Annotated in this window: 32 protein-coding genes (2 of these 32 running past the window's edge); 17 read left to right on the plus strand and 15 right to left on the minus strand. The window is 62.6% G+C overall.

The features are described 5' to 3' along the window. From AC1DON_RS20760 to AC1DON_RS20780, 5 genes are all read right to left on the minus strand, one after another. Nucleotides 1–1914 carry the 5' portion of a M10 family metallopeptidase C-terminal domain-containing protein gene (locus tag AC1DON_RS20760; protein WP_476936733.1) on the minus strand. Its footprint begins 228 nt before the window's first position, so 1914 of the gene's 2142 nt are visible here — the first part of the coding sequence; it begins with the start codon at nt 1912–1914; its stop codon lies beyond the left edge, outside the window. Nucleotides 1915–2096: 182 nt separating this feature from the next. Then, nucleotides 2097–7214, minus strand: coding sequence for a beta strand repeat-containing protein (locus AC1DON_RS20765; protein WP_476936734.1), 5118 nt, complete (start codon nt 7212–7214; stop codon nt 2097–2099). A 194-nt stretch (nt 7215–7408) separates the two neighbouring features. After that, entirely contained in the window at nt 7409–17293 is a 9885-nt protein-coding gene (locus tag AC1DON_RS20770; RefSeq protein WP_476936735.1) for a cadherin-like domain-containing protein, read from the minus strand. A 189-nt stretch (nt 17294–17482) separates the two neighbouring features. After that, a complete protein-coding gene (locus AC1DON_RS20775; protein WP_476936736.1) occupies nt 17483–20857 on the minus strand; it encodes a type I secretion C-terminal target domain-containing protein in 3375 nt (1124 codons plus the stop codon). Nucleotides 20858–21288: 431 nt separating this feature from the next. Then, nucleotides 21289–23766 carry a calcium-binding protein gene (locus AC1DON_RS20780; RefSeq protein WP_476936737.1) on the minus strand — a complete coding sequence of 826 codons (2478 nt, stop codon included), beginning with the start codon at nt 23764–23766 and terminating at the stop codon, nt 21289–21291. A 528-nt stretch (nt 23767–24294) separates the two neighbouring features. Here AC1DON_RS20780 and AC1DON_RS20785 point away from each other — a divergent pair. Both AC1DON_RS20785 and rsgA read left to right on the plus strand, forming a co-directional pair. After that, entirely contained in the window at nt 24295–24549 is a 255-nt protein-coding gene (locus AC1DON_RS20785; RefSeq protein ID WP_476936738.1) for a GlsB/YeaQ/YmgE family stress response membrane protein, read from the plus strand. A 32-nt stretch (nt 24550–24581) separates the two neighbouring features. Further along, a complete protein-coding gene (gene rsgA, locus AC1DON_RS20790) occupies nt 24582–25598 on the plus strand; it encodes a ribosome small subunit-dependent GTPase A (protein WP_476936739.1) in 1017 nt (338 codons plus the stop codon). 215 nt (nt 25599–25813) lie between these two features. Here the strand turns inward: rsgA and AC1DON_RS20795 are convergent, their stop codons facing one another. From AC1DON_RS20795 to AC1DON_RS20805, 3 genes are all read right to left on the minus strand, one after another. Beyond that, complete coding sequence (locus tag AC1DON_RS20795; RefSeq protein ID WP_476936740.1) at nt 25814–27742, minus strand: potassium transporter Kup; 1929 nt, start codon at nt 27740–27742, stop codon at nt 25814–25816. Between the two features lie 457 nt (nt 27743–28199). Further along, nucleotides 28200–28901, minus strand: a complete 702-nt coding sequence (locus AC1DON_RS20800) for a response regulator (RefSeq protein ID WP_476936741.1) — start codon at nt 28899–28901, stop codon at nt 28200–28202. Continuing rightward, nucleotides 28898–30364 (minus strand): sensor histidine kinase, encoded by a 1467-nt coding sequence (locus AC1DON_RS20805; protein ID WP_476936742.1) that lies wholly within the window; start codon nt 30362–30364, stop codon nt 28898–28900. The genes AC1DON_RS20800 and AC1DON_RS20805 overlap by 4 nt, the downstream gene beginning before the upstream one ends. 155 nt (nt 30365–30519) lie before the next feature. On the opposite strand from AC1DON_RS20805, the gene AC1DON_RS20810 reads away from it, so the two are divergent. Continuing rightward, on the plus strand, nt 30520–31074 hold the full coding sequence (locus AC1DON_RS20810; RefSeq protein ID WP_476936743.1) for a DUF2199 domain-containing protein: 555 nt from the start codon (nt 30520–30522) through the stop codon (nt 31072–31074). Nucleotides 31075–31078: 4 nt separating this feature from the next. Then, nucleotides 31079–31657, plus strand: coding sequence for a DUF3885 domain-containing protein (locus tag AC1DON_RS20815; RefSeq protein ID WP_476936744.1), 579 nt, complete (start codon nt 31079–31081; stop codon nt 31655–31657). Between the two features lie 16 nt (nt 31658–31673). Here the strand turns inward: AC1DON_RS20815 and AC1DON_RS20820 are convergent, their stop codons facing one another. Beyond that, the gene (locus tag AC1DON_RS20820; RefSeq protein ID WP_476936745.1) at nt 31674–32399 is read right to left on the minus strand and encodes a hypothetical protein; all 726 of its coding nucleotides are present in this window, start codon (nt 32397–32399) and stop codon (nt 31674–31676) included. 158 nt (nt 32400–32557) lie between these two features. Here AC1DON_RS20820 and AC1DON_RS20825 point away from each other — a divergent pair, with 158 nt between their 5' ends. The 6 genes from AC1DON_RS20825 (at nt 32558) to AC1DON_RS20850 (ending at nt 40169) form a co-directional block, all read left to right on the plus strand. Beyond that, nucleotides 32558–32986 carry a hypothetical protein gene (locus tag AC1DON_RS20825; protein WP_476936746.1) on the plus strand — a complete coding sequence of 143 codons (429 nt, stop codon included), beginning with the start codon at nt 32558–32560 and terminating at the stop codon, nt 32984–32986. Beyond that, nucleotides 32986–35454: a DUF4132 domain-containing protein gene (locus tag AC1DON_RS20830; protein WP_476936747.1), complete on the plus strand. Its 2469-nt coding sequence runs from the start codon at nt 32986–32988 to the stop codon at nt 35452–35454. The genes AC1DON_RS20825 and AC1DON_RS20830 overlap by 1 nt, the downstream gene beginning before the upstream one ends. Before the next feature lie 54 nt (nt 35455–35508). After that, on the plus strand, nt 35509–36291 hold the full coding sequence (locus AC1DON_RS20835; RefSeq protein ID WP_476936748.1) for an SDR family oxidoreductase: 783 nt from the start codon (nt 35509–35511) through the stop codon (nt 36289–36291). 98 nt (nt 36292–36389) lie between these two features. Then, the gene (locus AC1DON_RS20840) at nt 36390–37910 is read left to right on the plus strand and encodes a tryptophan halogenase family protein (protein WP_476936749.1); all 1521 of its coding nucleotides are present in this window, start codon (nt 36390–36392) and stop codon (nt 37908–37910) included. Next, nucleotides 37903–39402: a tryptophan halogenase family protein gene (locus AC1DON_RS20845; RefSeq protein ID WP_476936750.1), complete on the plus strand. Its 1500-nt coding sequence runs from the start codon at nt 37903–37905 to the stop codon at nt 39400–39402. The genes AC1DON_RS20840 and AC1DON_RS20845 overlap by 8 nt, the downstream gene beginning before the upstream one ends. 215 nt (nt 39403–39617) lie before the next feature. After that, entirely contained in the window at nt 39618–40169 is a 552-nt protein-coding gene (locus AC1DON_RS20850) for a calcium-binding protein (RefSeq protein WP_476936751.1), read from the plus strand. A 71-nt stretch (nt 40170–40240) separates the two neighbouring features. Here AC1DON_RS20850 and solA read toward each other — a convergent pair whose 3' ends face one another. Next, a complete protein-coding gene (gene solA, locus AC1DON_RS20855) occupies nt 40241–41362 on the minus strand; it encodes an N-methyl-L-tryptophan oxidase (protein ID WP_476936752.1) in 1122 nt (373 codons plus the stop codon). A gap of 81 nt (nt 41363–41443) precedes the next feature. On the opposite strand from solA, the gene AC1DON_RS20860 reads away from it, so the two are divergent. Continuing rightward, entirely contained in the window at nt 41444–42022 is a 579-nt protein-coding gene (locus tag AC1DON_RS20860) for a DUF4760 domain-containing protein (RefSeq protein ID WP_476936753.1), read from the plus strand. Here the strand turns inward: AC1DON_RS20860 and AC1DON_RS20865 are convergent. After that, on the minus strand, nt 41946–43040 hold the full coding sequence (locus AC1DON_RS20865) for a glycoside hydrolase family 88/105 protein (protein ID WP_476936754.1): 1095 nt from the start codon (nt 43038–43040) through the stop codon (nt 41946–41948). The two genes, AC1DON_RS20860 and AC1DON_RS20865, sit on opposite strands and share 77 nt — an antisense overlap. 262 nt (nt 43041–43302) lie before the next feature. Between AC1DON_RS20865 and AC1DON_RS20870 the strand changes: the two genes are divergently transcribed. The 3 genes from AC1DON_RS20870 to AC1DON_RS20880 are packed head-to-tail and all read left to right on the plus strand — an operon-like array spanning nt 43303 to nt 46958. Beyond that, nucleotides 43303–44796 carry a DUF7125 family protein gene (locus AC1DON_RS20870; RefSeq protein WP_476936755.1) on the plus strand — a complete coding sequence of 498 codons (1494 nt, stop codon included), beginning with the start codon at nt 43303–43305 and terminating at the stop codon, nt 44794–44796. Next, nucleotides 44793–46379: an ATP-binding protein gene (locus AC1DON_RS20875; protein ID WP_476936756.1), complete on the plus strand. Its 1587-nt coding sequence runs from the start codon at nt 44793–44795 to the stop codon at nt 46377–46379. The genes AC1DON_RS20870 and AC1DON_RS20875 overlap by 4 nt, the downstream gene beginning before the upstream one ends. A 60-nt stretch (nt 46380–46439) precedes the next feature. Beyond that, nucleotides 46440–46958 carry a hypothetical protein gene (locus tag AC1DON_RS20880; RefSeq protein ID WP_476936757.1) on the plus strand — a complete coding sequence of 173 codons (519 nt, stop codon included), beginning with the start codon at nt 46440–46442 and terminating at the stop codon, nt 46956–46958. Nucleotides 46959–47233: 275 nt separating this feature from the next. On the opposite strand, the gene AC1DON_RS20885 is transcribed toward AC1DON_RS20880, so the two are convergent. After that, entirely contained in the window at nt 47234–48676 is a 1443-nt protein-coding gene (locus AC1DON_RS20885; protein ID WP_476936758.1) for a hypothetical protein, read from the minus strand. A gap of 157 nt (nt 48677–48833) precedes the next feature. Next, nucleotides 48834–49790, minus strand: a complete 957-nt coding sequence (locus AC1DON_RS20890) for an AraC family transcriptional regulator (RefSeq protein WP_476936759.1) — start codon at nt 49788–49790, stop codon at nt 48834–48836. 500 nt (nt 49791–50290) lie between these two features. On the opposite strand from AC1DON_RS20890, the gene AC1DON_RS20895 reads away from it, so the two are divergent. The 3 genes from AC1DON_RS20895 (at nt 50291) to AC1DON_RS20905 (ending at nt 56921) form a co-directional block, all read left to right on the plus strand. After that, on the plus strand, nt 50291–53116 hold the full coding sequence (locus AC1DON_RS20895) for a S8 family serine peptidase (protein ID WP_476936760.1): 2826 nt from the start codon (nt 50291–50293) through the stop codon (nt 53114–53116). A gap of 138 nt (nt 53117–53254) precedes the next feature. After that, nucleotides 53255–54316 (plus strand): M23 family metallopeptidase, encoded by a 1062-nt coding sequence (locus AC1DON_RS20900; RefSeq protein ID WP_476936761.1) that lies wholly within the window; start codon nt 53255–53257, stop codon nt 54314–54316. A 553-nt stretch (nt 54317–54869) separates the two neighbouring features. Further along, on the plus strand, nt 54870–56921 hold the full coding sequence (locus tag AC1DON_RS20905) for an alkaline phosphatase D family protein (protein ID WP_476936762.1): 2052 nt from the start codon (nt 54870–54872) through the stop codon (nt 56919–56921). 37 nt (nt 56922–56958) lie between these two features. Here AC1DON_RS20905 and AC1DON_RS20910 read toward each other — a convergent pair whose 3' ends face one another. Then, nucleotides 56959–57456: a hypothetical protein gene (locus AC1DON_RS20910; protein WP_476936763.1), complete on the minus strand. Its 498-nt coding sequence runs from the start codon at nt 57454–57456 to the stop codon at nt 56959–56961. A 57-nt stretch (nt 57457–57513) separates the two neighbouring features. Next, a protein-coding gene (locus AC1DON_RS20915) for a CPCC family cysteine-rich protein (protein WP_476936764.1) crosses the window boundary here: on the minus strand, nt 57514–57671 show its 3' portion. Its footprint extends 46 nt past the window's final position; the window shows 158 of its 204 coding nt (coding positions 47–204); its start codon lies off the right edge, out of view — the gene reads right to left on this strand; the stop codon is at nt 57514–57516.

Genomic DNA, 57671 nt, shown 5'->3' on the forward strand with positions numbered 1-57671 from the left:
GTCAATCCCGTGCACGAAGTCGCTGATCCGGTCGGTCCCATTCGCCCCGGCCTCGGCGAACACGAAGTCATCGCGCCCCGTCCCGCCGCTCAGGCTGTCATTCCCCACCGCCCCCGCCAGTGTATCATTGCCATTGCCCCCGCTTAAGCTGTTGGCGCTGCCCGTCCCGGTGATCCGGTTGCTCAAGCCGTTGCCGGTTCCGCTCACCGCCGTCCCCGTCAGGACCAGGGCCTCGACCTCCGGGCTCATGCTCCAATCGATCCCGGCATAGACGGTATCCGCGCCCTCGCCGCCCAGCTCGATAACGCGGTCGCCGACGTGATCGAGGTAATAGATGTCGTTCCCAGCATTGCCGTACATGCGGTCATTCTCGGTCCCGCCGTCCAGCACATCGTCGCCATCGCCGCCCGTCAGCGTATCCCAGCGCGCCCCGCCCAGCAGGGTGTCACTCCCTGCCCCGCCATTGAGATCGTCGCTGTCGGCACCGCCGTCCAGCACGTCATTGCCATCAAAGCCATGGATGGTGTCGTGCCCCGTCCCGCCGCTCAGGCTGTTGTTCCCGGCATTGCCCGCCATCTGATTGGCCAGCCCATTGCCGTTGCTGACCGCGTTCGCGCTGCCGGTAAAGGCCACCGCCTCGACATTGGCGGTCATATTCCAGCTTATCGACGCATAGACCGTGTCATTGCCTTCGTTGACCAGGGTGTTCTCATTCACCCGGTCGCCGACGTGATCGACGTAATAGATGTCGTCGCCAAGTCCGCCGAACATTTGATCATTGTCCAGCCCGCCATCCAGCGTGTCATTGCCGTCGCCCCCGCGCAGCGTATCCCAGCGCGCCCCGCCTTCCAGGCTGTCACTTCCGGCGCCGCCCTCTAGGACGTTGGTGACCGCATTGCCGATGATCCGGTCATTGCCCGCGCCCGTAACCGCATTCTCGATCGTCACCCCCTGGGCGATCGCGACATTGCCGGTCAGCCCGCCGACGCTCGAAAAATGCGCTGGCCTCAGATCGACCAAAGCCCCTTGCGCATAGCCGGAAAAGTCGAAGCGATCGGTCCCGCCGGCGTCCCAGACGGCAAAGATCACTGCTCCGCCGGGTGTCGCCGCATCGAACCACGGCCGGCCGGCATTGGCGTTGAAGCCGTAGGTCGTGTCGCCCGCGCGCGTATTCATATTGGCGCCATAGAGCCTTTGCGCCGCGGCGATATCGTCCATCAGCGGCGTCGAGGCATAGCGGTAATTGTTCCACCCGCCGGTATTGCTCTCGTCGAAATAGCTCATCACCGTATACTGCCGCGAGTCCTCGGCATAGGGCGCGTGGGCGGCATAGGTGATGCTGACACCGGGTGCGGCATTGTAGTCGCCCGGATGCGCCAGCCCCAGGGCGTGGCCGATCTCGTGGACCAGCACATTCTGCCCATAGCCGCCGATCACGGGCGAGGCATTGTACGACAAGGTACTGTTGATCCAGACGTCGCTGTCGAAACTGCCATAGGATTTGTCATAAGGGAAATAGGCGAAGGCCGCCGCCGCCGAGGCACCGGTCGCATAGTTGGCGAAGAGCAAGGTCGCGCTGTTGGAATAGCCTGTGCCGCCCGCCCGCACAAAGGTCAGGTTGGCGACGTCGGACCACGATTGCAGGGCCAGTTCGGCGCCAGTGATCTGGGCGGCCGAAAAGACGGAAAAGCCGCCCGTATCGCTGGGCATGGACGACGGCGCGCTGGAACGGAAGGCGTAGGTGACGATCGCGGGCGTGCCGGTGACGCCATAGCCGGACTGCGAATAGCCGTAGCGGGTGATGGCTTGCGCCGCGGCATCGACGCTGTAGGAGGTCTTGCCGTTGACGGTGTGCCCGCCGCGTTCGAATGACGGATCGACGGCTGCGACTGGCTCAGTGGCGTAGCTGTTCATGAGATAGGTCCCGCTGAAAACCGCCCCCGCAGCCGCTTTCAGCCATACCACTCTTTGGCGAATTCCGTCAGCCGGTTTCGCGTGAAATTCGCGTCACGAAGGAAAGATGCCCTTCTCCTCCCCACATCGTGGGGAGGGGAACCCCGAGTGGGTGGAAGGGTACTCCACCCACTCCGCCACGATCAGACGAAGTACAGATCTTCCTTCGTCAAAACCGCACCCGTGACGATGGCCAGCTCGAACGCCGCGCCAGCCCCCGCGCCATCGGCGTCCCACCACAGTTTCTGCGTGGCGGCATCCCAGACGAACTGCGCCCCTGCCCCCACGGCAACCGCGCCCTCGGTGAACTCCGCCGCCGTCAGCCCATGCCCGGCCGCAAAGCCATAGTCCGCGCCCGTGAACACCAGCCGGTCCAGCGTATGTTGGAAATCGACGACGTGATCATGACCATTGCTCGCGATGCCGGCGAATACAAAGGTATCCGTGCCGGTGCCACCGCCCAGCACGTCATTGCCGCTGCCTCCGGCCAGCGTGTCATTACCGTTGCCGCCCGACAGACGATCGTGATCCGCCCCGCCCGTCAGACTGTCATTACCGTCCCAGCCATACAGGCTGTCATTGCCAAGCCCGCCAGACAGGACGTTATTGCCGCTGGAGCCATTGATGGCGTTATGCAGCCCATTCCCCGTTCCGGACACCGCCGTCCCCGTCAGGTACAGGTTTTCGACGTCGGCCGTCAGCGCGTAGGACAGCGACGCCTTCACGGTATCCGTTCCTTCGCCATACAGCTCATAAACGCGATCGCCGGCGTGATTGACGATATAGGTATCATTGCCTGTCCCGCCGGACATGGCGTCATTGTCTGCCCCGCCGTCCAGCCGGTCATCGCCCGCCCCGCCGGTCAGCGTATCCCAGCGCTCGCCGCCTTCCAGCGTGTCATCGCCCTCGCCGCCGTCCAGGCTGTCACCGCCGTCGCCGCCCGTCAGGACGTCCGAGCCCGTGCCACCGTCCAGCGTATCGCTGCCACCCAGGCCCAGCAGCGTATCGACGCCTGCCCCACCAGTCAGGCGGTTGTTCAGGCCATTGCCGGTCCCGGTGGTGTAATAGTTTTCGAGCACCAGGTTTTCGACATTGGCCGTCAGCGCGTAGCTGATCAGGGAATAGACAGTGTCATTACCTCCGCCCGCGTCCTCGAACACCCGGTCGTCGCTGCGATTGACGCGATAGAGGTCATCGCCGCCGCCACCGTACATGCGGGCGCTGTCATACCCGCCGTCCAGCGTGTCATTGCCGTCGCCGCCCCGCAGCGTATCGCCCATCCCTTCGGCATAGAGGCTGTCATTGCCCGCCCCGCCGTCCAGGACGCCGCCGCTGAAGGAACCGCCGACGACTGTGTCATCCCCGGCGTCTCCATAGACATACCTGCCGATGACGTAGTCATTGCCGTCACCGCCGTGGCCCGATCCCTGGCCGATCGTGATGGTATCATTCCCTTCACCGCCAAAGCCCTCGTAGCGGGTACCATAGTCAGTACCAAACAGGCTGTCGTCGCCCGCCCCGCCATACACGGTGGTGACGCCGCCGCCGACATTGGCGTGAGCCTCGATCGTGTCATTGCCCGTCCCGCCATCGACCGTGATCCCACCGGCGAAGATCGCGTCATTGCCGTCGCCGCCGGATACGATATCGCCTGATCCCAGCGCGTAGATGGTGTCATTGCCCGCGCCGCCGTTCAGCGTGTCGGCATCGGTAGTGCGCAGCTCACCCGAGAAGGCCTTGCCGTAGATCACGTCGTAACCGCCGCCGCCGTCGATACTGTCGCTGCCGGTGCCGCCGTTCAGCCAGTTGGCGTCATCACCGCCCAGCAGGGTGTCGTTGCCGTCATCACCGGTGAGCGTGTCATAACCGCTGCCCGCCAGGACAGAGTCATTGCCCGCACCGCCCGTCAGGGTATCCGTGCCCGCGCCACCTTCGACCGTGTCGTCGCCCGCGCCGCCGTTGACTATGTCCGCGCCGTCGTCACCGCCGCCGATGAGGCTGTCATTGCCGTCACCTCCCAACAGGGTGTCACGGCTGTTGCCGCCGGTGATCGTGTCATTGCCGGCCCCGCCGTCCAGCGCGTCCGACCAGACCGTCCCCACCAGGCTGTCGTCGCCGGCGGTGCCCGAAGCGATACTGCCCAGGCCCAGGTCTTCAACCCGGACCGTCCCATCGGTGAATTTCAGCGTTTCGATGCCGGAAAGCACAAGGTTGCCGGTGATATTGGGGCCGCTGACCAGGACGACACCATCAGCACCGGCCAGGATACCGAATCTGGACTGTGTATCGCTGAAAACAGCCGTGTCTTCGCCCGCGCCGCCATCGACGGTCGCAGCACCGCTGGCGCCAATGAAATCATCGCCGTCGCCACCGTTCAGCGTGCCGCTGCCATTCAGGCTGTCATCGCCGGCCTCGCCTTCCAGCAGGGCCCAGCCATACTGACCGGCGCTGAGGACATCGTTGCCGATGCCGCCCTTGAGCGTATCGCCGCTGCCGCCAAAAAGTGCGCCATAAAGCGTGTCATTGCCCTCGCTGCCCAGCAACAAATCCGCTGCATAGGTGCCGTAGATGACGTCGTCGCCAGCACCGCCGCCCAGGGTCGGCGTTATTCCCCCGTAGCCGTTGCTCCAATTGACGCCATTGAGGCTGTCATTGCCTTCGCCGCCATCCAGCGACTGGGCGCCGTTGCCGTATATGGTGATCGTGTCATTGCCGGCGCCACCGATAAGTATCCCGCTCCCCGCGATGCTGTCATCACCTTCGCCGCCATCCAGCGTTCCCCGGCCATACAGCGTGTCGTTTCCGGCGTCGCCCTGGACCATGCCCACGCCCCCCAGCGCGTCGTTGCCTTCGCCGCCTTCGAGCGTATTGCCCTCTGCATAGTAGTCACTCAGCGTGTCGTTGCCGTCACCGCCATAAAGTCTGTCAACGCCGTCCCCCCCTTCCAGCGAGTCAGCGCCACCCAGCCCGTACAGGCTGTCATTGCCCGCCAGCCCCTGCAGCAGGTCGTTTAACGCCGAACCGCTCAGGCTGTCGGCCCCTGCTGTGCCGGGCACGTAGTTGCCGACCGAAGCCATATCGAAGGTCAGGACTTCGCCGCGAAACAGAACCGTCTCGATATTGGCAAAGGCCACGACGCCATTTGTATTCCTGAACACCACGTCCGATCCCTGCCGGTAAGCCACCGGGGGCCAGGACCAGTAGTCGAGGCTCAATGTGTCATTGCCGGCGCCGCCATCGAAGCGGCCGGTAACCTCGCTGGTGGCCTTAATGAGGTCGTCACCACCATCGCCATTGATGGTACTGTTGTAGAAGGCCCACAAGGTGTCATTGCCGGCGCCACCCGAGGCTTTTGCCCCATAGACAACAACTGAATCTTGACCGTCGCCGCCCTCGATCACGCCATAGCCGGTCAGGCTGTCATCGCCCAGTCCACCACGGATGGTGGCCCCGCCAAAGATCGTGTCGTTGCCTGCGCCACCGTCGGACAGCCGGGCCGTGCCGTCGATCGAGTCATCACCATCGCCGCCCATAAGGGTGTTGAACCCGCCTTCGCTGTCGGCATTACCCGTCAGACGATCGTTACCGACGCCGCCGTCCAGCGACCCCGAGCCGCTCAGGAAGTCATTGCCCTCACCGCCGAGCAGCGTCGCATTGGCCCACGGGGAATACAGCGCATCACCACCCACACCGCCGTCGAGATAACGCCCGCCGCGCAGGTAGTCGTTGCCTTCTCCGCCCATGAGGGTCGTCTGCCGCACCGTCGCGTTCAGTTCATCCCGCCCGTCCCCACCGTCGAGATAACCGCTGCCCGACACAGTATCGTCGCCGGCGTCGCCATAAAGGCTGTCCTGCCCACCCATGCCGTCGATCGTGTCGTTACCAGCCAGCGCGTTGATGCTGTCATTGCCAGCCGTGCCAAGCAGGCTGTCGTTGAGCTCGGTCGGCACCGTGACATCGGGATTGAATCCGCCGAAATTGTGCGTCGTCAACGACGAAACCGCCACGCCCTTCAGCGTCAGGTAGGGATAACCGCCCCAGCCACCGCTATCGACTGTAATGACAGTATCCGCCCCCACCTGCGCCAGCTTTACAATCCTCTGACCGAAGGGGTTGGTGCCCGCCGGATGGGAGGACAGGAAAACCGTGAGATCGATCACGTCACCGCCGTCACCGGCTGCGAAGTCCTGGACGACGATCTTGCCGTTGCTGCGTGGCAGGGCGTAGGTGTCTGTGCCGCTGCCGCCGTACAGGTTGATCGTTATGCCGTCGGGATTGAATGAACCTGAGAAGGTGTCATTGCCGTCGCCGCCATAAAGCGCGCTGCCGTCACCTCCGCCAAGGTTCAGGACGTCGTTGCCCGCGCCGCCCCTGAGCGTATTGACGCCCTTGTCGTCGGACAGGACGTCGTCGCCATCACCACCGTCGATCGTGTCATGACCCGCCCCGCCTGCGATGACGTCATTACCCGCGCCGCCATCCAGCACGTCGCTGCCCGCCAGTCCGGTTAGCGTATCGTCTCCATCCGCCCCGGCAATCGTATCGGCGCCTTGTAACCCCGTCAGGGCCTCATCGGTCCCCGTCCCCGTGAAAACGCCGCCTGCCGGCGCCGTGCCATCGGGCGCGAAACCGCCGAAGCTTTGCGCCGTCAGGGTGGAGGCCACGAAATTCTCAAGCGCTATCGGCGTGGAGACGTAGCCGCCATCTGCTGCGCCGTTACTGTCGTATTGGATCAGGGTCCAGGTGCCGTTCTGCACCAGCTTGACATGACCGGTTGCAAACGGATTTTCACCGCTGTCGGGCGTCAGATGCTGTATGTCGATAACGTCGCCATCGGTCACGCTGAAATCGGTGATCGTCATCTTGTAACCGGCGACAAACAGGTCTGCGCCGCTGCCCCCGCTGACGCTGGTGGTCGCTCCATATGACGTCGCCGAGATGGTGTCGTTACCATCTCCGCCGTCCGCGTAGGCGATGTTGTAGTAATCGAAGGTCCACAGGCTGATGAAGTCATCGCCTGCCCCGCCCGACACCGTCGCCGCCTGGTTGGACGACACCTCGATCGTGTCGTCGCCGTCGCCACCGTCCAGCACGTCATAACCGGCATAGTCGTAGATGATGTCGTGGCCGGCGCCTCCTTTGAGCGTGTCACTGCCATAGGCGCCAATGATCGTATCGTCGCCGTCCAGCCCGAGTATGCTGTCGGCGTCGTCCGTCCCCGGCAGCGAATCCGCACCCGTCGTCCCCGTGATATTGGCCACCAGCTTAATCCCCCCGGAAATATGTAAAATCGAAATGGTTTATGGTTAATGCACGCTAGCCCAGCAGGCGAAACCGCGCAATCTCAAGTCGCAAGGCATGCGAAAATGTTACCGCCAATAAAAAGGCCGCCGGAGATGATCCGGCGGCCTTGATATTTTGCCAAAAACCGCTGCACACTTTTTGGCATATCGCTTTAGACGAAGTACAGATCGTCCTTCGTGACGCTGGTGCCCGTGACGATGGCCAGCTCGAACGCCGCCCCCGCACCCGAACCATCGGCATCCCAGTACAGCCGGTCGGTCGCGTCGTTCCAGATGAACTGCGCCCCCGTCCCGACCGCCGCGGCGCCGAGCGTGAACTCGGCCGCCGTCAGCGCGTGTCCGGCCGCGAAGCCATAGTCGCTGGCTGTGAAGACCAGGCGGTCCACACCATGCTGGAAGTCGCTGAGATGGTCGTGGCCATTGACCGCCGTGCCCGAGAAAACGAAGTCATCCGCGCCCGCGCCGCCACCGACAATGTCGTTGCCGCTGCCGCCGATGAGCGTGTCATTGCCGTTGCCGCCCGACAGACGATCGTGATCGTCGCCGCCCGTCAGGCTGTCATTGCCATCCCAGCCAAAGAGGCTGTCATTGCCAAGACCGCCCGTCAGCACGTTGTTGCCGCTGGTGCCGTTGATGGCGTTATGCAAGCCATTTCCGGTGCCATCGGTATTGCCCGTGCCGGTCAGGTACAGGTTCTCGACGTCCGGCGACAGGGCGAACGAGACCGACGATTTCACCGTATCGGTGCCTTCGCCATAGGTCTCGTAGACCCGGTCACCGGTGTGATCAACGACATAGGTGTCATTGCCCGCACCACCGTACATGGCGTCATTGTCCGCGCCGCCGTCGAGGATGTCATCGCCCTCGCCGCCCTTCAACGTATCCCAGCGCGCCCCGCCACTCAGCTGGTCGTTGCCGGTGCCGCCATCGAGGCTGTCCGAACCCTCCCCGCCGCTCAGCGAGTCATTGCCGGCCGCACCCGTCAGCACGTCGTGGTCATTGCCGCCATCGAGCTTGTCGTTGCCCTCCTGGCCCGACAGCGTATCATTGCCGTCGCCGCCGGTCAGCGTGTTGTTGCCGGCATTGCCGGTCAGCACATTGTTGAGCGCATTACCCTGGGCCTGGATGTTGGCCGTCCCGGTCAGCACGACCGCTTCGATATTGCCGGCTGCCTTGTAGTTGATGCTGGCCCAGACCGTATCAAAGCCCTCATTGGCGTTCTCGATGGCCTGGTCTCCGGCCTGGGTGATGACATAGGTGTCATTACCCTTGCCGCCATAGAGCTTGTCACTGCCAAGCCCGCCGTCCAGCGTGTCATTGCCGCCCAGACCGCGCAGGGTATCATTGCCCGCGCCGCCCACAAGGCTGTCGCTGCCGGTGACGTGCAGCAGGAAGACGTCGAGGTCCGGATTGGCATCGCTGCCCGCCAGGTCGCTGGCATACGAATTGAACAGCAGCCGGTCGGGCGTCAGCGACGTCGCCCATTCACTGTCGTCATCACCCGCCACGACGCGCGTCAGCCCGCCGCTTGTCAGGTCGTAGGCGAAGATGTCCGACATGCCGTTGTCGTCGCCCGCTACCAGATTGTCGGCGAAGCTGGCGAAATAGACGGTCTTGCCGTCTGCCGAGAAGACCACGCCGTCCGACTGGTCGTTGCCAGCCTCACCCGCGGCATTCTTCGAGATCAGCGTGACTTCGCCGGTCGTCAGATCCTTGACGTAGACCTGGCCGTCGCCGCCGGTATCGACAGTCGTCAGGCTGGACGCCGTCGAGCCGAAGACGGCCTTCGTACCATCGGCGGAAATGTGCCCGTCGAAAAAGACCGTGCCGCCGGCCGCCTCGCCCGACGCCGGCGCGCTGACGAGCGAAACCGCCAGCGTCGCCGTATCGAGCACGAACAGGTCGTAATCGCCATTAAAGTCGTCCGCCACCAGATAGGGCGCGCTACTGCTGAACAGCACCTTGCTGCCATCCGGCGTCACGTCGGAGAAGTTCGCCTGGTAGAGGGTCCACGCGCCCGGCGCATTAAAGTCGCTCAACTGCTGTATCGTGCCGTCGGCAAGCGAGCGCACATACAAAAGCTCCACGAAGTCGATCGTGCCCGGCGCGTCGAACGACCAGGCGCTGAAGACAACCTTGCTGGCATCGCCGGTGAAGCCGCCGGTGTAGGCCAGGGACACTGTGCCGCCATTGGGCAGATCGCCCGCCAGAAGGTTGACCTCGCCAGTCGTGACATTCTTTATGAAAACGCGCGTTACGGCCATGCCATCCGCGTCGAGATTGCTGGCCGACGTTCCGAACAGGATCAGGTTGCCGTCCGCCGACACGTCGATCGCGAAGCTGGAACTGTTGGCCAATTCGCCGTCATCCGCCGTGTCGATGCGCACGACATCGCCGGTCACCAGGTCCTTGCGATAGAGGTGCTGCTGGCCGTCGTTCTGGCCGTCGAAGACCAGGTTGGTGGCATTGCCTCCAAAGACAACATAGCGGCCATCCGCCGAGCCCATATAGGCGCCGGTGACGGCATTGACCTGCTCGCCCGCCGCATTCTTCGAGATCAGCTCGATGTCGCCGGCCTCATGGCCTGTCACGACGCGGCCGACCCTGTCATCGACGCTAACCGCGAAATGCGCCTTTGCCGACGTATCGATCTCGTCGGTTACGGTGACATCAAAGCCCGCCGCACCAGCGGTATAGCCGCCATGGCGGAAGGTGACCTGACCCGCCGCCAGTTCGTCATTGCTGAACCAGTCGGACTGCTGGCCGTTGACGAAGACACCGCCGCCCGTGACGTTCGACACATCGAAGAACACCTCCGTGTCGTCGGGATCGGTAAAGCCGATATCGGCCGCCGTCAGCACATAGGACTTGCCGAACTGAACCGTCGCCGCCAGGTCGCCAGTCAGCACCGGCGCGACATTGGCCAGGCTGTCGAGCGCCACCGTACCGTCAGCGAAGCTGAGCCATTCGACGTCCGTCAGTGTATCCGTGCCGTCCGCGCCGGTAACGGTCGCGTTGGCGCCATTAACGCTGACGGTATAGTCGGCCCGGTTGCCCGAAAAGACCGCCCGGTCGTCGCCATCGCCACCATCCAGCGCATCGTCGCCCGCGGCACCGGTCAGCGTATCGTCGCCGCCCTTGCCCGCGATCGTGTCGTTGCCCGCGCCGCCCGTCAGGCTGTCATTGCCGGTGACGTGCATCAGGAAGGCGTCGTTTGCGCCGTTTTCGTCGCCCGCCACCAGATTGCTGGCCGCGCTGGTGAAGGCATAGAGGTCATCATTAAGAGACAGGCCTTCATAGGTCAGGCCATTACCCGCCGCGACGCGCGTGACCGTGCCCGTCGTCAGGTCATAGGCAAACAGGTCCTGCTGGCCGTTGTCGTCGCCGGCAACCAGATTGGTGGCGGTGCTCGTAAAGTAGACGACATTGCCGTCCTCCGAGAAGTCACCAAAGCTCGAATCGGCATTGCCCACATGACCCGTGGCATCGGTGGAAATCAGCGTCACCGCGCCAGTGGCCATGTCCTTGACATAGACCTGCTTCACCCCGCCCCCATCGGCGCCGGTCACGCCCATCGCGCCGGTCGCGAACGCGACCTTGCTGCCATCGGCCGACAACCGTCCGCCCATGACCTCGTTCAGGGAAAGCGACGCGCCCGACGAAGGCACGGTGGCGATCTGGATGACGGCGGTCGCCGTGTCGAGGACGAACAGGTCGTATCCTCCATTGGTGTCGCCGGCGACCAGATTCGGTGCATTGCTGCCGAACAGGATCTTCCCGCCGTCGCGCGTCATATCATAGAGGTCGGCCGAATAGTAGGTCCAGTCGTGCGTCGAATTAAAGTCGTCGACCCGCACCGTATGACCATCGGCCAGCGTCTTGACGTAGATCATGCCTGAGAAATCGATCGGCACGCCGGCGCCCAGGTTAAAGGAAATCGCGGTGTAATAGGCCTTGGCGCCATCCGGCGTAAGCATGCCATTGAACGCGCCGACGTCCGGAATGCCGCCGCCCGGCATGGTCGAAACAATGGTAACTTCGCCGCTGATCAGGTTTTTGGTGTAGGCCAAATAGGGCGTGATGCTGCCTGTCGGACCGAAATTGGTCGCGCTCGACACGAACATCGCCAGGTTGCCATCGTCGGAAATGCTGGTCGCCCAGGCGGTCGCGTTGCCGATCGTGCCGTCGTTGAGGCCATCGACGCGCAACACCTCACCCGTCACCAGATCCTTGCGGTAGACGTGCTGCTGGTGATCGTCCGGCGTCCCTTCGACCAGGTTAGTCGCGGAACTGCTGAACAGGACGTAACGGCCGTCAGGAGTGCCGACATAGCCGCCCGTCCCGGCATTGCCCTGGACGCCCGCTGCGTTCTTCGAGATCAGTTCGATCTCACCTGCGTCGAAGCCAGTGATCGCGCGCCCGGCGCTGGCGTCAACCGCGACGGCAAACGCCGCCTTGGCCGATGTGTCGTCACCGTCGCCGACCGTGACGTCGAAGCCCGCCGCATCGGCCGAATAGCCGCCGTGGCGGAAGGCGACCAGACCCGCCGCCAGATCGGTGCTCGTGAAGCTTGTGACCTGTTCGCCACCGACAAAGACGCCGCCGCCCTTGACGTTCGACACGTCGAAGACAACGTCCGTGTCGTCCGGGTCGGTAAAGCCAATATCGCCCGCCGTCAGGATATACGCGCCCCCGAAGGCCACCGTCGCCGCCAGGTCGCCGGTCAGCACTGGCGCTACGTTACTGCCCACTGCCCCGTCGTCAAACATGAGTTTCTCCACCCCGCTTACCGTGTCTGTGCCATAGGCACCCTGTACGGTCGCCACGCCATCCCCAAAGGTGACGACATAGTCCGCCCGCTTGCCCGAGAAGACCGCCGTGTCGTTGCCGTCGCCGCCATCGATAAAGTCGCTGCCCCGGCCACCGGTGATGGTGTCGTCGCCTGCCCCGCCCGACAGGCTGTCGAAGCCGTCGAAACCGGTGATCCAGTCGTCGCCGTCGCCGCCGTCGAAGGTGTCATTGACAAAGTCCTCGCCCACAAGGGCGTCGTCCCCGGCCGTCGCCGCCAGGGCCGCGAAATTCTGGGCCGTCAGGTCGGCGACATCGACGTTATTCAGGATCAGGATCGGTGTGAAGCCGCCCGGGCCGCTGCCGTCACGATCGCTTTCCAGTATGGCCTTGGCGCCCGACTGGACCCAGCGCAGATGTCCCGAAGCGAACGGATCGCCGCCGCCATAGTTGCTGAGATAGGTCGCGAGCTGCTGAATCTGCAGGACATCGCCCGCTGCCCCGGCTTCGAAGTCCGTCACCACGACGGCGGCATAGTCGCGCATCCAGCCATAAAGGTTCAGCACGTCGCGGCCGTCGCCCAGGGTGATCGAGGCGCTCACCGGATCAGCCAGGACCAGGTCGTCGCCCGCGCCCGCGTCCACGCTGCCGCCAGCGCCCATCCATGCCGCTATGGTGTCGCTGCCCGCGCCGCCGGTAACGGTGGCGTAGTCATCATGGGCCGCGATCGCGTCGTCGCCCGCGCCACCATCCAGGCGGTCCGAACCGGCAAAGTCATTGATATCGTCGTCGCCGTCACCACCCAGAACGGTGTCGTTGCCGGCATCGCCCTGCAGCCGGTCATTGCCGGCCCCGCCATCGATGCTGTCGCGGCCGTCACGGCCGAACAGGACGTCGTCGCCGTCACCGCCCGACAGGCTGTCGTGGCCGATCCCGCCGAAATCGTAGTCCGTCCCGCTGCCGCCGTTCAGCACGCGCGGCGTGGCCGGCGCGCCCCATGGATCGTAGCCGCCCAGGTTCTCGGCCGTCAGCGTGGCGGCCCAGACATTCTCCAGCCGATAGACAGTCTCCCACAGCCGCGTCCCGACCGCGCCATCCGGCTCGACCTGGACAAGCGTATCCAGCCCGTCCTGCACCAACCGGATCGACCCCGATCCGAAGCCATCGCCATTATATCCAACCAGGGTGCGCAGCAGGAATTCCAGCTCCAGCACATCGCCGCCGCTACCGGCCGTGAAATCGGTGATCACCTTTTCGGCACCAATCACCGGACCCATGCCACGCGGCACGCTGGCCGAGTCGATCCCGAACCTGTCCGCGCCACTGCCGCCCGACAAGGTGGCCGCGTCGGACATGCCGCTAAACAGGCGATCGCTGCCCGCCCCGCCCATCAGCACATCGTTCTGCTTGCCGAAGAGGTGGTCGTCACCCTCACCGCCGTCGAGGATTCCCGGCGTGCCGATGACGGCCGTCAGCCAGTCATCGCCCGCACCGCCGGCCAGCCACTCGCCAGTCCGGCTGTCCGGCCCGGTGGTCAGCGCCTCGCGCGTCAGGGTAACGTCGGAGAACCTGACCGCATCGACGCCCAGCAGCACATCCGTGCCGCCGGCTCTGTCGCTTTTGCCGGTCAGGGTCAGGTTGCCAGAGGTGTCCACCCCGAAACCATAGTCGGCCCGCGCGCCCGTAACGACGACGGTATCATTGCCGTCACCGCCGTCCAGCAGGTCGTTACCCTTACCGCCGGTCAACTGGTCGTCGCCCGTCCCACCCAAAAGCGTGTCGTCGCCGCTGCCGCCGTCCAGCGTATCATTGCCCTCACCGCCCGTCAGGCTGTCATAGCCATCCAGGGCGCGCACCCAATCGTCTCCTCCCAGACCATCGATCGACCCGAAATAGTCGGATTTGACGATATTGTCGGCGCCGTTGGTCGGCGCCACGAAACTCGATACATTGAACCAGGTCAGGTCGGCGACCGCGACATCCTTCAGCCGCACGACCTGGGTCACCACGCCCGCATCGGCGCCCGCACCGTCGTAATCGCGCATCAGCACGGCGTCGCCGCCGTCCTGTACCCAGGCATAGTGGCCCGAGGCGAACGGATCGCCGCCGCTGTAATTGCTGACATACCGGTAGGGACTGTCGATATGCAGGGTGTCGCCGCCTTGCCCCACCGTAAAGTCGGTGATGACCGGTGCGGTGCCGTTGGTGAAGAAGGTCTCGACGATGACCAGGTCCTGGCCTGCGCCAAGCGTGATCTCGCCCGGACTGGTCGTCACAATGAGCACGTCGTCGCCCGCTCCGGCGTCGATCAGATTGCCCGTGTCACCCTGGGACCGGATCGTGTCACTGCCGTCACCGCCGGTGATGGTCACGGCCGTGCCGCTGGCCCAGATTTCGTCGTCACCGTCGCCGCCATCGATCAGATTGAAGCCGAAGCCTTCGCGGATGACATCGTTGCCCGCGCCGCCAATCACCGTATCCGGACCGAAATTGCCTTCCAGTGTGTCGTCACCGGCGCCCCCCTCCAGCCGGTCCGCCCCGTCACCGCCATAGAGCGAATCGTCACCATCGACGCCGTAGAAGCTGTCATTGCCAAGCGCGCCGTTCATTGTGTCCGCGCCACTTGTGCCGATGCGCACATCGGACGGAACCGGCAGCCCCTGCGGATCGTAGCCGCCAAAATTGTGCGCGGTCAGCTGGGACAGGTCGATATTTTTGAACCGGATCAGGGTTTCCCACGGACGCGCCCCCGAAGCGGCATCCGGATCGGCTTCCAGCAGCACGTCGGCCCCGTCCTGGACCAGACGCAATGAGGTTGATCCCAGGCCCTGGCCGTCATAGCCGCGCAGCGACCACATGATATTGCGCAGATCGATGGTCTCGCCGCCATCGCCCGCCACGAAGTCGGTGATTATCTTAGTCCCGTCGAAGATCGGGCCGTTGACGTCGCCCGACGCGCCATTGAACACAAATCTGTCAATGCCATTTCCACCGGTAATGGTGGCAGGAGACGTGCTCAGCGACATACTGATCAGGTCATTACCGTCACCGCCGTCCACGATATCGGCGCCGGACACATCGATGCTGTCGTCGCCATGGCCACCGATCAGGATGTCCGGTTGATTGGAATAGCTGCCCTGCAATGTGTCATTGCCATAGCCGCCGTCGAGGATGACCTGGCTCCATGGCGAGGCAGCACTCAGGCTGTCATTGCCGCCGCCACCGAAGACGATGTCGCCGGACACCGTGTCATTGTCGCCGACGAGCGTCTTCACGCTCAGGGTAACGTCATCGAAGCCCAGAGCCTCGACGCCGGTCACGGTGTCGGTCCCGGCGCCACCCACCGTGTCGGCGACGACCAGTTGGCCGTAGGCGTCCAGCCCTATCTGATACATCCAACGCGCACCCGCGAAGACCGCCGTGTCGTTGCCGGTGTACGCATACAGGTAGTCATTGCCGACGCCGCCGATCAGGCGCTCGTCACCCGCTCCCCCCTGCAGACTGTCATTGCCTTCCCCGCCATCCACCGTCGCATTGACGCCAACGGCGGCAAGCCGGTCATTGCCCAACCCGCCCGTAACCAAACGCGCAAAGCTTATGATGTCATCGTCAAAAGCCGAGCCCACAATGGTCTCGAGCGAAGACAGGTTGCCGCCATAGCCGATACGCAGGGCGGCCGTCGCGTTCACACCGCTCAGCGTGTCGTTGCCGTCACCGCCACTAATGCGGTCGCTTTGGCCGCCGGCCGAATAGATCAGGTCGTCGCCTGTTCCGCCCCGGACGACATCGTTATTGCCGCTGGTATGGATGGTGTCGTTGCCATTGCCCGCATCGATGATGTCGAAGCCGGTCTGGCCCTTGATCAGGTCATTGCCGTCGCCGCCATAGACAGTGTCGAAGCCGCTGGCGACCAGGGTGTCATTGCCGTTGCTGCCGTCGATCTCGTTATTGCCGGCGCCCCCGTCGATGCTGTCGTCGCCATCATTGCCGATCAGGATGTCGTTGCCATTGCCACCCTTCACCGTGTCCTGGCCACCGCCAGCGCGGATTGAGTCGTCCCCCGCCGTGCCGTTGAAGGTCTCGTTGGCGCCATTGCCGTTGAAGACCTTGCCCAGCTTGGTCAGGTCGATTGCGCCCTCGAAATCGATCGCCTCGACATTCTTGACGGTCTGGACGCTCTTCACGATGGGGGTGGTCGGGTCGTAGTCGTAGACGTGGCGACGGGTGACGATGGCGATGCCGTCCGAACCGCCCAGATTGACGATGGTGGCGCGGCCGCGGCCCGCGTCGGTATAGAACTGGAAGAGGTCGGTGCCATCGCCGCCGTCCACCGAAGCGGCGCCATAGCCGCTTATCAGCGTGTCGTTGCCCCCGCCGCCGGTCAGCGTGTTATTGCCTTCATAGGCCATGATATAGTCGGCATAGGCAGTGCCGGTCAGGCTGTCATTGCCTGGCGTGCCTTCGATCCAGGCGCCCACCGCCGAGGCATCGAGCGCGAACGCCGCGTCATCGAAGCTGAGGAACTCGACGCCCGAAAGCGTGGCCACCTCGTTCTGCGGCGTCCGCACCCGGTAGTCGCTGCCGGTATAGAGGATGGTATAGGCCGAACGCGCCCCGTCGAAATCGACCGTGTCGTTGCCCGAGCCGCCGGTGATATTCTGGTCGCCGGTGCCGTAGATCAGGTCGTCGTCATTGCCACCGTCGATGACGTAACGATAGTCCTGGCTGGTCCGGATGACGTCGTTACCGTCGCCGCCGCTGATCGTCGCGGAGTTATACCCGTAGATCGTGTCATTGCCGGCGTCGCCAGACACGACCCCAGCGGAGTCGATGGAATCCGCGCCATCGCCGCCGGATACGGTGTTTGAGGACGAACCGGACTCTATGGTGTCGTTGCCCGCCCCGCCGCTCAGGCTGTCATAATGGGTGTTCAGGGAATACAGGTGATCGGCGCCCTCGCCTCCGATCAGGGTGCTGAACAAATAATGGGATTCCAGGGTGTCATTGCCGATACCCCCGTCCAGGTAGCCGCTGAGGCGGAGATAGTCGTCGCCCGCCTCACCATAACCAACGGTCGTGCTGAAATTTTGGTAATTGGCCAGGGTGTCATTGCCGTCACCACCCAGCACAGTGTCCTTGCCAAGGCTGGTGACGATGCTGTCATTGCCACCCAGGCCGCTGATGCTGTCGTCGCCCGTGGTATCGCCCAGCGTGTCGTTGCCCGGCGTACCGTTGATGATATTGGCCATGATATCCCCCCGAAAGTAAATCGGGGCAACCTAGCGCTGATTCAGGTGGGTGTACATAGGACCATCCCCACGGGGGAATCGCGCCCTCTCCTCCCCACATCGTGGGGTATAGCGCCAGCGGAAGTATAGCTTCCGCCAGCGATGGAACCATTTGCGGAGCAAATGGTGGACGGGTGTGCCGCCTGCGCCTTAGCTAAAGAACAGATCGTCCTTCGTCACCGTCGCGCCGCCCGAGATCAGCGCGATCTCGAACGCAGCCCCGGCCCCCGATCCATCGGCATCCCACCACAACTTGTGCGTGGCGGCATCCCAGACGAACTGCGCCCCGGCCCCTACGGCCGCAGCCCCCGCGGTAAACTCCGCGTTGGTCAGCACATGCCCGGCTGCGAAGCCGTAGTCTGCACCGCTGAACACCAGCCGGTCAACGCCGTGGACAAAGTCGCTGACGTGGTCGTGGCCATTGGCAAGAATGCTTGCAAACACGAAGTCATCCGCGCCTGCGCCGCCGCCCAGCACGTCATTGCCGCTGCCGCCGACAAGTGTATCCGCGCCGTTGCCGCCTGACAGACGGTCGTGATCAGCGCCGCCCGTAAGGCTGTCATCGCCGTCCCAGCCATAGAGGCTGTCATTGCCAAGGCCGCCCGCCAGCACATTGCCGCTGGCATTGCCATTGATGGCATTGTGCAAGCCATTACCCATTCCCGACACCGCCGTGCCCGTCAGGTACAGGTTTTCGACATCCGGCGTCAGCGCGTACGAGATGGACGCCTTTACCGTATCGGTGCCTTCGCCATACAGCTCATAGACCCGGTCGCCGGTATTATCGACTGCATAGGTGTCGTTGCCCGCGCCGCCCCACATCCGGTCATTGTCGAGCCCGCCATCGAGGATGTCGTCGCCTGTGCCGCCGACAAGCGTGTCCCAGGTCGCACCGCCCGACAGGGTGTCATTGCCCGCACCACCATCAAGGCTGTCCGCCCCCGCGCCGCCCGACAGGCTGTCGGTCCCGGCATCGCCCAGCACGGTGTCGTTGCCATCACCGCCCTGGATCGTATCCTGGCCCTCGCCGCCACCGACATAGTCGTTGCCCGCTCCGGCCAGGATGCGGTCGTCGCCGTCCACACCCATCAGGATGTTGTTGCCGCCCGATCCCTGCAGCGTGTCGTCGCCAGCGGTCCCGACTGCGCTTTCGATGCTCGACAGCGTGTCGTTGCCCACGACGGCGCCGCTTACGCGGTCGTAGTGCGCAGCCGTGCCGTGGACCAGATCGACCAAGACCTTATAGGTGTCGCCAAGATAGAAGGCCGAGTCGAGGCCATCGCCGCCCTTCAGGACGTTGTTGCCGTCGCCGCCCGACAGCAGGTCATTGCCCGCCCCGCCTTCAAGGCTGTCATCGCCTTCGAAGCCGTGCAGGCTGTCCCAACCATCACCCGCCCCACCCTTGATCGTGTCATTGCCGACCCTGCCATACAGGGTATCGTCACCCGCTCCGCCGTCCAGCCACGCCGCGGCATTGGATCCGTTCCACAGGGTGTCGGTGCCCGCGCCGCCTTCCAGCGTACCGATGCCTGTGATGATATCGTTGCCGTCGCCGCCGCCAAGCCAGCCCGTGCCGAACAGCGTGTCGTCGCCAGCGCCGCCGTCGACCGTGCCGCGTCCGCCGATCGAGTCATTGCCGGCTTCGCCGTACAGGTGGTCGGCCGTACCCGCCCCGATGATCGAGTCGTTGCCCGCGCCGCCCCAGGCGTCCATGTCGCCGAAGCTGTATTCCGAGGTGATGCGGTCATTGCCATCACGCCCGTACACGCTGACGCGCTCCCCCAGGCTGCTCCCCGCCGGCTGCAGGGTGTCGTTGCCCGCGCCGCCGTCTATCACCTTGCCAAGGCCGGTGATCACGTCGTCGCCGTCCTCGCCGTAAGAATACGAATTGATGCCCGAACTGATGATGTAATCATTGCCGACGCCGCCCCTGAGCGTGTCGCCCTGCGTGCTTTCCAGGCTTGAGTCCTGGTCACCCGACAGGGTGTCGTTACCCGCCCCGCCTTCGATGCTGTCGTCGCCCGCACCGCCATAGAGCGTGTCGGCGCCATCACCACCCAGCAGGGTATCATCGCCGCCATAGCCATAGACGACGTCATTGCCGCCTTCGCCGTCCAGACTGTCAGCGGCCTCTGTGCCGATGAGGATGTTGTTGCCGGCCGGCGTGCCCGCCAGCGGATCATAGCCGTCGAAATTGGCCTTGGTGAGCGTCTCGGCGACCGTATCGACCAGCACGGCCAGGGTGGTCCAGCCCAGGGCCGAACCAACGCTGCCGTCCTGATCGACCTGCAACCATGTGTCGTCGCCGTCCTGCACCAGCCGCAGGTGACCGGTGGCGAAGGCGTCGCTTCCGTAACGGACATTCGTGAAGGTATTGCGCAGATTGACGAAGGAGAAGATGTCACCCCCCGTCCCGGCCGCGAAATCGGTGATGATCACCTCCGGGCCAGGCGCATTCAGCGTATAGAGGTCGCTGCCGCCGCCGCCGGTGATGATATGCGTCCCCCTGGGGGTGTTGATCGCAAAGCTGTCCGCGCCCTCGCCGCCATCATAAAGGCTGGTGCCCTGGCCGGCGACCTCGATCCAGTCATTGCCGTCGCCGCCATAGAGGCCGTTTTCGCCGTGTTCGTCGTACAGGAAGTCGTCGCCATCGCCGCCATCCAGCGTATCGTTGCCGAGATAACCGAACAGCGTGTCGTTTCCGCCCTGGCCGAACACCAGGTCATCGCCGCCGTCGCCAACCAGGCTGTCGTCGCTGTCCTGGCCAGTGATGGTATCGTCGCCGAACGTCCCCCACAGGGTGGGCGTCGCCGCCGTCAGATCCTCGCCCGCGATCGATGATCCATCGAAGGTGATGCCACGGAAATTCCACGCCGTCAGCGCCGCAACATCGGTGTTTTCCAACGTCAGGGCCGTCAGGAAGTCCTTGGCGCTGCCGGCGGCGCCGTCCATGTCGACCTCGACTATGGCGTCATCGCCCGACTGGACGACGCGGACATGGCCGCTCAGGAAGGGATTGCCGTCGTAATTGACGATGCCGCGCAAAACTTCGGTCAGATCGACCACATCGCCGCCGTCACCCGCCGTGAAATCGGTCACGACGGCGTCGTTGGCCGTATCGCGCGGTGCGGCGGGCAAGAAGGCGTCCATGCCCGCGCCGCCGGTGAAGACGGCGCCGGTCCCGATATCGTTGCCGGCCCACAGGACGTCATCGCCATCGCCGCCGTCCAGCACCTGAGTCACCCCGGGCGTGCCGAACCAGTTGGCGGCGTAAAGGGTGTCATTGCCCGCGCCGCCGTGAATTTCGCCTTGGCCGACGCTCAGTACGAAGTCATTGCCGTCGCCGCCATCTATGGTGTGCGCGCCGCTCCAGACATATACGCTGTCATCGCCGTCGCCGCCGTCAATGCTATCATTGCCATAATTGCTGGTGACAGAGTCGTTGCCGCCCAGCCCCAGAATGGTATCGTCACCGTACCCATCGTAGAGGGTGTCCGCGGTTTCGCTGCCCGTGATAATGGCCATGGTGGTAATCCCCGAAAATTTTTTGAAAATGCATAATCACTATAGTTAACGCCGACCCTAACCCGGCCGTTTCCGAGACGCAATCTCAAGTGGTGCGACGGTAATGTAATGTGTTCGTGAATGCACACAATCCGGCGTGCCGCGCGCGACAGCGCACATGGCAAGGCGGTATTGCGGAGATGAAGGGGGATCACCGCCGCAATACCTCCCCGGCAAGGACATCGCGGACGATGCCGTCACGACCTGCCGCCTGCAGAGACAGGTAATCAAGGGTTACGTAACGGAGCCTGCATTGGATCATGCGCGGTGCATTCACGGCTTCACAAAAGTAGACAGGCACGAACGCCGAAACGTTCGTGCCTGTTACTTGTCACACCCCTTGGGGTGGAAGCCCCCGCTGGCTACCCTAAAATATGGCTACTCGAAGATGACTACCCGAAGAGGAAGTGGTGCGTATCGACATGGTCCACGCCCTTCAGCAGGATGCTGTCGGCGCCGTAGCGCAGCAAGGTGCCTTCGGCCACATCGACGATGCCAATGTCAGCAAGCTTCAGGCCCGTGCCGGAGAAGTCGATGAAGTCCTGGGCCTCGAAGCCCGCGATCACGTCCTTGCCGTCGCCCTTGGCGAAGACGAAGCGGTCGATGCCGGCGCCGCCGCTCATGACGTCGTCGCCCTTGCCGCCGATCAGCACGTCATTGCCGTCGTCGCCCATCAGGTTATCGCGGCCGTCCTGGCCGTAAAGCGTGTCGTTGTCACCCCGGCCGTAGAGGACGTCGTCGCCCGCTTCGCCGAACAGGACATCGTTGCCGCCCAGGCCGTAGATCTTGTCCGCAGCAGCGCCGCCATGGATGACGTCGGCAGCGTCGGTCGCCTTGAACGGATCCGCCGGGTTGGCCGCGGCGGCCTGCGCTGTCACGGCGCCGACGATATCGTCCTTGGTCAGGCCGGTGAAGTTCTTGACCGTGATACTGTCACCTTCGGCAAAGGTAATGACCGTGTCCTTGCCGACGACCTTGATGGTCATGTCGCTCATCGACACCTTCATCTTGGTGACATCGATCTTGTCGGTATTGCCAGCCGTGCGGCTGAAATCGGTGATGACGTCCTTGCCGAAGCCCTTGGCGTCGAAGACGAAGGTGTCGTTGCCGCCGCCGCCGGTCATCACGTCGTCGCCCTTGCCGCCGTTCAGCGTGTCGTCACCGCCGAAAGAAGCCGAAGACGTAGCGCTGTCGCCATAGAGGGTGTCGTTGCCGTCGTCGCCGTACAGCATGTCACGGCCGCCCTTGGAACCCGCCGTCAGCGACTGCGCATCGCCGTAGATGATGTCGTTGCCGTTGCCGCCCCACAGGTAGTCCTTGCCGCCCTCGGCGCCGCTCATGGTCGCCGCGTCACCGAAGATGGTGTCGGCGCCCTCGCCGCCCTGGACGTTGTCATTGCCGCCGGTTGCGCCAGCGGTCAGCGCGGCCAGGTCGCCATAGACGCGGTCATTGCCCGCACCGCCGGTGATGGTGTCGGCATTGACGCCGCCGTACAGCATGTCGTTGCCATCGCCGCCGTCAAGCACGTCTTCATGACGGCCGCCGTCGATCGTGTCGTGGCCGGCGCCACCCGTGATGGCGTCCTTGCCGGCCTTGCCGTTCAGGATATCATTGCCGTTGCTGCCCTTCAGCGTGTTATCGCCGTCGGTGCCTTCCTGGGTCACACCCTTGACAGGTTCGGCAGGCTTTTCGACTGGCTTTTCAGCAACCGGAGGCTTCGGCGTGGCGTCGCCGGTCAGCATGCCGATCAGCTTCGAGGTCGCACCCTTGAGAACATGAGCGGCATCGGACTGGTTGGTGAGGATGTTGGCGACGTTCAGTTCAGCGCCACTGTTCTTGATGTCGAACAACAGGGCCTTGCCGGACTTGTCAGTGAACTCGGAGTCCCGGACCGTAACCTTGGCATTGGCCGCCAGCCAGATATTGGCCGGCATGTTCGAGGTGCCGCCGTGATAGACCGGATCGATCCCGGTGACATTCTCCAGCACCGTGTCGGTGGCCCAGAAGCGGAAATTGCGTGTATTGCCTTCGGCCACTGCATTGATCAGGGTGGTCTTCGACGACTTCAGGTCGTAGCCGGCGTCGGTATTGCTGTAGGCATAGGTGTTGATGAAGGCGACATCATAGACGTCCTTCTCGGTCGCGAAACCATCGCCGTTCCAGTACTTGTTGACCGTATCGGTGATGTTCCCCATCTGCGTGTCCTTGACGACAACGCCGTGAACCGTGCCCTCGAGCTGGACGCCGGTGGCGAAGTTCGAGCCGTCGATGTGCTGGCTGTCACCGGACACATTCTCGATCAGCACGTCATTGGTGTCGTAACGCAGGGACACGACGGCCTTGGCAAAGCCGGTGACYTCGAYGTCCTTGATCGTCAGRCCCGACACGGTGGCGTCGGTCGCGCTGCCGCTCACCAGGTTATAGACAAAGCGGTTGATATTGTCGGCCGTCATGTGCTCGATCGAGATGCCCTCGAGCTTGCCGGCCAGACGGAAGGCYGCGTTGACGTCCTGGAAGTTCATGTTCTCGAACGACAGGTGGTTGGCGCCGTCCAGCAGCTTGAACACTTCCTGGCCCGACGCGGCCTGGAGCGTATAGACATCGGCGCGGTTCGACACAAAGGTCGCGTTCATGTCCACGCCCGAGGACGACACGCCCTTGATCAGGATATTGCCGGCGTCCGTGCCGCCGTGTGTCAGATTGATGGCCTTGGTGACGTTGTAATCGCCCTTGTCGGCGATGATCAGAATGCGGTCACCGGCGTGGGCCTTGCCCAGGATGGTGTCCAGTTGGCTCAGGGTCGAGGCGTTATTGATGCCAACGCCGTTCTTGGAGCCATTGCCGGTGGGGGAGATATAATAATCGACCATTACGCTTACTCACACTTACTGTTACTGACACACGCCGCGATTGCGAATAACGCCGATCGTCGCCCCGCATCCACTTTTACGTGTCTATTGTTAGTCGAAGGTAAATTTCGGAGCCGTAAAAATAAAAATCTTATAAGTACACGAAACAAAATGTTGTAAAATATGCTTTATCTATATTTACTATACTGTATGTCATTGAATTATACGGACTATATTTTATGGTTTACACGCATTTACTATGATAAATAATTTCTCTCTTTATAAAAAACTTATGGGCCACCATTCCTATGGCCCGATTTTGGCGAAAATGTTTCAGCTATAAGGCCATTGCGTGACCCCATTTATGTAGCGCGGTTCAGAATGCCACGGCGTTCATTCACGCATCGTGCCGCCCTCAGCAAATCTTCAAGGCATTGCGAGACACCTGAATAAACATAAGGGCACCGTATTTGGTGACTTGTCGCCGGACTTGTAGGGTGTCCTGGCAACCTGCCGCATCGGCCAGGTCATTATATCAGGACACACTCCATGAGCATTGAATCCCTCGTCATCTGGCTCGTGATCGGCGCAATAGCCGGCTGGATCGCCGGTGCGGTCGTCAAGGGCGGCGGCTTCGGCCTGGTTGGCGATATCATCGTGGGTATTATCGGCGCGGTCGTCGGCGGCTGGCTGGCTGGCGTACTGGGGATAAGCATAGGCGGCGGCATCATCGCCACCATCGTTACGGCAACAGTGGGCGCCATCGTCCTCCTGCTTCTGCTGCGACTGATCCGGCGGGCTTGACCCGCCGCATCCGCGCGGCCTAAGGGTGGGTTATGACATCCACCCCCTCCGGCAGCCCCTCGGAACGACTGACAGAATTGGGCTGGACGGCCGCATTCGCCGATCAGGTCACCGCTGAAGAGCGCGACCTGACACCGGCGCGCATCGCAGGCGTTCAGCGTACCAAGCTATCGGCGCTTTCCGTTCACGGCCAGGCCGATATCGCACCGGACGGCGATGTCACGACCGCACAATACGCCGTCGGGGACTGGGTCCTGATCGATCTTGCCGACAACCGGCTGGTCCGTCGCCTCGACCGCGCCAGCCTGCTGCAGCGGCGCATCGAAGGCCAGCCCGAGCCACAACTGGCGGCGGCCAATGTCGATACCCTGTTTATCGTCACCTCGTGTAATGCAGACTTCAACCCCGCCCGGCTCGAGCGCTATCTCGCCATGGCCAACGACTCGGGCGCGACACCCGTCATCGTCCTGACCAAGGCCGACACGGTGGCGGACACGACACAATTTGAGGACGAGGCCCGCGCCCTGCAACGCGGCCTGAGCGTGGTCGCGCTGAATGCCAGGTCTGCCGACGCCATCGCCGTACTGTCGCCGTGGTGCGGCAAGGGGCTGACCGTCGCGCTTGCCGGCTCATCCGGCGTCGGTAAATCGACCCTCGTCAACGCCCTCAGCCTTGCCGGACAAGTCACGGGCAGCATCCGCGAAAATGACGCCAAGGGCCGTCACACGACCACAACGCGCTCGCTGCATGAGATGACCCATGGCGGCTGGGTCATCGACAATCCCGGTATGCGCAACCTGCACGTCAGCCACGTCGCCGACGGCATCGACACCACCTTCGCCGAAATCATCGAACTGGCGGCGGGCTGCAAGTTCCGTGACTGCTCGCACGTCCATGAACCGGGCTGCGCCGTGCAGGCGGCCGTCAAATCGGGCGACCTGTCGGAGCTGCGCGTCAATCGCTGGCGCAAGCTGTCGGCTGAAAACCGGACCAGCACACCGCAACAAACCGGCCCACGCGGCAACAAGCGCACCGGCCCCGCCAGATAGAAATCAGTCTATGCGCCCCACGGACAGCATGGGATCTGCACCATCGTCCACCCGAGGCATCGCGCACACTGGTCGTGAAGAATGTGTCCGTCTCCGACGCCAGCCACATCGCCCGACAGGCGACAAAGCCATCCCAGCGCGGCGCACTTTACCTAAGCACGCCGCGCCGCAAGAAGATGGCGAATAATTCTGCTTCGCCATATCAGCTCAGGTGATCACACCCGCATCTGCGTCCCCATTTCGACAACGCGGCCCGGCGGAAGCCGAAAGAACTCACTGGGATCGGCGGAATTCTTCATCAGGACAATGAACAAAAGGTCCTGCCAAAGCGGCATCCCGCCGTGCGGCGTTGCCACCAAGGTCCGGCGCCCGACAAAGAAGGTCGTCGTCATGGCGTCGAACTTCAGACCCTTCTTGCGGCACAGGCCCAGGGCACGCGGGACATTGGGCATGTCCATGAAGCCGAAGGTCAGGGTGACGCGGGAAAAGTCATCATTGATCCGCGCGATCGCTATCCGCTCTTCATCCGCCACGTGCGGCACGCTGGCGATATGCACGCTCAAAACCACATTCTTTTCATGCAGTACGCGGTTATGCTTGAGGTTATGCATGAGCGCAGTCGGCGCCACCGAACCGTCCGCCGTCAGGAAGATCGCCGTCCCCGGCACGCGCAGCGGCGGCCTGGCCTCCAGCATGTCTGCGACTTCGCCCAAGGGCAGGCTTTCGCGGTGGGTCTTGGCGGCGATAATGCCCGCGCCCCGGGTCCAGGTGATCATGACGACGATCAGCACCGCCCCCAGCAGCAGCGGCATCCACGCGCCGGAGAACAGCTTGGTCAGGTTCGACGTGAGAAACACCAGTTCGAGCAGCCCCAGCGGGGTCAGCAAGGCCAGGGTCTTCAAACGCGACCACTGCCACAGCCGGCGCATGACGATATAGGCCATGACACTGCTGATCAGCATGGTGCCTGTGACCGCGATGCCATAGGCCGAGGTCAGGTTACCCGAGGTCTGGAAGGTGACGATCAGCACGACGACGCCGATCATCAGCAGCCAGTTCATCTGCGGCACATAGATCTGCCCCTCCTGCGTCTCCGACGTGCGCCTGATGACCATGCGCGGCAGGATGCCCATCTGGACGGCGTGCTGGGTCATCGAGAACGCGCCGGAAATGACGGCCTGCGAGGCGATCACCGTCGCCGCGCACGCCAGCAGCAGCATCGGCCAGTAGGCCAGCTCGGGCACCATGCGCCAGAAGGGGTTCTCGACGGCTGACGGCTGGATGAGCGTCAAGGCGCCCTGGCCCAGATAGTTGAGGATCAGCGCCGGGAAGGCCACCCACAGCCACGCCGCGCCAATGGGCTTGCGGCCGAAATGGCCCATATCGGCATAGAGGGCTTCGGCCCCGGTCACGACCAGGAAGACGCTGCCCAGCACGACAAAGCCGGTCAGGCCGTTGGCCAGCAGGAAATTGAACCCGTAATGCGGGCTCAGGGCCTGCAGGATTTCCGGCCGCTGGATGATCCAGTAGAGGCCAAGCCCCGCCAGGGCCGCGAACCAGACCAGCATGACGGGGCCAAAGAACCGCGCCACCTTCTCGGTGCCCTTGGACTGGACCAGGAACAGGCCCAGCAGGATGACCAGCGACAGCGGCAATATATACTGGTCAAGGCCGCCACCTATGCCCGGCGCGTCCTTGAGCCCTTCCAGCGCGCCCAATACCGAGACTGCCGGGGTGATCAGGCTGTCGCCATAGAACAGCGCCGCGCCGCACAGGCCCAACAGAAAGATCGCCTGCGAATGGCGGCCAAGCGCCTTTTGCGCCAGCCCCATCAGGACCAGAGTCCCGCCTTCGCCGTGATTGTCGGCGCGCATCAGGAAGATGACGTACTTGATGGTCACCAGCAGAAGCAAAGCCCAGAAGACGAGCGAGATGACACCGAAGGCCGCCAGTTCGGGCGCAGTGCCGGCGCGGCTGTGGTGCAGGGCCTCGCGCATGGCATAGAGCGGCGACGTGCCGATATCACCGAAGACGACCCCGACCGCGCCGATGGTGAGACCGAGAAACCCGGCCTTGCGTATCGGGTCGCCGGTATCTGGTTTGGAAATAGACAGGGCATCGGCGGTATCGGACAGGCTCTTCATAACGGACTCCGGGTTGGAGCCTGACCTCTAGCCCTACGCCCGTATGGCCGGTGTATGAAGGCCGTCAGCGACCGTATAGTTTCTGTATAGAGACCAACTGTTCCCCTGCCCTCCCGGAACAGGTAGAATTTAACCACGAACCACACGAACACGCACGAATTGGACTGTGTCTGCTCCGTATCGTTTGTGCGGTTGGTGGTGTTCCTTCTAAACGATGATGACTTTAAATCGAATTATTATGGTTGGTCTGCCGTCAGAGGGCCCCCTTCCGTCATTTGCTCCGCAAATGCCACCTTCCCCGTAAACGGGGAAGGAAAACATTGAATTTATGAACTTAATTCCTTCCCCGTTTACGGGGAAGGTGGCAGTGAGCGGAGCGAAACTGACGGAAGGGGGGCGGAACTAAACAAGGAATTCGATATAAAGTCATCATGCGCTAGAGATCTCACACGCACGGCTACCCTACCCCCTTTAACCGATACCCGACCCCCGGTTCGGTCAAGATAAACCTTGGCTGCAACGGATCATCGCTCAGCTTCTCGCGCAGATGCTGGGTATGTATCCGCAAATAGGTATTGTCCTCCGCCCCGTGCCGCCCCCAGACCTCACGGATCAGCTGGGCGTGCGTCACCACCCTGCCCGCATTCTTCGCCAGCGCCACGAGCAGCCGGTATTCGATCGGCGTCAGCCGCACGGCCTCGCCATCCAAACTCACCGTCCGCGCCTCGAAATCGACCCGCAAGCCGTCGCGCTCGAACACAGCCGCCGTCCCCGCCGCATGCCGTGCCGCGTGGCGCAAGGCCACCTTGATGCGCGCAATCAGCTCGCCACCCGAAAAAGGCTTGGTCAGATAGTCATCCGCGCCCAGGTCCAAAGCCGCGATCTTGTCGCTCTCCTGCTCACGCGCCGACAGGACGATGATCGGCACCTGGCTCCATTCGCGGACCTCGGCGATGATCTCCATGCCGTCGCGGTCCGGCAAACCCAGATCGAGCAGGATGACATCCGGCCGGTGGGCGGTCGCCGCCTGCATCGCTTCGCGCGCCGTGGCGGCCTCGATCGGCGTCATATCGTGCGCACTCAATGTTGATCGCACATAGCGCCGAAGATCGGCCTGGTCCTCGACAATAAGAACGCGCGGATTTTGTACAGCCGTCATTGGCGCCCCACGGGTAAAGTAAACTGTATAACCGCGCCCGACGGCGCCGTTAGCGTCTCGGCTGTGATGACACCGCCGTGCGCCTCGACTATGCCCTTGCAGATCGCCAGCCCCAGCCCGCTCGTCTTGCCCGCCCGGTCCGACCGCTGGCCCGCCTCGAACGCCCTGAAGACATCCATCCCTTCCGGTAGTCCCGGCCCGGTATCGGCGACGCGCACCCGCACCCCGCCGTCATGGCGTTCAGCCATCACAGTAACCGTCCCATCCTCAGGCGTATGTCGCAAGGCATTGTCGATCAGATTGACCAGGACCTGCTCGATCAAAGCCCCGTCAATATTGACAAGCGGCAGGGTTCCATTGACGACCGTGCGGACATTACGCCCTGCCACGGCCGCCTTCTGCAGGGCCGCACCGATAATCTCCTGGATGAGGTAAGGCTCGGCCTTCAACCGCATCCGGCCCGAAGTCAGCGCCGCCAGCCGCAGCAGGTTCTCGACGAAATGCTGAAGCTGGTCGAGATGGCGCAGCAGGCCGGTAATGTCCTCGACCGTCTCGCGCGGCAGCTTCTTGCGGTTGCGCAGCATCTGGCCCAGGCCGCCCTTGAGCACGGCCAGGGGCGTGCGCAGGTCGTGGCTGACCGAGGCCAGCAGCGTGCTGCGCAGCTTTTCATTCTCGGCGTCGATGCGCGCCTGCTGGGCGTGCTCGCTTTCGCCTGCCCGCCTGAGCGCGGAGGCGATCAGCCCCGCAAACGCCTCCAGCCGCATCCGCCGCGCCGCCGGAATATCCGCGCCAGTCTCAAGCACGCCCATGACGGCCTTGTCGGCCACCATCGGCAGGAATAATCGACCATTGACGACGCGCGGCCCCAGATCGCCATCGGCCAGGCGCGCCTCATTGATGATCTCTCCGGCCTCGCCACCTGCGTCCGCTGGCCAGACCGTCACCGCCGGCATCCGCCGTCCGGCCTCGGCGATGATCTCGATCGGCCGGCTCAACGCCCCGAGCCCGCGCGCCAGGTCGTAAAGCGCGCGCGCCTCGTCCTCATTTTCCTGTGCCTTGCGGGCATGACGCGCCGCCCGCGCCGTCAGCGACCCGACGATCAGCGACGCCCCCAGCAGCAGCGCAAACGTGACATAGCTGCGGCGATCATAGGCGGCGAAGGAAAAATACGGCGCCGTGAAGACGAAATTATAGGCCAGCACGCTCAGGAGCGAAGTCCACACCGCCGGCGCCAGCCCAAGCCACGCCGCCGCGACAACCACGCCGACCAGGTAGATCAGCGGCACGGTCTCGGCCAGGCCCGCAGCTTTAAGCGGCAACCCGATCAACGTGCCCGCGGCGGCGATCGCGGCCACGCCCGCATAGCGCCTGATCATAAGCCATGGAAAGGACGAAGCCCCGAACGTCATGGCCGTCTCGTAGCACAGCTTATGCGCCGCGCCGAAAGATTTCAGGCCTGACATCGGCTGAAAGTGGTCCTCAAGGCGGCGTGCGGATGACAGCCAGCCCGCATGTTCGACCTCTACAGGTTTTGGCCACCATAACCCCGTTCACTCCATTGCCTTGCGGCCGCATTCGGCTAGGGTGTGGCGATTCAAGAAAGATACACGCCGCCCTCATGTTCAACCTGTTCCGCCCCAAGCTGACCTACAAATGCCACTGCTGCGGCGAAACCTATAAGGGCTCGCCGTCGTTCGCCTATCTGAAACCGGACGAAGTGTTTGCCGTGCCGGAGGACGAATATGAAGCCCGCGTCATGATTGACAGCGACATGTGCTGCATCAAGGCTGGTCCAGGTCAGGACGAAGACTTTCATGCCATTCGCGTCACGCTCGACATCCCCATACACGGCGTAGACCAACCTTTCTGCTACGGCGTATGGGTTACGCAATCGGAGGAAAACTTCTGGCGGTATGTGGAGACTTTCAATCGGGATCAGTCGGATATAACAACCTTCGGCTGGCTGACCGTCAGAATGCCGCACTATAACCGAAGTGCATCAGACGATTATCTGGAGAACCTCGGATGTAACGTTCACTGGGGCGTGGCCGGTCAACGCCCCAAGATCGTCCTGCACGAATGCGACCACCCGCTATACCACGACCAGCAAAACGGCATCAGCTGGAACGAGGCCATCCGCGTCGCCCAGGCCTTCCTGAAGTCGGTACACTAACGCAATGGCGCGTTTCACGGACATCTGGCGTGGTTTCCACGGCGACTGCATGCCGGTCAATCACATGCTCAAATATGAGAAGTCCGGCCTCTGGCAACGCTTTCATTCCCTGCCCGAGTCCCAGCGCTATGCCAATACCGACGACGAGATGGCCGTCGTCCTTTACCGGCACAACACCCTGGCCCGGGAGGTTCTCGGCGAAGGAACGCCGTGCTGGCTGATTGGCCATTCATATGCCTTCGACAAGGCGGAAACGACTGATGCCGACTGGCGGAACGAACACAAGGACCGGCCATACCTGCACGCGATGACCAAAGCGCATCACGTCGTCGATCCGGACGATCCGGAACAGGTCTTCGACATCTTCGCGGAGCCGACCGTCTGGCAAGGCGGCGGATTCGATGACGCCCTGCGCGCCATCGCCGACGACGAAATCAGCGTCATGTGGATGTCCGCGCGGACCGGTGCAATCCTGGCCCCCTACGATGGTGGTGTCGACCTGATCCTTCCTGACCTCGACACCCTGCGGGCGCTGGTCGTCGCCCATAGCGACTGGCTGTCATCGACCAAGGATGGATACTGACGCCGGAATTTCAGCCTCAGTCCGTCACTTCGATCGTCTTCACGACCTTGCCCGCAACATCCAGCATCTGGATCTGCGGTTCACCATTGGCGCCGACCAGCAATTGCAGGCGCGGCCGGCCCTTGGTGTCATTGAGCACCAGGGCCGATGCCCTGTCCCGCGTCGTGCCAAGATAGATGCGCGGCTGCCCCAACCGCCCCTCGTCGCCCAGACGCTGCCAATAGGCGCGGCGCTCAGGCGGTGCCAGCCTGCCCGCCTCGGCCATAAAGCCGCTCATGTCGGCGTTCGACGTGGTGGTAAAAGCTGGAACATCATTGATGATCAGCGACGAGCTCGACGTTGTCTCGGTATCGGAATGCGCGAGCTGCAAGGCCTGGTCCTGACGAAAGCGGTCGAAGGACAGGGCCAGGCCGGCGCGGACCTTGCCGTCGGCGGTCATGCGGCCGTTCTGGATCAAACCGCCGTTTTCGGTGCCTTCGTCATTGACGAACAACATGCCGGCCATGTTGGCGCGGTCCGGACGCGCGATTTCAACGCCCTTTTCGAAGCTGCCCGGAAACTGCGCGCGGTTGGAGATGATGACGCGTTTTGTGCCGTCGGGCTCGACGATATTGATCCTGCCGACGGTGATTTCATCGAAGTGCGCGTGGTTCGACGCCTTGGCGCCACACAGCAACGCCACCCCGCCGATAACAGCCGCCGACGTGACACAGCCCGCGAAAAAAGGGTGAAATTTGAACATGCTGCTCCTCCTGATTCATCATTTACATGAGAGGTACAGTAGGGCGCTACCGGTGGCCAATTACAGTTTGGTAAGCTCCCGCCGCGGCGGCTTCGCATCAACCTGTCATTGCATACAGGCCAGGCGCCGTCTATCCTCGCTGAAATGCAGGAGGAACCATGGCCGCGCTGCTCAGGATTGTTGACGAACATTTCGGCGGATCGAACCCCGGCCGCATCAAGGCCGTCGAGCTGCGGCTGGCCTCTGAACGCGTCACCGCGCGTGAGATCATCCGCCGCCGCGTCGAAGCCGAGGTCGCGGACCTCAATGCCCGCTGGGTGAAGACTGACAACGTCTCGCGCTCGTTCCTGGTAACGGTCGAGAGCGGCTCGGCCGAAGCCGTGCTCAATGCCAAACCTTCGTCCGGGCGTAAGCCGAAACAGATCGACGCCGGGGCCGAGGTCGAACGCGCCATCAAAGCCTATGCCGGCAACCGCTTCATCCTTCTGTTCAATGATCGCCAGCTCGAAGGGCTGGACGACGAAGTCGCGCTCATGCCCGACAGCGAAGTCGTCTTCCTGTTTCTGACCCCGCTCAAGGGTGGCTGATGGACTTTCTGCGCCGCCTTTTCGGCAAGACTTCTCCCGACCCGACCGACACGCCCGTTGCCGGGTCATCGTCCTCTAACGGTGAACAGGTTTTCACCCAGATCTGCCGCGAAACGCTTCATCGTGGCTACGGCATGTCTTCGCTTAAGGACGCGCCGCGCTGGCAGGCCCTGATGACGGAACCGCCCGAGGTCCAGCTTGCGACCCTGCGCGCCACGCTGAAAGTCGACACCAAAAAAATCCATAATGCGCTCAGGATCGCCAATCTTCATAACCATGCCGTCGAAGGCGCGCGCAATGTCGTCGCCGGAGAGTTGATGCAGCGCGCCCTGCCCTTTGACGACGCCGACCTGACCCTGATCGTCAAAAACTGGCCGAGCGAGGGCTCAGGCCTTAACCCGAGTTTTCCCGCCAAAACCCTTTTGCGCGCCGTTAAGATGCAGGCGGAACAGGCCCCCTTGTCGGCGAAACTGACGGCCGGCCTGAAACAGGTGCGCGACGCGGCCATGGCGCCGCGCTGGGAGAATGCCGCCCCGACAAAGGCCCTGGTCGAAATCGCCAATCGTATCGATGCCTTGCTCAGCCCCGCCACGACCGAGGCTCCCTTGCCCGCCGGAGCCTTCGCTGACAGCCTGAAGGATTGGCTGAAAACGATTGATTCAGATAAACAAACCTCGTGGCGAAACCTTCTGGTTTTGGCCGCCGAAGCCGGCGACAAGGCCAAGCCATCGCGAAAATGGCTCGACGGCGCCAAAACCGCGATCGCAGCCGTCGGCATGGACGCCGTCGAGGCCCGGACGCTGCATTGGCTCGACGCCACCACGCCCGATCCGTCCATCCTTGATCTCAGCCTCGACATCCTGAAAGGCCTTATCTGGGCAGCGGCGCTGATGCCGGGAGGAGACGTCGCCGGCGCGCTGGGCCGCTTCTGCGAAAAATGCTTCCGCAAGGTGCCGAACTACGGCGCACGGTCAGTCAAGCTCGGCAACGCCGTCCTGTGGACGCTGTCCGAACGCGCCCATGAGCCCATGGCGGCGGCCGAGCTGATCCGCCTGCGCGGCACCGTCAAATATCCGTCGGCGCGAAAGCTGATTGAGAACAGATTGTCTGAACTGGCTGACAAGACAGGACAATCGGTCGAGGCCCTGGAAGACATGTCACTGCCCGACTTCGGCCTGGACGGAGCCGGTTTACTTACCGCGAACCTCGGCGACGCCACCGCAACGATCCGTCTGACGGCGACGGACGTCGCCCTGTCCTGGGCAAACGCCAGCGGGGCTACCGTCAAGTCCGTCCCCGCCAGCGTCAAGACCGGCCATGCCGCCGAACTGACCGCCATCCGCAACCGCGCGAAGGAAATCGAAGCCGCCCGGTCGTCGCAGGTTCAACGCCTCGAAGCGTCGTGGCTTGAGGACCGGGCCTGGCGGTTCGCCGACTGGGCCAGGCACTTCCGCGACCATCCTCTGCGCCGCCCGATCGTCTCAACATTGATCTGGCGGGTTGGCGACACCGCTGTGATGACCGGCGAGGACGGCCTGCGCGACGTGTCCGGCAAGACGATCACGCCTGACGCCGACGCCGAGATCCGGTTGTGGCACCCGCTCGACAGCAAGCCGGACGAAGTGCTGGCGTGGCGGCGGCACATCGTCGAGCGCGGCCTGACCCAGCCGGTCAAGCAGGCGCACCGCGAAATCTATGTGCTGACCGACGCCGAACGCCACACCGCCGTCTATTCGAACCGCTTCGCCGCCCATATCCTGCGCCAGCACCAGTTCCGCGCCCTGTGTCAGGCGCGCGGCTGGACCTATGGGCTGATGGGCGGCTGGGACAGCTGGAACGTCCCGGAACGCCAACTGCCCAAGCTCGGCCTTACGGTTCAGTATCATGTCGAAGCCGTTGATAATGGACAGCATTCCGACGCCTATGTCGCCCTCCACCTCGCGACCGACCAGGTGCGCTTCCTCGACAGCCAAAACCAGCCCGTATCTCTGGTTGACGTGCCGCCGGTCGTCTTTTCCGAGGCGCTGCGCGATGTCGACCTGTTCGTCGCCGTCACCAGCGTCGCCAACGATCCCGGCTGGACGGATGGCGGGCCCGATGGACGCTTCGGCGGCTACTGGCGCGAATGGGCATTCGGCGACCTGGGCCAGAGCGCCCAGATGCGCAAGGAACTCATTGCCGGCCTCGCCCCTCGCCTGTCGATCCGCGACAAGCTCGAGGTCACCGACAAGTTCCTGGTCGTCACCGGCAAGCGGCAGAAATACGCCATCCATTTCGGTTCGGGCAACATCCAGATCCTGCCCGGCAACCGTTACCTGTGCATCGTCCCGGACCGCACGCCTGCCGAAGCCGACGGGCTGAAACTGCCCTTCACCGGCGACGGCACGTTGTCGACCATCCTGGCCAAGGCCTTCCTGCTGACCGACGAGTCGAAGATCACCGACAAGACCATCCTGACGCAATTATAGCCGAACGCCTAGTTCGCGCCTTCGACCGGAATCACCCAACCCAAAGGTCATCCCGTGACATCATTCCAGTCCCGCCCTTCCGCCTTTGACCTGACCGGCAAGACGGCGCTGATCACCGGCTCGGCCCAGGGGATCGGTTTCGCCATCGCGGAAGGTCTGGCCGCAGCGGGCGCGCTCATCGTCCTCAACGGCCGCTCGGCGGGCAAACTCGATGCCGCTGCCAGGGCGTTGCATGACACCGGCGCGGACGTCGTGACATCCGTTTTCGACGTCACCGACCCTTCGGCCGTGGCCGCTGCCATCGATGCCCTCGAAACGTCCGGCATAGCCCTCGACATCCTGGTCAACAATGCCGGCATCCAGCGCCGCGGCGCTTTGGAGGACTTCCCCGCCGAAACGTGGCGCGAGATCGTCACCAGCAATCTCGACAGCGTCTTCTACGTCAGCCAGGCGGTCGCCAGACACATGATCGCACGCGGGCGCGGCAAGATCATCAATATCGCCAGCGTCCAGTCCGAGCTGGCCCGCCCGACCATCGCGCCCTACACCGCCACCAAAGGCGCGGTCAAAAACCTGACCAGGGGCATGTGCGCCGACTGGGCGAAGCACGGCCTGCAGATCAATGCCATCGGCCCCGGCTATTTCGCCACGCCGCTCAACAAGCCGCTTTACGAAGACCCGGAATTCGACGGCTGGATCCGGAAACGCACCCCCGCCGGGCGCTGGGGCAGGCTCGAAGACCTGCACGGCGCGGCGGTCTTCCTGGCGTCACCGGCCTCGGACTTCGTCAACGGCCAGATCCTCTATGTCGATGGCGGGCTCACCTCAGTTGTATAACCCCCATGTTGCTACCTAGGCACAACAACATGGCGCTTGACGCCGGGTGCGGCTGCCTGCAAACACTTTGAAAAAACAGGTCAGCCAGGGAAGTATGGATGGACAGCCGGACGCCGCGAAAGATCGTCATACTGGGCGGAGGCACCGCCGGATGGATGCTGGCCGCGTCCCTGACCAAGGTTTTCAACACGCGTCAAACCTCCGTGCGCCTGATCGAGTCGGGTGAAATCGGCATTGTTGGCGTCGGGGAATCGACCCTGCCGCAGGTGCGCGATTTCAATACCTTCCTGGGCCTGGACGAAGTCGAGTTCATGCGCGAAACCAACGCGACCTTCAAACTGGCGATCGAGTTCCGCGACTGGGCACGCAAGGGTGACATCTATTTCCATCCTTTCGGCACCCACGGACAACCCATCGAAGGCGTGCCGTTCTTCCAGTGCTGGCTCAGGGCCAGGGCCCATGGCCACCACTTCAATGTCGACGACTTCTCATACCCCAGCGTCGCCAGCCGCGAACAGAAGTTTGAATTTCCGTCCGAAGACCTGACGTCGATCCGTTCGACCTATTCCTACGCTTATCATTTTGACGCCTATCTCTACGCCAGATATCTGCGGCGCTGGTCGGAAAAGCGTGGCCTCAAGCGCACCGAAGGCACGGTGGTCGACGTCACGCTCCACCCGGAAAACGGCTATATCAAGTCGCTGACCCTGGCGTCGGGCGAGGTCGTCAAGGGCGACGTCTTCATCGACTGTTCGGGCTTCCGCGCCCTGCTGATCGGCGAGGCGCTGAAGGTCGGCTGGGAAGACTGGGCGGACTGGCTGCCGTGCGACCGGGCGTGGGCCATCTCGTGCGGCCTCGACGATCAATACTTCGCCACGACGCGCTGCACGGCGCGCGAAGCCGGCTGGCAATGGCGCATTCCGCTTCAGAACCGGATCGGCACCGGTTATGTCTTTTCAAGCCGCTTCACCACCGAAGAGCGCGCACGCGAGGTGTTGCTGGACAACCTGGATGGTCCGGCGCAGGGCGATCCGCGCCTGATCCGGTTCCGCTCCGGCCGCCGCAAGACGTCCTGGTACAAGAACTGTATCGCGCTTGGCCTGGCCAGCGGCTTCCTCGAGCCCCTGGAATCGACCAGCATCTACATGTCGCAGATCGCCGTGAACTTCCTGATGCGCCTGTTCCCGGAACAGGAGATCGATCCCGCCCTGGCCGAGGAATATAACCGCCTGGTCGACATCGAATACACCCGTGTCCGCGACTTCCTGGTGCTGCACTACCACGCCTCGGGCGAACGCACCGGCGACCTGTGGAAGCACGTTCAGACGATGAAGCTGCCCGACAGCCTGTCCGAGAAGATGGACATCTTCAAGCGGCGCGGCCACATCCATCGCTACAAGGACGGACTGTTCTCGCCGGCAAGCTGGATCGCTGTCTATACGGGCCAGAGGATTTCGCCATGGGGCTATGATCCCCAGGCCGACAATATCGATCTCGACACCATGCTGAAGACCATGGGCGACCTGCGCGATCACATTGCGTCCAATGTCGCCACCATGCCGGGGCACTACGACTTCGTGCGCGACTACACCCATCCCAAAGGCGCCGCGCATGTCTGAGGCCAGCTCTATCCGTAAAATCGTCATCGTCGGACGCGACGAAGCGCTGTGGCTGGCCGCCAGCCTCCTGCGCGGGTCCTTCCATCGCACCGCGCTCGAAATCGTCGTGGTCGAGCTGCCGACGCAGCGCAGCTTCATCGACATCATCCCCACCTTGCGCAACCAGCAGGCCTTCCACAGCCTGTTGGATATCCCCGAAGGGCCGCTGATGGGGACTGCGCTGGCGACATTCACCCTGGGCCAGCGCTTCGCCGGATTTTCCGAAGGCGAGCCACCGTTTACACATGCCTATGGCACCTATGGCCCGGCGATCAACCGCGTGCGCTTTCACCAGTACTGGGTGAAGACACACCTGCAGGGACAGGCACAGGCCTATGACGCGTTTTCGCTGAACGCCATAGCCGCCAGCAAGGGCCGCTTCTTCGTGCCCGACAACGATATCGATGCGTTCGCCGAATGTGACTATGGCTATCATTTCGACGCCCTGGCCTATTGCCAGGTCCTGAAGCAGCTATTGCTGGCGCGCGGCGGCGTCACCCATATCGAAACCACCGCCCTTGGCGCCATCACGCGCGACCCGGCAAATGGCGATATCGCCTCCGTGCAACTGGCGAACGGCCATGCGATCACGGGAGACCTGTTCGTCGACGCGACCGGCGCCGACAGCCTGCTCCTGGGGCAAGCGATGCAGGCGCCGATGGCGTCGTGGACTCAGTGGTTTCCGTGCGACCGCATCATGACGGCGATCGGGCCGCCCCTCGGTCCCCTGCCCGCCTTCAGCCAGGTCCAGGCCTTCCGGTCGGGCTGGTCGATGATGACGCCGGTGCGCAATCGCACCGGCATCCAGCTTGGCTATAGCGGCGCCGAACTGAGCGATGCCGACGCCGCGCGCACGGCATCGAAACTGACGGGGCTGCCGCTGGCGCCCGATACCCATATCGCCGCCTGTGCGCCGGGGCTTCGTCAGCCCTGGGTCGGCAACTGCATCGGGATCGGTGAGGCGGCCGCCCGCTTCGACCCGATCGACAATGTCGGGCTGCAAAGCATCATGCTGGGGCTGTCGCACCTGACGTCACTCCTGCCCCTCGATCACGACATGGCGCTGGAACGCAGGGAGTTCAACCTCAACGTCACCTCGGGTCTGGAGCGCCTGCGCGACTACCAGATCTGTCACTACAAGCTGAACCGGCGTGTAGGCGAACCCATGTGGGACCACTGCCGCGACATGGCCGTGCCCGACGCCCTGGCCTACAAGATCAAGCTGTTCTCCGCACGCGGGCACCTGGTCGAATATGACGATGAGACCTTCGTCGAACACGACTGGCTGGCCCTGTTCTTCGGACACGGCCTCATTCCGCGCGCTTACGATCCCGTGGTCGACCAGACCCCGGACGCCGAGGTAACCCGGCACTTCCAGAAACGGCTTACCTTCATCAAGGAGAAGGTCGCCGACATGAAGCCGATGGACGCGTACTTTACCCACAGGGGATAAACGCCCCGGCTGAGGACCGCACGGTTAAGATTAACGCCAGTCCCTTATGATTTCTTCATTTTCGCAGTGCAGCACCCGTCACGAAATTTAACGTGGCGTTGTGCACATTGCGTTCACGGGGACGGCGTTCAATAGCCATGTTCCTATAATACCGTAAATTACAGTGTTTGCATTGCCTGCAGAGCGATACTCAACGCTGCCATCTGGAGATACAAATGAGCTCTTATTTCTTCCCTCAGATCGAGGGTCAGAAGACTGACGACAACATCACGGGCACGACAAGCGCAGACTCGATCCGCGCCAAGGCCGGCAACGACATCCTTAATGGCGGCACGGGTGACGATTTCATCACGGGCGATGCCGGTAACGATAATATCACGGCTGGCAAGGGCAATGACCGCGTTGATGGCGGTGACGGCAATGACGTCATCTATGCCCGCGATGGCGATGACATCGTGCTGGGCGGCGCCGGCGACGACAGGATCATGGGCGATGCCGGCAATGACTGGATCTGGGGCGGCACCGGCAACGACCTGCTGGCTGGCGGCGCCGACATGGACACCTTCCTGTTCGACTTCGGCGACGGCAATGACAAGATCGTCGATTTCGTATCGGGCACCGATCATATCGACCTTTCGGCCACGGGCCTCGCCTTTGCCGACCTGGGCATCGCCACCACGGCTTCCGGCACCACCGTCACCTACGGTTCGGACACCATCTTCCTGAAGGGCGTGGCCTCGGTCGCCGCTTCGGACTTCGTGTTCTAAAAACACACGCATCGCCGCAGGAAACGGGGAGCCTCACGGTTCCCCGTTTTTTTTTGCCGACAGGCAGACGCCTACCTCTTGAAGCGGTTCAACCTGAACCGCTCGCTTGGAAACCAGGCGGACGGTGAAACACCCGCGGCAATGTCCGCCAGTGCCTCTCCGATTGCAGGTCCGAATTTGAAGCCGTGTCCCGACAGGCCGACGCCCACTACGATACCGCGCAATTCATCGGGACGATCTATTATAAATCCGTCGTCCTGCGCCATGGGATAGAAACAGACGGTCGATTTCGGAGAACCGGCCAAGCCCGGAAAATACCGGCCGAGGAAGTCAACGACGCCGCTCGCGTCCGCTGCGTTTGGCGTGCGGTCCAGGTCAGCCGGGTCGTCTACACATTGCGATACGGCCTGATGCTGAGCCACCTTGACCTGGTTGTTGCCGTCGGTGGGAAAGCCGTAGAACAACGCCCCTTCCGGCGTATCGACGACAAAGGGCAAAAAATCACTTTCAATTGAAAAGTGCCGGCCCGGATCGTTGAACCAATGCAGGGTCTGGCGTTCGGCATGCAGAGCCGCATCAAGATTTGGGAGCAGTTGCGGCGCCCAACCTCCGGCAGTGACGATAATCTGATCGGCAAAAACAGACCCTTGCGACGTCCTCATCGCCTTCCCGGCCGGGTCGATCGCCAGACAGCGGCAGTTCGTTGCAATCGTCGCCCCGTGACTTTTGGCTTCGGCGAGCATGAGTGCAATCGCCCGTTCCGCCCACACAAACCCGCCCTTGGGATCGCACAACCAGTTCCATTCCTCCGGAACATCAAAGCCAGGATTGGGGGCGCAGGGCACCAACCCGACGTCGAGCTCCGCGCCCGTCCTGCTGGCCCCTGAAATATAGACGCCATTCGCCGGCCCGGTATAGCGCACACCCGTCTGGCAAAATACGTCCTCTCCGGTGCGCGCATTGAATTCCAGCCACAGATCTATGGCGCGCAGGACGAAGGGCACGTATTCACCCCCCTCGGCGTAAGCCGCCCGGACCAGGCGTGTCTGGCCGTGGGAGCTTCCCTGGGCATGCGGCGGTTCATAAAGGTCAATCCCCAGGGCATTGATCCCCCGCCTGGCGAGCGTGTTGAGCGTACTGGCTCCGGCAATGCCAAGTCCGACGACGACTACATCATAGTGGCTGTTATCCAACTTTTCCCCCGCCGTGCCTTTTTTACAACCAATGATCGTGCCCGACTAACATATCAATGTTACAGCTAGGAGGATATGATTATGGAACTTTTCGCATTTACCCAAACTCAGGTCACAGCGGCCTCAGCCCTGATCGCTGGTCTCTCGTTCGTGCTGACGTTGGTGAACATGTCCAACCAGGGAAGAATACGCGAACTGGAACAAATGTATGAGGTGACGCTCACGGTGTTTGATTTCAGGGACGCCTTGGAGCGCGTATTCAGGCTGGATGGCAAACCCTATGACACGTGGGACTCAGCCGACATGGACGCCGCCCATACCATTTGCTCACGCTTCCATCTGGTCGGCATCCAGATCCACCAGAAGCTATTTCCAGAAAAAATTTTTGCGCAGGCCTGGTATTACGCCGTGCCGACGACTTTCCGAATTTTGGCGCCTTACCTCGCTGAGATGCGCCGAAATCGCGACTATCGTTACTGGAGCGGCTTTGACTACCTAAAAATCTGCGTTGAAAAGAAAACCAGGAATTTCAGAGGCTTTGGCAATTTTCCTAAACCTTCCGGAACGACTCTGCGCAGCCGATTCAGGCCACTAGCGCCGTCGCGAACCACAGAAGCGGCGCCTGGCCGTGGAAGTCGCCCGTCAGGCGCGGACGGTTGAGGTAATAGTCCGGCTTGTCCGACTGCCCCGTCCCGACGCAGATTTCGCGTAAACGGCCGTCCGACTCGACATAGGCCGAAAGCGCCGACCACGCCTTCTGACAGGCCACCATATAGGCCAGATCCGTCAGGATACCGCGCCTTTGGCCCACCGCCATGGCATAGGCGAACATCGCCGTGCCCGACGTCTCCTTCCACGCATCCGGATAGTCGATCAACTGACGCCACATGCCGTCTTCGGCCTGGTATTTCAGCAGCCCCGCCATCATGCGCCGATAGGCCCCCATGACCGCCGGGTAATCCCCATGCGCTTCGGGCAGCACCGACAACAGCTCGGCCAGGCCCGCCGCCACCCAACCATTGCCACGCGCCCAGTGGAGCCGCGCCTCAGGGCCGTGGAAGAACAGGCCATTATCCCGCTGTAATCGTTCCATATACAGCCGCGCCATCAGCGCCGCCCTGTCGAGATATTTCGGGTCGCGGCTGGCGCGATAGGCCTGGACCTGGAGCGCGCCGATCATCCAGACATCGTCGATCCAGTAGCGCGCCTGCGCCGTCAGTCCATCGGGCGTGGTCGCTGTCCACTGGTTGTCGGCAAAGGCCAGCCCCTGGGCGCGCATATCCGCATTCCCCGTCTGGATCGCCAGTTCCAGCGGCAGCGCGCCGTAGATGCTGACGTCGACGTGGTTCCGCGTATTGCCGACTTCGTGGGCGTCCATGCGCTGATACCGCGCCTTGACCTGCGCCAGTAAGGCCGCATTGCCCGTGGCAGCCGCAAAGCGCGCCGCCCCGTAACCACAGGCGACGTCGCTATAGTGGACGCCCCAGTGATCTTTGCTTTTCAAAAGCCTTATGTCCTGCGCCAGCCAGGCGTCCGCCGCCTTTGTCCCGACCTCTTTCGGTGACGGCGATACGGGCACGGCCGGATGGCGAAAACCCGGCCCCTCCCCGGCCACGGCGCTTCCCGCCATGCACAGGCCGCTTGCCCCCAGCAAGACATCGCGTCTCGTCAGCACCATCGCCTCATCCTCCGTCGTCCCGCGCCCCGTTTGCCCGGAGTCATCCCGTCAGGAATGCACGAGGCAGGGGAATTTCCAAGCGGCAAATTTTGTCACCGGCTTCGCGTACCTTAAGGTCACGGATGAGGCCGCTACTGCGCGCGGCGATGGCGCCTCGCCAGTCTCACGAGGCGCAGGAGAGGCCCTCTTCGCCAAAATTCCACATTGATTTTTTCGCTCTGTCCTGCAACCCGTTACAGATGACAAGCCAGGGATACGATGAATGCGGAGCGATGTGAACGTCAAAACCGGTATAGCCGAGCTTGACGATGTACTGGGCGGCGGACTGATCGCCGACCGTGTTTATCTGATCCAGGGCGCGCCCGGCTGCGGCAAGACCACCCTGGCCATGCAATTCCTGCTCGAAGGCGTGCGCAGCGGCGAAACCGTCCTTTACGTTACCCTGGCGGAATCAAGAGATGAACTGCGCGCCAACGCCGCGTCGCACGGCTGGGACGTGAGCGGCGTCGATTTCTGCGAGATCATAGCCGACGACCTCAATCCCGAATCCGACCAGAAATACACCATGTTCCACCCGGCCGAGGTCGAGTTGGATGAAACGACGCGCATCGTCATCGCCCATATTGAAAAGGTGAACCCGAGCCGGGTCGTCATCGACTCGATGGCCGAGATCAAGCTGTTGTCGCAAAACACCCTGCGCTACCGCCGCGAAGTCCTGGCGCTCAAGACCTTCTTCCAGGGCCGCAAGTGCACGACCCTGTTCCTTGACGACAAGACGGCCAGCCATGAGGAAGACCGTCAGTTGCAGAGCATCGCCCACGGCGTCTTCAACCTCGAACAGCTGGCGCCCGAATACGGCGCCGAACGCCGCCGCCTCCGCATCACCAAGTTCCGGGGGCGCAGCTATCGCGGCGGCTATCACGACTTCAGCATCACCCGGGGCGGCCTGTCGATCTTCCCAAGACTTGTCGCCAGCGAGCATATCCAGACACCGGACCACAGTCAGCTGTCTACCGGCGTCGCGGAACTTGACGCCATGCTGGACGGTGGTATCGAACGCGGCACCAGCCTGTTGCTGCTCGGGCCAGCGGGCGCGGGCAAATCCACCCTGGGTCTCGAATTGGCCCTGGCCGCGGCCAAGGCCGGCGAACGCGCCGCCGTCTTCACGTTCGACGAACGCGTGGAGACCGTGCGCCATCGATCGCGCGGCATCGGCCAGGACCTGGAAACGCAGCTTACGGCACGCACTATCACCGTGCAGAGCATCGACCCGGCGGAGCTGTCGCCCGGTGCGTTCGGCCACAGCGTTCGCTCCGCCGTCGAGGGCAATGACGGCCATGCCCCAGCGCGCGTCATCATCATCGACAGCCTGAACGGCTATCTGCACGCCATGCCGGAAGAAAACTTCCTGATGGCGCAGTTGCATGAGCTGCTGACCTATCTGGGCCACCGCAATGTCGTTACCGTTCTGGTCGTTTCCCAACACGGCCTGCTAGGCACAGCGATGCACTCGCCGATCGACACCAGCTACCTGACCGACGCCGTGATCCTGTTCCGCTACTTCGAAGCCGCCGGCGAGGTCCGGCAGACACTGTCAGTTGTCAAGAAGCGCACCGGCGCGCACGAACGGTCGATTCGCGAATTCCGCATCGACAGCCAGGGTATCCGCATCGGTTCGGCGCTGCGCGACTTTCAGGGCGTCCTGACCGGATCACCCGTCTACACGGGCCAGCCGTCAGGCCTTATCAATAGATGACAAAGGGTATCGATCCGCAATCGCTTGTCCTGGTCCTGGCGCCAACGCCGCGCGACGGCGCCACGACGCGGCAGGTCCTGATCGACAACGGCATTGGGGCCGAGCTGTGCAGCGGCATTGATGAGCTGTGTGCCGGGATCATGGCCGGGGCCGACGCCGCCATTATCACCCAGGAAGCCGTCCTGGCCAACCAGGCGGCCCTGACCCAGGCCCTGACCTCCCAGCCATCCTGGTCGGACTTTCCGCTGATCGTGCTGACGCCGTCGTCGATGCAGTCGCCGGAGACCATCGTCGCGCTGGAAAGCGTCGGCAACATGACCCTGGTGACGCGGCCCATATATATCGCCGCTCTGCTCTCGTCGGTGCGCTACGCCTTGCGCGACCGCGACCGACAGTACCGCCAGCGCGACAACGAAGAGGCCCTGCGCCAGGCCGTCGTCGCCGCCGAGGCCGCCAATGTCGCCAAGACCGAATTCCTGGCTAATATGAGCCATGAAATCCGCACGCCGATGAACGCGGTCATCGGCCTGTCGCACATCCTGGCCAGGTCTGAACCCCTGACCGAAAAACAGGCGCAGTTCATCCAGACCCTGCACATGAGCGCCGAACAACTGCTGGCCCTGATCAACGACCTGCTCGATATTTCCAAGATCGAGGCACACGCCATCGTCCTGGAACAGATCGAATTTTCGCCTGGGGCGCTCATCGATGACATCGCCGCGATGATCGAGGTCCAGGCGCGTGAAAAGGGCCTGAAGCTCACCTGCGAGTACTACGACATCGGCGACGCCAAGGTCGTGGGCGACCCGACCCGCCTGCGTCAGGTTCTGCTCAACCTGTGCACCAATGCGCTGAAATTCACGCCGTCCGGAGGCATCACCATCACCTGCGGCAAGGTCACACGCATGGACGGGCCGGAAATGCTGGAGATTACGGTCTCAGACACCGGCGTCGGCATCGCCCCGCAGAAGCTGAACACCATCTTCGAGAAGTTCGTCCAGGCCGACACCAGCGTTACGCGGAAATATGGCGGCACGGGGCTGGGCCTGGCCATCACCAAGACGCTGATCGACATCATGGGCGGCACGATCAATGTCGAAAGCGTCGAGGGTCAGGGCTCACGCTTTTCGGTGCGCCTGCCGCTGCGGATGGCGGCCGGAACCTCGCTCGACGCCGCACTCGAAGACACGGCCGAACCGCTTGACGCGCGCGGCCAGACCATCCTGCTGGTCGAGGACTCACCGGCCAATGTCGTGGTGGCGGCGAACCTGCTCGAAATCTACGGCTACGGCGTCGATGTCGCCGAACACGGGGCGGCGGCGCTCAAGAAGCTGGCGAACGGCACCGAATATTTCGCCATCCTGATGGACGTGCAGATGCCGGTGATGGACGGGCTGGAATGCACGCGCCGCATCCGCCAGGCCGAGGCCGACACGGGCAAGCCGCACATGCCGATCATCGGCATGACGGCGCACGCCCAGGCGTCGGACCGAGAAAAATGCTTCGCGGCCGGCATGGACGCCTATCTGGCCAAGCCCTTCAACCCGCGCGACCTGCGCAAGCTGCTGGTCGAGATGGGGTAACATAGCCCCTCTCGACCTTAACCAAGAGTTGTGGCAAGGTTACACGCGGCGGGGGCACAAATGCAAAGCATTGACTGGGAATTTCTGGGATGGATACTGGGCGGCCTCATGACCGTTCTGGCTTCGGTGTCAGCAGCGTTCGCCGCCTGGGCCAATATGCGCACTGCCGACCGGCAACGTATAGAAAACCAGTCTGAAACCTTCTTTTTCTTCCGTGACCGCTATACCAGCCCGGAAATGCATACAGCGCTTGGCGATCTCATAGCTTGGCGCAAACGGCACGGCGACCGCTTCCTTGAGGCCTGGATCGATGAACGCAACAGGCAAACCGAGCTGGGAGAGCGTATCGACCGCGCCCGGCGGCACGTATCTCGCTACTTTATCGACGTCGTCCGCCTGCACCGATCAGGCTTCGTCAGCCTGAAGCTGGCGAGACTGGTCACCGCCAACAGCGGGTTTAACATTCTGGTCGAAATCTGCGAGCCGCTGAACCGCCATGCGGCAAGCCACTACTCGAAAGCCTATGCCGACGGATTGCGGAAGATCCGCACCAGCTATACTTCGGGCGAACTGGACTGAACGACTCTGCCCTCATTGCCGAATATTTGCGGAATCAATGGTTAATCGCTTGGCAAGTGTTATTTATGTTTTGTTATCATGCTTGTGCTAACGTCTCGACTATACTAAGCGTTGTCTGGCACATAAAAATCAACGAATCGAAGAGGACCTCTGAATGCGCAGACCCTGGATTCTTCGTCCCAAGCAAACCCTTCTGGCCGGTCTTCCGGCTTAGTTATGCCTCCTGCGGCCGCGTTTCAGGCTTAAGAAAGCAGCGTCTTGCGGGGCAACGGCATCTATTTCCGTACCGGTGACTCACGGGACTCGACATCAAGAAGTCGCCGCCATGCCAGGCGGATATTCAGATCGTAATAGGCCTGGGCGACCTCACGCTCATTCTCAGGCGCTTTGCTATTGGCTTCTTCGATCATTCCAATCGCTTCACGCAGTTCCACGGCTTCATTTGAAAACGCGACCTTGATCATGCCCTTCAGGTCGAGAAAAGGCGTGTTGTCTTCGTTCTCAAGGTCCCGCGCCTTCTCGATAAGGTCCTCAATACGCGTCTTGAGTGTATCTTGCTCTGCCTCGGCTGCCGGAAGGCCGTAGCAAGCCTGCTCGACCAGAAAATTGGCGAGATTGAACGACACGGCCTTGACCAGTTCCGGCGGCAAATCGTCTTTGTCACGTAATATTCTCTCGCTCGCCTCAATTGCGAGTTCGAGATTTCCGCACGCTTGCAGCATAAGCGGAACGCTCCAGACATCATATTCCTGCGCCTTGCCAACGATAGGGGTACCCATGGCAATCTTCAACCAGTCCAGTGCACGGCGACGCGCGCGTTCACGATCCTCCTCATGGTCGGTCATGAGCGCAAAGTAACCGTCGAGCAGGTAGCCGTGACGCGGGGATTCCTTGGCGACCTTGTCGATCTTACTGGCAACCTCCTGCAGCTTCCTATTATTGCGGTCAAGACCCGCCAGCCGCTCGCCATTCACCAGCAACCATTTGCGGATGCTTCTTCCTTCTTTTGGAAAACTCCGGGCAGATGCCCAGGCAGGCACATAGTTGTAGATGGTCTTTTGCAGCGCCTTGCGCCAGCGCTTGTCGATTGCCCACCGCTCCTTGATCATGTCGCGCAGAGTCTCGCTCATGACATCGACCGCCTGCAGCGTTTCGGCAAACATCGACATCATGCGGTCCAGACGATTGTCATGGATGCCCTGCGGCTTGTAAGTCAGGTCGTGGGTCTTCGCCGCCCATGCATCGTGCAGCATCGTCTTGATTTGCACCTCGCAATACAATCCGCGATGCGCCGTGTGTTCACTGAGAAAATCAATGTGCCGCGCATAGTACCCGCGCTCTTTCTTTTCAGTACTCCCACCATCGCCGACATACTTGCCTTTCAGCGCGTCGGCCATGAACTTGTAAACGACATCGATCTGGTCCGGGTAGTAGACGACAACCGTTATGCCGATGACGTCCGTTATATTCGCCAGACTCTGACCTTCCGCCAGTTTCTGCGCTTTTTTTGCAATCTTTTCCGGCGCCTTGCAGTCCTTGAACGTCAGGTTGGTTTTCGCCTGCTTGGACTGCCGTGTGTAGGTCGTACGAACGACTTCGGCGCCGAGTTGTTTCTCGGCTTCGGCAACGACCTGTTTTACAGTTCCCAGAAGTTTGGCGTATTCGGGATGCTTTTCATTCAGGAAACTGTTTACGTCTTCGACAGTGTAATTTTTCACGCCCGCCCCGTCATCGTCTGCGCGGACGTCTCGTCCGTCTGTGTGCAACGCCCTGTGACTCGAAGTAGCATGACTTCGTACAGCAACCTGAACGGCGGTCAACGGCAGATTTATACTCAGACAACGGACGATGCGCCGACGGGTGAACGGCTACTCCCTACCCCCGGCCCGCCCGCACATCCCCCGGCGAAGCGTCGAACCGCCGCCGGAACGCGCGGTAAAAGGCCGACACGTCCGAAAAGCCGCAGGCAAAGCCGATATTGGCCACCGACAGGCCGTCGAACGCCGGGTCCATCAGCAGGGCCTTGGCGCGCTCGGAGCGATACTCGCCCAGAACCTGCGAGAAGGTGGTGCCCGCCTGCTGCAGCACGTGCTGGATCATCCGTTCGGACACCCCAAGCTCGATGCCGACCTGGGCGGCCGTCAGTTCCTCGAGGCGGCAGTCGCGGCGCAGGATCCGCCGCACCAGCGACAACCGCGTCTCTACCGCCATCGGGTCACCGCCCGTGTCGATCGTACCGAAACCCGCACCGATCAGATAGGCCAGGTGCCCGGCCGAGACCGCCGCAATGCCGGCATCGTCAACCGGCTGGTCGCACATGAGTTTCGCATAGGGCGTCAGGAACCTGAGCGCCGAGGCCTGGCTGTCGATCACCCGGCTGGCCATGTCCTCGGGCAGGACGCGCCAGTGATCCGTCCAGCGGCGCGGCAGGGTAATCCCCAAAAGCGTTGACGCGTCCGCGACATCGAAGCGCAGGCTCGCATTGTGGACGCTGATGACCGCCGCGCCCGGCGTAAGCACATAGTCGCGGCCCATCTGGCGTCCGCTGATCGGGGCCGTGCCCAGGTTCATCTGCACGAACAGGGCGTCGTCATCGTGGCGGGCAATGTGCTGCGCGGTCCGTTCGCAGGTAATGCTCATGCCGGACATGACGCCGACGACGATGTCGGGACTGGCCGCCAGCCGCAGCCGCCCGGCGTCGCGCACCTCGCCCGAGGCGTACATGTCGCACAGGCTGCCGACGACGCCTTCCAGCCGCTCATGGACGCGGCGCACCTTCTGGGCCGCACTCAGATCCACCAGATCATCGGTGGTGACTTCTATGGTTTGCATTCTGCAGCCTCCCGGTGGCGCATTTTCAGCTTAACATAAGGCGGGCTGTTGCATAGGGCGCAATAGTCTTGCGCCTATTTCATTGAATGCGGTGCAACAAAGCGGAGAATGATCATGGGCGCCATATTGGCCCGTGACGATTTCATCCAGCATTTCCTTGACGGTGCGGGCGGCGGTGGCCGCGCATGCGGGGCAAGCTGTGGCCGTTCCAACCCGGCCCATAGCCGCGCCTTTCAGGCAAAACCACCACCGCCCGTGCCACATCCCTGATCTTTGACGTTTTCCGGCGCGGCCGGACCACAGCGTCACGCAACGTGCCTTCCCCATGGCAGTCCTCCCGGGCTGTCTATGGCACGCGGCTTGACGAAGGTGCGGTGGACGACCACCGCACCTTTTCGTTTCGCATCCGGCGCAACAGGCTTGCGCCTAAATCATTGTGTACTTTTCATCAGAAAGTGAAATCATGCCCAGGCATAATCATAAGCCCGGGAGCTATTTTCATGCGTATTAGCCCAAGTTTAGCGGCGATTGCCGCGCTTTTGGCGTGTCCGGTCGGCGCCCTTGCCCAGACGCAGGACCTGCCCGATCTCACCGTTCAGTCCCATAGTGCCGCCAATGGCAAGGTCACCGCCGTCATCGCCAATACCGGCAAGGCGGGCGCCTCCGTCCGGACCACAGCCACACTTTATGTCTATCAGGACGGCAAGACCCATTCGACCAACGACCAGTCGATCCCGGCGCTCGCGCCCGGGGCCAGCATCACGCTCAACTTCCCCTTGCCGATCGCAAGGGGCGTCTACCAGGTCATGGCGGACTCAAAACGCGAACTGACCGAGGCCAGCGAGACCAATAACCGCACGCGCAACGCCGATTTCGGCGCCTCCGACAGAGCCCCCACCGGCGTCGGCAGCGTCAAGGTCACAGGCCCGATTACCGGCCCTGCCCCCGACACGCTGAAAATCCTGTTCAAACCCGATACCCGACTGCAAAACCAGGCCGCCTCGCGCCCGCGCATGACCGCCGAAGACGGCTCACTCAGGCCTTTGGCGGCGTCGCGCATGCCGTCGGGCAGCGAGGTCTTCTTTGTCGAGAATGAACTGGCCCTGACCAGCAAAAACCCCGTCGACGCGCAAGGCGTGGTCGCGCGTCGGGGCGGCAAGATCCTGCAATCGACCGACCTCGGCCCCGACATCGGCACGCTCTACATCATCCGCGTCGACACCTCGAAGCCCGCCGACGTCGCGCTCGATGGCCGCGAACGCAAGACGCCCTTTTCCAGCGAAGCGGCCTATAACCTGCTGACCATCGCCAGGGCAGAGCACAAGGCGGGCCTCAGCATCGGCGTCAATCCGCTGATGGATACGACCGGCATCATGGAAGGCAAGACATCGGAAGGTGGCGGCAATGACGCCCTGTCGCTCGACTACATGCAAAAAGGCGGCGTCTATAATGTCGATGTCGCCACCGCCTGGAAAATGCTGGGCTACACCGGCAAGTTCAACAACAAGATCAATCTCGGCATCCTCGACGGCGGCTTCGCCATCGGCAATCCGAACTGGCTGGAAAGCGACATCAATGTCGCCATCGCCAACAGCGCATCGGGTCCCAACCAGAGCACCTGCACCGCCGGTTCGCCCTGCCCGTGGCACGGGCTGAACGTCGCCGAAACCGCCGCCGGCATCCCCGATGACGGCCGTGGCGCCGCAGGGCCTGCGGGTCCCGTCGCCAGGCTGCTGCTGTGGGACAAGATGGGTTCGGACACCGGCACGGCGATCGCGCGGCTCAAATTCCTCAGGGACAATGGCGCCCAGATCATAAACATGAGCTTCGGCAGTGAAGCCGAGCGCGACGAATCCTTCTGGGAAGGCGCCTGGATCGACATCGTCGAGACATTCGAAAGCGTCACGCGCGACATGGCCTTCAAGCAGAACCGCCTGTTGTTCGCCGCCGCCGGCAATGTCGGCAAGAATGTCGATGCCAAGAACGGCGACGGCGACGAAAACATCTGGTTCGCGCCGTGCGAAAACCAGGGCGTGGTCTGCGTCGGCGGCTGGTACGAAGCCACGGGCAATAATAAATCGGACTGGGGCACGCGCAACTGGCCCGACTCCAACTACTCGGCCGCGCCATCGGGCGAAACGGTCGATATCTACGGCCCGTGGTGCACCATGGTCGGCGACTACCCGGCCGTGCAGGACGATCCCAATTCCGGTCCCGGCAAGGCCAAGGGCCGCAAGGTCTGCGGCTCATCGGTCTCCTCGCCCTTCGTGGCGGGCGTGGCGGCGCTGATCTGGGCCGGCAACCCCAAGCTGGGGGCGCAGGACGTCTGGGCGCTGATGAACAAGCACGCCATCGTGGCCGGTTCGATCCGCCGCGTCCATGCCGCCGGCGCGGTCCGCGAAGCCATGATGTCAACGGGTGAAAAGTTCCCGCCCTTCCTCAAGCTGACCGCCAAGACGACCGGCGCCTTCTCCCAAGGCGCAACGCTGCAACTGACGCATGAGGACTTCGACGTCGAGGACCTGGAGGGCTGCTGCGCGGCGCAATGGTTCGTCGATGACAAGCTCTACGCCGCCACCAATCCCAACGCCCAGTCGCCCGTGCTCAAGATGGCGGGCCTGCTCGTCGGCACCCATACGCTCAAGGTCACGATTACCGACAAGGACGGATTGTCAACGTCGCAAAGCGCGACATTCATCGTCACCAACGCCCCGCCCGTGGTCGAGGTCGAGGCCATGTCGACGCAGATCTTCACCGGCCTGCCCTATGAGTTCCGCGCCAAAATCACCGATGACGGCTTCATGCTGCCGCTCAGCGGTCCGGCGTGTGACAAGGTGATGTGGACCTCGACCCCGGCCGACATGACGCCGCCCAACCCCAAGGGCTGTGCGATCATGCCGCACTTCTCGACACCGGGTCCGCATACGCTCAAAGCGGCCTGGGCGGACGCGCTCAACACCGGTGCGGCGGGATCGGTGAACTTCACGGTCCAGAAGGCGGCCAAGGTCGGCATCGCCATCGTCAAGCCGGGCGCGGGATACGCCTTCAACAGCGAAGAACCGATCAACTACGTCGCCGAGGTCGTCAACGGCCAGGGCGGCAAGACCAATGTCGCGTGGACCCTGACGGATACCAAGACAAACGTGACGCGTCCGCTGCCGCTCAAGATCGGCAACGACAAGACCTTCACCTTCGAGAAGATCTTCCCGGAATATAGCGGATCGACGGCGGGTCGCGACTATGTGCTGACGGCGACGGCGGTCAATCCGAACGGCGACAAGGCGTCACACAGCATCCCGCTCCACCAGATGGCCTTTATCAAGTAGGGGCGACTTCGGAGTACGCACGACAAGGTGCGGCGGGGCAACCTGCCGCACTTTTTCTTTCGCCGCCACATGACACAAAGTTAAATAGTCTCCGGCGCAACCATGATCTACCGTGCCGCCCAAGTCCGGGAGCCGCTAATGAAACGCCTGATCGCCATCACTCTTGCCGCCACACTCACCGCCACCGCCGCGCAGACTGAGGTCAAAATATCGCCGCCCTCGCCTTATGTCGAACACACCGACGCCGGCGACAGCGCCAATTTCGACATCATCGTCACCAATGCCAAGGCCTATGAACAAACGCTGACCAGGGTCGAAATCCTCTATCTCGACGCCGCCGGCAAGACCATCCTGGAACGCCGCATCGACGGCAATGGCGTCGCACCGGCCATCGAAACCGTCCCTGGCCGCGACATCGCTGCGGGCGCGTCAAAACTCGTCTTCAACCCCTTCCCGCTTCAGCCGCCAGGCGTGCATGCCGCTAGCGTCCGCGTCCGGATGACGCTCGAAGCCGACGACCAGCCCTCTCAGCTGCTGGAAGCCACCATGGCGCTCAGGCAGCCCCCGGCCCAGCGCCTGCGCCTGCCCCTAAAAACGACCATGTCAGGCAAGGTCTCGGTCTGGGATGGCCACGACGCCCTGTCGCATCACCGGCGCTGGGACTATACCCATCCGGCCATCCAGGGCTTCGGCTTCCACCACAACGCCATGCGCTATTCCTACGACCTGGTGCCGGTCGATGCCGAGGGCCGCATGTTCACCGGCGACGAAAGCAAAAACGAGAACTATGTCGGCTGGGGTATGGACGTGCTGGCGCCGGCCGACGGCACGGTCGTCGAAACGCATAGTGACAGCCCCGACGCGCGCCAGTTCGATCCGGGCGTGCTCAGGGACAATATCAACCTCGTCTTCGGCAACTATGTCGTCATCCGTCACGCCGATGGCGTCTTCAGCATCCTCGGCCACGTCAAGCAGGGCAGCGTCAAGGTCAAGGCGGGCGACACGGTCAAACAGGGGCAGGTCGTGGCGCAGATCGGCGCGTCGGGCAGCTCGCTGTTCCCGCACCTTCACTATCAGCTCCAAGAAGGCCCGACCCAGGACAGCGAAGGTATCCCCAGCCGCTTTGACGGCATCACCTTGGTCAACCGCGCCTCGACCTCGGGCTGGATCGACAGCGGCGACGTGGTGGCTGCGCCCTAGATTCGTCGCGATATTTAAGCCGAAAACCGCTGACACTTTTCGGCATATCGCTTAGTCCAAATAACAAAAGGGCCGCCCGTGACGGGGCGGCCCTTCCATTGTCTGGCAATGCACGCGGACAGCTCAGGCGAGCCGGCCTCCTGCGATGAAGGCCGTGCTCGTAAGACTTGCCGCTAGCGGCATTTGACAATGAGACATCGGACCACCTCCTTTCGCTTGTTGAAACCTGAATAAGATTTAGGCGCCGCAAAAGCGAATTCAAGGGCGGCAACAGCTATTTCTGCGTGAGGTATTTTAAGAAAGAGGCCCCGCCCACCGCAGCTTGCTGCGGTGGGCGGGGCCTCTCTTCCCTTAGAGTATGATGCGTTTAGGTCGAACCGCCATCATGCTCTAGGTTTTTGTTTTGTCGCGATATTTAGCCAAAAACCGCTGCACATTTTTTGGCATATCGCTCTAGCGCAAATTACCGACATGCCCAGCCACCTTACACAGGCTTAATTTGACTCATACGCGGCGCAGGTAAAAGATCGGTCCAGAAAACGGGGACCCTGAGATGGATCGACGGCAATTCCTGGCCAGCGCGGCCGTGCTCGGCGTCAGCGCCATCTGGGCCGGACGCCGCGCGGTGGCTGCGTCGCGCGTCATCTGGCGCGAAGACCGCGCCCTTTATCCGCAAGGCGTCGCTTCGGGCGATCCCGACGATCACAGCGTCATCCTGTGGACCCGGCGGCCGTTCGATAGCGGCAACCGCCATGAGCTGACCGTCGAAGTCGCCCGCGACCCTGAATTCCGCCACGTCGTCGCACGCCAGCGCGTCCCCGTGCTCAGGGCCGCCGACTGGACCTGCCGCGCGCTGGTCGGCGGCCTGGCCCCCGCAACCGTGCACTGGTACCGCTTCAGTGACGACAGCGGCGCAGGCAGCCGCATCGGCCGCACCCTCACCGCCCCACGCGCATCAGACCCGCGTCCTGTCCGCTTCGCCTTCGTGTCATGCAACAGCGTCAACGAAGGGGCGCAGAACGCCTATCGCCGCATGATCTGGGAGGACGAACGCGCCTCCGACCCGCAAAAGCTGGGCTTCGTGCTCCACCTCGGCGACTTCATCTACGAAGTCGTTGAATATCCCGACGAGACGCCCAAGCGTTACGCGCGCACCATCTATGACCTGGGCCGCATTCCCGATGCACGCAAGGTCGGCAATTTCTACGTGCCGACCACGCTTGAGGGCTACCGCCACGTCTATCAGGCGCACATCAACGACCCCGACATTCAGGACGCCCGCGCGCACTTCCCGTTTGTCTGCATCGGCGACAATCACGAATTCTCCTGGCAGGGTTGGCAGAGCTTCACCAAGTACGCAGGCAAGATTGAGCCGGCGCAAACCTTACGCGTCGCCGCCAACCAGGCGTGGTGGGAATATGTCCCGTCGCGCGTCCGCAAATCCTCCGGCGCCGCGCTCGATCAGTTCGATCCGCCCGCCGTTGTGAATGCGCCAATCGAAACCTTCGACGACCACGGCTTCGGCACCGAGCCCAACAACCGGGCGGCCGTCGGCAGCATGACCACCTACCGCGCCCTGCGCTACGGCCGCAATGTCGAGCTGATCGTCACCGATTTCCATTCCTATGCCATGCGCAACCCCGCCGACCGGCCCGAAACGGACGTGTTCGACTGGCCCTTCCCGGTCTACCCGCAGGAGCTGATGGAGATTATCGATGGCGGCCGCGACTACAATGGCGGCAATCCGCCCGAAACCATCACCATCGGCGACAAATCGGCGCCCAACTACCGCAAGGACGAACCCGCCAACACCCTACTTGGCCGCGACCAGAAGGCGTGGCTGAAAGACCGGCTGACGCAGTCGACTGCCACCTGGAAGATCTGGGGCGCGACCAACGGGCCGCTCGACATGCGCACCGATCCGCAGAACCTGCCGGATGGCCTCGCCAAGATGAAGTGGCCCGGCAGGGATTACGGCACTTTCGGCGGCGGCGACCTGAGCGGGGCGTTTTCCGAGCGCGCCGAAATCTACGACCTGGTCCGCGATAAGAAGATATCCGGCTTCGTCACCGTTTCCGGCGATCGCCACAGCTTCTGGGCCGGTTACGCCGCGCCGAAACTGCCGCCGCACGGCTTCGACCCGGTGGGCCTGAGCTTCATCACCGGCTCGATCTCCGCGCCCGGCATGGCCGAATCCGCCGAATTTTACAAGGACTTCCCCCTGCGCCCGCTGTTCGTGCGCAAGCCCGAAGGCGCCCCGCCGGAAGCGACGATCAACCTGACGCTCAGACGCGGGGTGCGTTCTGCGCTCGAATACGCAGCCAGCGGCGACATTGACAAGGCCCGCGCCCTGACCAACCCGGATGTCGCGCCCCACCTGGCCTTCGTCGACATGGCCGGCCACGGCTATGCGGTCGTCACGGCTGGACCCAAGGCGATCGATACCGAATTCGTCTGCATCGTCCGTCCCGTCACGCGCGCGGCGACGCCTGACGGCGGCCCCCTGCGCTATCGGGTATCGCACGGCGCCACACTTTGGCAGCCGGGCACGCCGCCGAAGCTGGAACAACGTCTGCTCGAAGGCGATGCAAAGCTGTCGCTGTGATGCGGTCAGGTCGCGCGCCGGGTCGCCATCCTCACGGTTATCGCCTCACCTGTAGATGGTCAAAGGCAATGGGGAAGCCCCAGTTGCGCTGAGCCCTGTTTATCTCGTCCCCAAAAATCGTCTTATGACTGGCAAAAGCCGCCGCATAGAGGGGCTCGAGGCGGCTAAAATCGACGCCTGGAGACATTTCATAGTCCATGAAAGAAAAAAAAGGTCCGGCAAGTCTCAGTTGCATATAGTAGGTCACGATCAGCAAGATCTCGTCGGTGACCAACGTCTCCGGCAGGCTCAACATAGTCACCAACTGATCGTACTTTTCGCTGAGACGTTTGTGAGCCGTGTCAAGGCAGGCGTCGTCGATACCCAGCTCCCCGAACAGGTTGCTGAGATAGTCTGTGCGATTGAACCTGCTGTCATTCGATGAGCTCAGCACCTGAAATAACTCGGCGGCACCGGCCACCGCGAGCACGTTGGAATGCTTATCCACCAACGTTTTAATTTCGTGACACTTTCTACGAATGAGATCGTCACTCACAAGGCATACGATTCCCAAAAGGTCTCATAACGCTTGGCAACCGCATCATGCCTTTATTCATTCCCCTTTCGATGCTTTCCACGACAGTCGAAATTCCGCCAGTGAGAGCGTGTTCGCGCCGCCCTTATAGGTTACGTCTTCACGCTGGACAGGATCGTCTTCCCATCCGCAAACTGGACAAATTTCATACCCTCCCTCTTCAGCGAGGGAACATT

Source organism: Asticcacaulis sp. P4_H10 (genome assembly GCF_056400965.1).

Excerpts from the sequence above, each read along its gene's own strand:
- AC1DON_RS20770 (WP_476936735.1), bottom strand. The coding sequence starts at position 17,293 with ATGGCCAATATCATCAACGGTACGCCGGGCAACGACACGCTGGGCGAT.
- AC1DON_RS20775 (WP_476936736.1), bottom strand. The coding sequence starts at position 20,857 with ATGGCCATTATCACGGGCAGCGAAACCGCGGACACCCTCTACGATGGG.
- AC1DON_RS20785 (WP_476936738.1), top strand. The coding sequence starts at position 24,295 with ATGAGCATTGAATCCCTCGTCATCTGGCTCGTGATCGGCGCAATAGCC.
- rsgA (WP_476936739.1), top strand. The coding sequence starts at position 24,582 with ATGACATCCACCCCCTCCGGCAGCCCCTCGGAACGACTGACAGAATTG.
- AC1DON_RS20795 (WP_476936740.1), bottom strand. The coding sequence starts at position 27,742 with ATGAAGAGCCTGTCCGATACCGCCGATGCCCTGTCTATTTCCAAACCA.
- AC1DON_RS20800 (WP_476936741.1), bottom strand. The coding sequence starts at position 28,901 with ATGACGGCTGTACAAAATCCGCGCGTTCTTATTGTCGAGGACCAGGCC.
- AC1DON_RS20805 (WP_476936742.1), bottom strand. The coding sequence starts at position 30,364 with ATGTCAGGCCTGAAATCTTTCGGCGCGGCGCATAAGCTGTGCTACGAG.
- AC1DON_RS20810 (WP_476936743.1), top strand. The coding sequence starts at position 30,520 with ATGTTCAACCTGTTCCGCCCCAAGCTGACCTACAAATGCCACTGCTGC.
- AC1DON_RS20815 (WP_476936744.1), top strand. The coding sequence starts at position 31,079 with ATGGCGCGTTTCACGGACATCTGGCGTGGTTTCCACGGCGACTGCATG.
- AC1DON_RS20820 (WP_476936745.1), bottom strand. The coding sequence starts at position 32,399 with ATGTTCAAATTTCACCCTTTTTTCGCGGGCTGTGTCACGTCGGCGGCT.
- AC1DON_RS20825 (WP_476936746.1), top strand. The coding sequence starts at position 32,558 with ATGGCCGCGCTGCTCAGGATTGTTGACGAACATTTCGGCGGATCGAAC.
- AC1DON_RS20830 (WP_476936747.1), top strand. The coding sequence starts at position 32,986 with ATGGACTTTCTGCGCCGCCTTTTCGGCAAGACTTCTCCCGACCCGACC.
- AC1DON_RS20840 (WP_476936749.1), top strand. The coding sequence starts at position 36,390 with ATGGACAGCCGGACGCCGCGAAAGATCGTCATACTGGGCGGAGGCACC.
- AC1DON_RS20845 (WP_476936750.1), top strand. The coding sequence starts at position 37,903 with ATGTCTGAGGCCAGCTCTATCCGTAAAATCGTCATCGTCGGACGCGAC.
- AC1DON_RS20850 (WP_476936751.1), top strand. The coding sequence starts at position 39,618 with ATGAGCTCTTATTTCTTCCCTCAGATCGAGGGTCAGAAGACTGACGAC.
- AC1DON_RS20860 (WP_476936753.1), top strand. The coding sequence starts at position 41,444 with ATGGAACTTTTCGCATTTACCCAAACTCAGGTCACAGCGGCCTCAGCC.
- AC1DON_RS20865 (WP_476936754.1), bottom strand. The coding sequence starts at position 43,040 with ATGGTGCTGACGAGACGCGATGTCTTGCTGGGGGCAAGCGGCCTGTGC.
- AC1DON_RS20870 (WP_476936755.1), top strand. The coding sequence starts at position 43,303 with ATGCGGAGCGATGTGAACGTCAAAACCGGTATAGCCGAGCTTGACGAT.
- AC1DON_RS20875 (WP_476936756.1), top strand. The coding sequence starts at position 44,793 with ATGACAAAGGGTATCGATCCGCAATCGCTTGTCCTGGTCCTGGCGCCA.
- AC1DON_RS20880 (WP_476936757.1), top strand. The coding sequence starts at position 46,440 with ATGCAAAGCATTGACTGGGAATTTCTGGGATGGATACTGGGCGGCCTC.
- AC1DON_RS20890 (WP_476936759.1), bottom strand. The coding sequence starts at position 49,790 with ATGCAAACCATAGAAGTCACCACCGATGATCTGGTGGATCTGAGTGCG.
- AC1DON_RS20895 (WP_476936760.1), top strand. The coding sequence starts at position 50,291 with ATGCGTATTAGCCCAAGTTTAGCGGCGATTGCCGCGCTTTTGGCGTGT.
- AC1DON_RS20900 (WP_476936761.1), top strand. The coding sequence starts at position 53,255 with ATGAAACGCCTGATCGCCATCACTCTTGCCGCCACACTCACCGCCACC.
- AC1DON_RS20905 (WP_476936762.1), top strand. The coding sequence starts at position 54,870 with ATGGATCGACGGCAATTCCTGGCCAGCGCGGCCGTGCTCGGCGTCAGC.